The sequence below is a fragment of the Peribacillus sp. NPDC097224 genome (genome assembly GCF_044761985.1).
Lineage (GTDB): Bacteria > Bacillota > Bacilli > Bacillales > DSM-1321 > Peribacillus.
Genome location: NZ_JBIWDK010000009.1, coordinates 57672 through 115342, shown reverse-complemented (window position 1 = coordinate 115342; position 57671 = coordinate 57672). Strand labels below are relative to the sequence as shown.

59 protein-coding genes, 2 tRNA genes, 1 riboswitch and 2 other annotated features (2 of these 64 cut by a window edge) are annotated in these 57671 nt (G+C 41.7%); of the genes, 11 read left to right on the top strand and 50 right to left on the bottom strand.

Going from position 1 to position 57671, the window contains the following annotated elements; genetic code table 11:
- The 8 genes from ACIQXR_RS17110 to ACIQXR_RS17075 form a co-directional block, all read right to left on the bottom strand.
- Nucleotides 1-518: the start of a 2-isopropylmalate synthase gene (locus tag ACIQXR_RS17110; RefSeq protein ID WP_402874613.1), read on the bottom strand. It extends 1018 nt beyond the left edge of the window; only the first 518 of its 1536 coding nucleotides appear in the window; the start codon lies at nucleotides 516-518; its stop codon lies off the left edge, out of view.
- A complete protein-coding gene (ilvC, locus tag ACIQXR_RS17105) occupies nucleotides 505-1533 on the bottom strand; it encodes a ketol-acid reductoisomerase (protein ID WP_402874610.1) in 1029 nt (342 codons plus the stop codon). Before ilvC ends, ACIQXR_RS17110 begins: the two co-directional genes overlap by 14 nt.
- 47 nt (nucleotides 1534-1580) lie before the next feature.
- Entirely contained in the window at nucleotides 1581-2093 is a 513-nt protein-coding gene (gene ilvN, locus ACIQXR_RS17100; protein ID WP_402874607.1) for an acetolactate synthase small subunit, read from the bottom strand.
- 3 nt (nucleotides 2094-2096) lie between these two features.
- Nucleotides 2097-3812 carry an acetolactate synthase large subunit gene (gene ilvB, locus ACIQXR_RS17095; RefSeq protein WP_402874605.1) on the bottom strand — a complete coding sequence of 572 codons (1716 nt, stop codon included), beginning with the start codon at nucleotides 3810-3812 and terminating at the stop codon, nucleotides 2097-2099.
- 106 nt (nucleotides 3813-3918) lie between these two features.
- Nucleotides 3919-4178: a binding site (T-box leader), on the bottom strand.
- A 434-nt stretch (nucleotides 4179-4612) separates the two neighbouring features.
- Nucleotides 4613-4888: a GNAT family N-acetyltransferase gene (locus ACIQXR_RS17090; protein WP_402874602.1), complete on the bottom strand. Its 276-nt coding sequence runs from the start codon at nucleotides 4886-4888 to the stop codon at nucleotides 4613-4615.
- A 242-nt stretch (nucleotides 4889-5130) separates the two neighbouring features.
- Nucleotides 5131-5490: a YidH family protein gene (locus tag ACIQXR_RS17085; protein ID WP_402874599.1), complete on the bottom strand. Its 360-nt coding sequence runs from the start codon at nucleotides 5488-5490 to the stop codon at nucleotides 5131-5133.
- A gap of 107 nt (nucleotides 5491-5597) precedes the next feature.
- Nucleotides 5598-5777: a hypothetical protein gene (locus ACIQXR_RS17080; protein ID WP_402874596.1), complete on the bottom strand. Its 180-nt coding sequence runs from the start codon at nucleotides 5775-5777 to the stop codon at nucleotides 5598-5600.
- Between the two features lie 164 nt (nucleotides 5778-5941).
- Nucleotides 5942-6220, bottom strand: a complete 279-nt coding sequence (locus ACIQXR_RS17075) for a 2TM domain-containing protein (RefSeq protein ID WP_402874593.1) — start codon at nucleotides 6218-6220, stop codon at nucleotides 5942-5944.
- 315 nt (nucleotides 6221-6535) lie between these two features.
- Here ACIQXR_RS17075 and ACIQXR_RS17070 point away from each other — a divergent pair, with 315 nt between their 5' ends.
- Nucleotides 6536-6799, top strand: coding sequence for a hypothetical protein (locus ACIQXR_RS17070; RefSeq protein WP_402874590.1), 264 nt, complete (start codon nucleotides 6536-6538; stop codon nucleotides 6797-6799).
- Between the two features lie 72 nt (nucleotides 6800-6871).
- Here the strand turns inward: ACIQXR_RS17070 and ACIQXR_RS17065 are convergent, their stop codons facing one another.
- The 14 genes from ACIQXR_RS17065 to ACIQXR_RS17000 all read right to left on the bottom strand — a co-directional run bounded on the left by ACIQXR_RS17065 (nucleotide 6872) and on the right by ACIQXR_RS17000 (nucleotide 17091).
- Entirely contained in the window at nucleotides 6872-7072 is a 201-nt protein-coding gene (locus ACIQXR_RS17065) for a hypothetical protein (RefSeq protein WP_402874587.1), read from the bottom strand.
- A gap of 298 nt (nucleotides 7073-7370) precedes the next feature.
- Nucleotides 7371-7444: transfer RNA gene (locus ACIQXR_RS17060), tRNA-Arg, on the bottom strand.
- Nucleotides 7445-7600: 156 nt separating this feature from the next.
- Nucleotides 7601-7674: transfer RNA gene (locus ACIQXR_RS17055), tRNA-Arg, on the bottom strand.
- A 161-nt stretch (nucleotides 7675-7835) separates the two neighbouring features.
- The gene (locus ACIQXR_RS17050) at nucleotides 7836-8348 is read right to left on the bottom strand and encodes a metallophosphoesterase family protein (protein WP_402874584.1); all 513 of its coding nucleotides are present in this window, start codon (nucleotides 8346-8348) and stop codon (nucleotides 7836-7838) included.
- Between the two features lie 2 nt (nucleotides 8349-8350).
- The gene (locus ACIQXR_RS17045) at nucleotides 8351-8962 is read right to left on the bottom strand and encodes an XTP/dITP diphosphatase (RefSeq protein WP_402874582.1); all 612 of its coding nucleotides are present in this window, start codon (nucleotides 8960-8962) and stop codon (nucleotides 8351-8353) included.
- The gene (locus ACIQXR_RS17040; protein ID WP_402874579.1) at nucleotides 8962-9192 is read right to left on the bottom strand and encodes a hypothetical protein; all 231 of its coding nucleotides are present in this window, start codon (nucleotides 9190-9192) and stop codon (nucleotides 8962-8964) included. The genes ACIQXR_RS17045 and ACIQXR_RS17040 overlap by 1 nt, the downstream gene beginning before the upstream one ends.
- A gap of 132 nt (nucleotides 9193-9324) precedes the next feature.
- Nucleotides 9325-10395 (bottom strand): GerMN domain-containing protein, encoded by a 1071-nt coding sequence (locus ACIQXR_RS17035; RefSeq protein WP_402874577.1) that lies wholly within the window; start codon nucleotides 10393-10395, stop codon nucleotides 9325-9327.
- Nucleotides 10396-10533: 138 nt separating this feature from the next.
- Nucleotides 10534-11337, bottom strand: coding sequence for a glutamate racemase (racE, locus tag ACIQXR_RS17030; protein ID WP_402874574.1), 804 nt, complete (start codon nucleotides 11335-11337; stop codon nucleotides 10534-10536).
- A gap of 283 nt (nucleotides 11338-11620) precedes the next feature.
- Nucleotides 11621-11845 (bottom strand): helix-turn-helix domain-containing protein, encoded by a 225-nt coding sequence (locus ACIQXR_RS17025; RefSeq protein WP_402874572.1) that lies wholly within the window; start codon nucleotides 11843-11845, stop codon nucleotides 11621-11623.
- A 124-nt stretch (nucleotides 11846-11969) separates the two neighbouring features.
- Complete coding sequence (locus tag ACIQXR_RS17020) at nucleotides 11970-12434, bottom strand: acyl-CoA thioesterase (RefSeq protein ID WP_402874569.1); 465 nt, start codon at nucleotides 12432-12434, stop codon at nucleotides 11970-11972.
- Nucleotides 12435-12598: 164 nt separating this feature from the next.
- Nucleotides 12599-13627 (bottom strand): metallophosphoesterase, encoded by a 1029-nt coding sequence (locus ACIQXR_RS17015; protein WP_402874565.1) that lies wholly within the window; start codon nucleotides 13625-13627, stop codon nucleotides 12599-12601.
- Between the two features lie 240 nt (nucleotides 13628-13867).
- The gene (sdhB, locus tag ACIQXR_RS17010; RefSeq protein WP_402874562.1) at nucleotides 13868-14641 is read right to left on the bottom strand and encodes a succinate dehydrogenase iron-sulfur subunit; all 774 of its coding nucleotides are present in this window, start codon (nucleotides 14639-14641) and stop codon (nucleotides 13868-13870) included.
- A gap of 17 nt (nucleotides 14642-14658) precedes the next feature.
- Entirely contained in the window at nucleotides 14659-16410 is a 1752-nt protein-coding gene (gene sdhA / locus ACIQXR_RS17005) for a succinate dehydrogenase flavoprotein subunit (RefSeq protein ID WP_402874559.1), read from the bottom strand.
- 72 nt (nucleotides 16411-16482) lie between these two features.
- On the bottom strand, nucleotides 16483-17091 hold the full coding sequence (locus ACIQXR_RS17000; protein WP_402874556.1) for a succinate dehydrogenase cytochrome b558 subunit: 609 nt from the start codon (nucleotides 17089-17091) through the stop codon (nucleotides 16483-16485).
- A 373-nt stretch (nucleotides 17092-17464) separates the two neighbouring features.
- Here ACIQXR_RS17000 and ACIQXR_RS16995 point away from each other — a divergent pair, with 373 nt between their 5' ends.
- Nucleotides 17465-17920, top strand: coding sequence for a YslB family protein (locus ACIQXR_RS16995; RefSeq protein WP_402874552.1), 456 nt, complete (start codon nucleotides 17465-17467; stop codon nucleotides 17918-17920).
- Between the two features lie 310 nt (nucleotides 17921-18230).
- On the opposite strand, the gene ACIQXR_RS16990 is transcribed toward ACIQXR_RS16995, so the two are convergent.
- The 5 genes from ACIQXR_RS16990 to ACIQXR_RS16970 all read right to left on the bottom strand — a co-directional run bounded on the left by ACIQXR_RS16990 (nucleotide 18231) and on the right by ACIQXR_RS16970 (nucleotide 23976).
- Complete coding sequence (locus ACIQXR_RS16990) at nucleotides 18231-19172, bottom strand: ABC transporter ATP-binding protein (protein WP_402874549.1); 942 nt, start codon at nucleotides 19170-19172, stop codon at nucleotides 18231-18233.
- Entirely contained in the window at nucleotides 19172-20215 is a 1044-nt protein-coding gene (locus tag ACIQXR_RS16985; protein ID WP_402874547.1) for an ABC transporter ATP-binding protein, read from the bottom strand. The genes ACIQXR_RS16990 and ACIQXR_RS16985 overlap by 1 nt, the downstream gene beginning before the upstream one ends.
- Before the next feature lie 17 nt (nucleotides 20216-20232).
- On the bottom strand, nucleotides 20233-21261 hold the full coding sequence (gene opp3C / locus ACIQXR_RS16980; RefSeq protein ID WP_402874544.1) for an oligopeptide ABC transporter permease: 1029 nt from the start codon (nucleotides 21259-21261) through the stop codon (nucleotides 20233-20235).
- Nucleotides 21261-22190 carry an oligopeptide ABC transporter permease gene (opp3b, locus tag ACIQXR_RS16975; RefSeq protein WP_402874541.1) on the bottom strand — a complete coding sequence of 310 codons (930 nt, stop codon included), beginning with the start codon at nucleotides 22188-22190 and terminating at the stop codon, nucleotides 21261-21263. The genes opp3C and opp3b overlap by 1 nt, the downstream gene beginning before the upstream one ends.
- Nucleotides 22191-22299: 109 nt before the next feature.
- The gene (locus ACIQXR_RS16970; protein WP_402874538.1) at nucleotides 22300-23976 is read right to left on the bottom strand and encodes a peptide ABC transporter substrate-binding protein; all 1677 of its coding nucleotides are present in this window, start codon (nucleotides 23974-23976) and stop codon (nucleotides 22300-22302) included.
- Nucleotides 23977-24273: 297 nt separating this feature from the next.
- On the opposite strand from ACIQXR_RS16970, the gene ACIQXR_RS16965 reads away from it, so the two are divergent.
- The gene (locus tag ACIQXR_RS16965) at nucleotides 24274-24624 is read left to right on the top strand and encodes a DUF3899 domain-containing protein (protein ID WP_402874536.1); all 351 of its coding nucleotides are present in this window, start codon (nucleotides 24274-24276) and stop codon (nucleotides 24622-24624) included.
- 107 nt (nucleotides 24625-24731) lie between these two features.
- Here the strand turns inward: ACIQXR_RS16965 and ACIQXR_RS16960 are convergent, their stop codons facing one another.
- From ACIQXR_RS16960 to zapA, 14 genes are all read right to left on the bottom strand, one after another.
- Nucleotides 24732-25964 carry an aspartate kinase gene (locus tag ACIQXR_RS16960; RefSeq protein WP_402874533.1) on the bottom strand — a complete coding sequence of 411 codons (1233 nt, stop codon included), beginning with the start codon at nucleotides 25962-25964 and terminating at the stop codon, nucleotides 24732-24734.
- Between the two features lie 88 nt (nucleotides 25965-26052).
- A riboswitch (Lysine riboswitch) is annotated at nucleotides 26053-26230 on the bottom strand.
- 61 nt (nucleotides 26231-26291) lie between these two features.
- Entirely contained in the window at nucleotides 26292-28064 is a 1773-nt protein-coding gene (uvrC, locus tag ACIQXR_RS16955; protein ID WP_402874530.1) for an excinuclease ABC subunit UvrC, read from the bottom strand.
- Nucleotides 28065-28163: 99 nt separating this feature from the next.
- Entirely contained in the window at nucleotides 28164-28478 is a 315-nt protein-coding gene (gene trxA, locus ACIQXR_RS16950) for a thioredoxin (protein WP_402874527.1), read from the bottom strand.
- Between the two features lie 207 nt (nucleotides 28479-28685).
- Complete coding sequence (locus ACIQXR_RS16945; RefSeq protein WP_402874524.1) at nucleotides 28686-29663, bottom strand: electron transfer flavoprotein subunit alpha/FixB family protein; 978 nt, start codon at nucleotides 29661-29663, stop codon at nucleotides 28686-28688.
- A 67-nt stretch (nucleotides 29664-29730) separates the two neighbouring features.
- Complete coding sequence (locus ACIQXR_RS16940) at nucleotides 29731-30504, bottom strand: electron transfer flavoprotein subunit beta/FixA family protein (RefSeq protein ID WP_402874521.1); 774 nt, start codon at nucleotides 30502-30504, stop codon at nucleotides 29731-29733.
- Nucleotides 30505-30647: 143 nt separating this feature from the next.
- On the bottom strand, nucleotides 30648-31421 hold the full coding sequence (locus ACIQXR_RS16935; protein WP_402874518.1) for an enoyl-CoA hydratase: 774 nt from the start codon (nucleotides 31419-31421) through the stop codon (nucleotides 30648-30650).
- Nucleotides 31422-31532: 111 nt separating this feature from the next.
- Complete coding sequence (locus ACIQXR_RS16930; protein WP_402874515.1) at nucleotides 31533-32120, bottom strand: fatty acid metabolism transcriptional regulator FadR; 588 nt, start codon at nucleotides 32118-32120, stop codon at nucleotides 31533-31535.
- Between the two features lie 185 nt (nucleotides 32121-32305).
- Entirely contained in the window at nucleotides 32306-34003 is a 1698-nt protein-coding gene (locus ACIQXR_RS16925) for an AMP-binding protein (protein WP_402874512.1), read from the bottom strand.
- A gap of 198 nt (nucleotides 34004-34201) precedes the next feature.
- On the bottom strand, nucleotides 34202-34954 hold the full coding sequence (locus ACIQXR_RS16920) for a GNAT family N-acetyltransferase (RefSeq protein ID WP_402874510.1): 753 nt from the start codon (nucleotides 34952-34954) through the stop codon (nucleotides 34202-34204).
- Between the two features lie 195 nt (nucleotides 34955-35149).
- A complete protein-coding gene (locus ACIQXR_RS16915; RefSeq protein ID WP_402874507.1) occupies nucleotides 35150-35557 on the bottom strand; it encodes a DUF350 domain-containing protein in 408 nt (135 codons plus the stop codon).
- Between the two features lie 66 nt (nucleotides 35558-35623).
- Nucleotides 35624-37978, bottom strand: coding sequence for an endonuclease MutS2 (locus tag ACIQXR_RS16910; RefSeq protein ID WP_402874504.1), 2355 nt, complete (start codon nucleotides 37976-37978; stop codon nucleotides 35624-35626).
- Nucleotides 37979-38010: 32 nt separating this feature from the next.
- Nucleotides 38011-39729 (bottom strand): DNA polymerase/3'-5' exonuclease PolX, encoded by a 1719-nt coding sequence (gene polX / locus ACIQXR_RS16905; protein WP_402874501.1) that lies wholly within the window; start codon nucleotides 39727-39729, stop codon nucleotides 38011-38013.
- A gap of 213 nt (nucleotides 39730-39942) precedes the next feature.
- Entirely contained in the window at nucleotides 39943-40476 is a 534-nt protein-coding gene (locus tag ACIQXR_RS16900; RefSeq protein WP_402874498.1) for a CvpA family protein, read from the bottom strand.
- A gap of 4 nt (nucleotides 40477-40480) precedes the next feature.
- Complete coding sequence (gene zapA / locus ACIQXR_RS16895; protein WP_402874495.1) at nucleotides 40481-40741, bottom strand: cell division protein ZapA; 261 nt, start codon at nucleotides 40739-40741, stop codon at nucleotides 40481-40483.
- Between the two features lie 173 nt (nucleotides 40742-40914).
- On the opposite strand from zapA, the gene rnhC reads away from it, so the two are divergent.
- On the top strand, nucleotides 40915-41874 hold the full coding sequence (gene rnhC / locus ACIQXR_RS16890; RefSeq protein ID WP_402874492.1) for a ribonuclease HIII: 960 nt from the start codon (nucleotides 40915-40917) through the stop codon (nucleotides 41872-41874).
- Nucleotides 41875-41990: 116 nt separating this feature from the next.
- Nucleotides 41991-42194, top strand: a complete 204-nt coding sequence (locus tag ACIQXR_RS16885; protein ID WP_402874489.1) for a TOBE domain-containing protein — start codon at nucleotides 41991-41993, stop codon at nucleotides 42192-42194.
- A 157-nt stretch (nucleotides 42195-42351) separates the two neighbouring features.
- Here the strand turns inward: ACIQXR_RS16885 and pheT are convergent, their stop codons facing one another.
- The 3 genes from pheT to ACIQXR_RS16870 all read right to left on the bottom strand — a co-directional run bounded on the left by pheT (nucleotide 42352) and on the right by ACIQXR_RS16870 (nucleotide 46941).
- On the bottom strand, nucleotides 42352-44766 hold the full coding sequence (gene pheT / locus ACIQXR_RS16880) for a phenylalanine--tRNA ligase subunit beta (protein ID WP_402874486.1): 2415 nt from the start codon (nucleotides 44764-44766) through the stop codon (nucleotides 42352-42354).
- A 28-nt stretch (nucleotides 44767-44794) separates the two neighbouring features.
- On the bottom strand, nucleotides 44795-45835 hold the full coding sequence (pheS, locus tag ACIQXR_RS16875) for a phenylalanine--tRNA ligase subunit alpha (RefSeq protein ID WP_402874483.1): 1041 nt from the start codon (nucleotides 45833-45835) through the stop codon (nucleotides 44795-44797).
- A 60-nt stretch (nucleotides 45836-45895) separates the two neighbouring features.
- Nucleotides 45896-46138: a binding site (T-box leader), on the bottom strand.
- Between the two features lie 44 nt (nucleotides 46139-46182).
- Entirely contained in the window at nucleotides 46183-46941 is a 759-nt protein-coding gene (locus ACIQXR_RS16870) for a TrmH family RNA methyltransferase (RefSeq protein ID WP_402874480.1), read from the bottom strand.
- Nucleotides 46942-47064: 123 nt separating this feature from the next.
- Between ACIQXR_RS16870 and sspI the strand changes: the two genes are divergently transcribed.
- A complete protein-coding gene (gene sspI, locus ACIQXR_RS16865) occupies nucleotides 47065-47274 on the top strand; it encodes a small acid-soluble spore protein SspI (protein WP_402874477.1) in 210 nt (69 codons plus the stop codon).
- Nucleotides 47275-47303: 29 nt separating this feature from the next.
- Here sspI and ACIQXR_RS16860 read toward each other — a convergent pair whose 3' ends face one another.
- The 3 genes from ACIQXR_RS16860 to ACIQXR_RS16850 form a co-directional block, all read right to left on the bottom strand.
- Nucleotides 47304-48107: a general stress protein gene (locus ACIQXR_RS16860; protein WP_402874474.1), complete on the bottom strand. Its 804-nt coding sequence runs from the start codon at nucleotides 48105-48107 to the stop codon at nucleotides 47304-47306.
- Nucleotides 48108-48278: 171 nt separating this feature from the next.
- Nucleotides 48279-49358, bottom strand: a complete 1080-nt coding sequence (locus tag ACIQXR_RS16855) for a YsnF/AvaK domain-containing protein (RefSeq protein ID WP_402874471.1) — start codon at nucleotides 49356-49358, stop codon at nucleotides 48279-48281.
- Between the two features lie 376 nt (nucleotides 49359-49734).
- Nucleotides 49735-51426: an L-lactate permease gene (locus ACIQXR_RS16850; protein ID WP_402874468.1), complete on the bottom strand. Its 1692-nt coding sequence runs from the start codon at nucleotides 51424-51426 to the stop codon at nucleotides 49735-49737.
- Between the two features lie 261 nt (nucleotides 51427-51687).
- Between ACIQXR_RS16850 and ACIQXR_RS16845 the strand changes: the two genes are divergently transcribed.
- From ACIQXR_RS16845 to ACIQXR_RS16830, 4 genes are all read left to right on the top strand, one after another.
- Nucleotides 51688-52419 carry a FadR/GntR family transcriptional regulator gene (locus tag ACIQXR_RS16845; protein ID WP_402874465.1) on the top strand — a complete coding sequence of 244 codons (732 nt, stop codon included), beginning with the start codon at nucleotides 51688-51690 and terminating at the stop codon, nucleotides 52417-52419.
- 167 nt (nucleotides 52420-52586) lie between these two features.
- A complete protein-coding gene (locus ACIQXR_RS16840) occupies nucleotides 52587-53303 on the top strand; it encodes a (Fe-S)-binding protein (RefSeq protein WP_402874462.1) in 717 nt (238 codons plus the stop codon).
- Between the two features lie 21 nt (nucleotides 53304-53324).
- Nucleotides 53325-54755 carry a LutB/LldF family L-lactate oxidation iron-sulfur protein gene (locus ACIQXR_RS16835; RefSeq protein ID WP_402874459.1) on the top strand — a complete coding sequence of 477 codons (1431 nt, stop codon included), beginning with the start codon at nucleotides 53325-53327 and terminating at the stop codon, nucleotides 54753-54755.
- A complete protein-coding gene (locus tag ACIQXR_RS16830; RefSeq protein WP_402874456.1) occupies nucleotides 54752-55453 on the top strand; it encodes a LutC/YkgG family protein in 702 nt (233 codons plus the stop codon). The genes ACIQXR_RS16835 and ACIQXR_RS16830 overlap by 4 nt, the downstream gene beginning before the upstream one ends.
- Before the next feature lie 54 nt (nucleotides 55454-55507).
- On the opposite strand, the gene ACIQXR_RS16825 is transcribed toward ACIQXR_RS16830, so the two are convergent.
- Nucleotides 55508-56593 (bottom strand): M42 family metallopeptidase, encoded by a 1086-nt coding sequence (locus ACIQXR_RS16825; protein WP_402874454.1) that lies wholly within the window; start codon nucleotides 56591-56593, stop codon nucleotides 55508-55510.
- Between the two features lie 63 nt (nucleotides 56594-56656).
- On the bottom strand, nucleotides 56657-57145 hold the full coding sequence (locus tag ACIQXR_RS16820) for a dUTP diphosphatase (protein WP_402874643.1): 489 nt from the start codon (nucleotides 57143-57145) through the stop codon (nucleotides 56657-56659).
- Nucleotides 57146-57251: 106 nt separating this feature from the next.
- On the opposite strand from ACIQXR_RS16820, the gene ACIQXR_RS16815 reads away from it, so the two are divergent.
- Nucleotides 57252-57632: a sigma-w pathway protein ysdB gene (locus ACIQXR_RS16815; RefSeq protein ID WP_402874451.1), complete on the top strand. Its 381-nt coding sequence runs from the start codon at nucleotides 57252-57254 to the stop codon at nucleotides 57630-57632.
- A gap of 37 nt (nucleotides 57633-57669) precedes the next feature.
- Here the strand turns inward: ACIQXR_RS16815 and ACIQXR_RS16810 are convergent, their stop codons facing one another.
- Nucleotides 57670-57671 carry a 2-nt sliver of a TVP38/TMEM64 family protein gene (locus ACIQXR_RS16810; protein ID WP_402874448.1) on the bottom strand. 571 nt of this gene lie beyond the right edge of the window, so a 2-nt sliver of its 573-nt coding sequence is all that appears in the window; its start codon lies off the right edge, out of view; only part of the stop codon is in view: it crosses the right edge, with 2 bases visible at nucleotides 57670-57671.

The following is a 57671-nucleotide window of genomic DNA, read 5'->3' as shown; positions in this document are numbered from 1 at the left end:
TATCCCACTGTATCCGGAATGTTGATAACCTTCGCCCCCGCCTGAATGACCGCTTCGACTATTTCAGCCAGATAGTCAAGTTCAGTTCGACTGGCATCTTCGGCAGACCATTGTACGATTGGGAAACGCTCTGCCCCATACTTGACCATGGCAACTGATTTTTCAATCACTTGTTCTTTTGACATTTTCAACTTGTATTGACGGTGGATCGGAGACGTGGCGATGAATGTATGCAACCTTGGTTCTGCTCCGACTTTCAATGAGTCCCACGCAGCGTCAATGTCTCCCTTTACAGCGCGCGCCAGCCCTGTAACAGAGCTGTTTCTGATTTTGCGCGCGATTTCCTGTACGGAATTGAAGTCCCCTTTGGATGCTGCCGGAAAACCGGCTTCGATGATATCCACACCAAGCCTTTCAAGCTGATAAGCAATTTCCAGCTTTTCGGTAAAATTCAAGTTCACACCGGCCGATTGCTCCCCATCACGAAGTGTTGTTTCAAAAATATTAATTTTTCGCAACGGCTACCACTTCTTTCTCTGTTTGTTGAGGTTTGACGAATGGCATCATTTTTCTTAATTCACGACCTACCACTTCGATTTGGTGTTTGTTTTCACGGTTATTGATAGCATTGAAGACTGGACGATTCGCTTGGTTTTCTAGGATCCATCCTTTTGCGAATTCCCCGTCTTGGATGTCTTTTAAAATGGCTTTCATCGCTTCTTTTGTCGTCTCTGTCACAACGCGTGGTCCTGAAACGAAATCTCCCCATTGAGCCGTATCAGAGATGGAATAACGCATATTTTCCATACCGCCTTCATACATAAGGTCGATGATTAATTTCAATTCATGTAAACACTCGAAGTATGCAACTTCCGGTTGGTATCCAGCTTCCGTCAATGTTTCAAACCCAGCTTTTACAAGGGAAGTCAATCCGCCACAAAGCACTGCCTGTTCTCCAAAAAGATCTGTTTCTGTTTCTTCTTGGAATGTCGTTTCCAATCCACCCGCTCTTAGTGCTCCGATTCCTCTAGCGTAAGCAAGTGCCAATTCTCTTGCTTCACCCGTCACATCTTGGTAGATTGCGAATAATGCCGGTACCCCTGCACCTTGTTCATATGTACGGCGAACAAGATGTCCTGGACCTTTTGGAGCCACTAATAATACATCCACGTCGGCTGGTGGGACAATTTGGTTAAAGTGAACGTTGAATCCGTGTGCGAACATTAATGCTTGACCTGCATGCAACACAGGTTTGATTTCTTCTTGGTATACTTTTGGTTGCGTTTCATCTGGTAAAAGGTTCATGATTACATCTGCTTGTTCTGCCGCTTCTTTAACTGTATATACATTGAATCCATCTTCTACAGCTTTATCGAATGATTTACCTTTTCTGATTCCGATGATTACATCCACACCGCTATCACGTAAGTTTTGAGCATGTGCGTGTCCTTGTGAACCGTATCCGATTACCGCTACCTTTTTATTGTTGAAAAAATTCTCGTTTGCTTCTGCGTTATAATATACTTTTGCCATTATTAATACATCTCCCTTTTCATATCCATAGTTTTTTTTGGTTGTTTTTATACGATTGTTGCGCTTTTTGCATGTGACAACTGCATTCCGCGAGGGAAGGCCGCCGTCCCGGTTCTTGCCAACTCTTTGATGCCATACGGTTTGATCAGTTCAATGAAGGCTTCGATTTTGTCTGATTCCCCAGTGATTTGAACCGTCAGGCTATCTTTACTTACATCTATAACAGAGGCCCGGAAAGGCTCAATTACCGAATAGATTTCAGGTCGGGTCTGGCTTGTCACCAATATCTTGATGAGCGCCAGTTCCCTGGCTACAATCGATTGATTCGTGATATCAATCACTTTAAGCACTTCTATCTGCTTATTTAATTGCTTTGTGATTTGCTCAATGACCGTTTCGTCATCAACATCGACCACGAAGGTCATCCTTGAAATGCCCTCCTGCTCGGATTGCCCGACTGTCATGCTTTCAATGTTATAATTCCTTTTCGTGAACAGGTTCGTGATCCGGTTAAGGACGCCTGGTCTATTGTTCACGGTAAGGCTAAGAATTCCCCTCATTGCTTAAACTCCTTCCATTTCATCCAGCCCTTTTCCTGATGCTACCATCGGAAAGACATTTTCCATTTGTTTGACACGGAAATCGATCAAAACCGGTCCATCTATCGTGAATGCTTCATCGAGGCATGCATTGGCTTCTTCCTCGGTAGTCGCTTTAAACCCTGGAATTCCATATGCTTCAGCCAATTTAACGAAATTGGGTTGAGACTGGAAAACACTGTGTGAAAAGCGATTGTCATGGAAGAGTTCCTGCCATTGCCTTACCATTCCAAGCGCACCGTTATTAATGATGATGATCTTAATCGGCAGATTCATTTCCGCAATGACCGAAAGTTCTTGAAGGCACATCTGAAAACCACCATCGCCAGATATCGAAAGAACTGTCGCTTTTGGATTGGCCATTTGTGCTCCAAGTGCGGACGGTAAGCCAAAGCCCATCGTACCCAGGCCACCGGATGTGACCCATGAATTAGGCTTGTTAAATGGATAGTACTGGGCCGCCCACATTTGATGCTGACCAACATCCGTCGTGACAATGGCTTCCCCCTTCGTTTTTTCATGGAGCATTTGAATGACACGTTGAGGTTTCAGCACCCCTTCTTCTTGGGTATAACGTAATGGGAATTCTGCATTCCACTCATTCAACTGTTCAGTCCATTCCGTAATGTCAGGCTTTTTACCACTTTGGGCAATCAACTCCGTTAAAGCTTCTTTTGCGCTGCCGACTACAGGAATCTTGGTTGGTACATTCTTTCCGATTTCCGCTGGATCAATATCGATATGGGCAACAGTTGCATATTGTGCAAATTTGGCTAAGTTTCCGGTCAAGCGATCATCGAACCTTGCCCCCACATTAATCAACAGATCACATTTCGATAACGCCATGTTTGCCGCAAAACTACCATGCATGCCACCCATTCCAATAAATTGCGGATGCTCGGCTGGGAAACCACCAAGGCCAAGGAGGGTGTGAACTACTGGTATGCCTTGTTGTTCGGCATATTCCTTCAAGAGATGAGATGCCTTTGCATGAAGGACACCTGCTCCAGCAAGGATGACGGGCCTTTTCGCACCACTTACCGCTTCAACAAGCTTTCTTATTTGTAAGTAATTCGGCTTTGTCGTTGGCTGATAGCCTGGCAGGTCCATCACTGGATCCTCTTCCGTCGCTACCCCTTCCAAGATTGCCATGTCTTTAGGAATATCTATTAAAACAGGTCCCGGTCGTCCGCTTGAAGCGATATAAAATGCTTCTTTGATGATACGTGGGAGGTCTTCCGGCTTTCTCACTTGATAGTTATGTTTTGTAATTGGGGTTGTAATCCCGAGTACATCTGCCTCCTGAAAGGCATCCGAACCAATTACGCTAGTAGCTACCTGACCCGAAATAACAACAAGTGGAAGAGAATCAATCATTGCGTCCGCTAGGCCGGTTACAATGTTCGTTGCTCCAGGACCGGACGTTACAATGACCACTCCCGGTTTGCCAGTAATCCTGGCGTACCCTTCTGCTGCGTGGATTGCACCCTGCTCATGTCGTGTCAAGATATGAAAAAGCTTTGAACTATAAAGCTTGTCATATATCGGCAATACAGAACCACCAGGGTACCCAAAGATGACTTCAACATTTTCCTTTTTCAATGCTTCCATCAAAAATTCGGCACCACTATAATGTGTCTTTCCACTTTTTCGATCAGCCACTACTGCTTTTTGTGTCATTCGTAAAGACCTCCTCCGCTTTCTCACTCGATTAAATTCAAAATATTCGGATTTTTAGGCATACAAAAAAGCCTTTTCACCCCAAATGTACTTGCACTTAGCAAGTTAAAGGGGTGAAAAGACTTAATCAGCCGCTCCACGGTACCACCCTTTTTCGCATGAACTTCCATGCGCACTTTGAATAGTATACAACTATTCTCTGTTTTGGTAACGGGTACTGGTACGCACCCGTTCAGCCCTACTAGTATAACGTTCAAGCTGAAACTCCAAGGTGAGTTCATCTTTTGGGACAATACCGGTTCTCAGCAACCCGGCTCTCTGTGAATGTCTTGAAAAAAGACTACTTATCCTTTTCAATGTTTTCTCATTATTCATATTTTTTTGAAACGCTAATGTTTGATGTCTTGTATTTGAGATTATCTTACTCGCATTTTGGAGTGTAGTCAACAGGTATTTAATGAATTTTTAGACAATTCTAAATTATAAGTTTTATTGTATGCGCTTTCATCCCTACCATTATCCTATTTTCACATTTTAAAAAAATATTTTTTTAGTTTGAAAATAATGAAAAAAAATACAAACTAAAGCATAATGCATTCCATATTCATACCAAACATCCAATTTGCCTGCAACCGATGTTTATTTTGAAAGGGTGTTTCTGCATTTTATTGGTAATTACAAGAAGCGGTGTCCCCTTGGCACCCTCCCCCAGACACTTTATAAAAAACAAAGGGAAAAGGCTGGACTCTAGGAAAAGGAATGGTAATCCATTCCTTTTCCTAGAGTCCAGCCCTATATCGTTACTTAGCCAATACATCTTCATATGCTTCATTTTTTTCAAATTGCTTTTGAACGAATGTACATTCCGGAACGATTTTAAGATTTTCATTACGCGCTAGTTCAATCACTTTTTCAACAAGCGCATTCCCAACCTTCTGTCCGCGTAGTTTGTCGGATACAACCGTATGATCCACCGTGATTTCGTGATCACCTGATTTAAAGAACGTAATTTCAGCTAGCTTTTCACCAGAGTCCTTGACAAAAAATGACCCTTCACCTTTTTGGATATCTACCATCTTGATGACCTCCTTTTATACCCCTTATCATATATCATAATCTGGTTACTAAACAAATAATTGGAATTCACATAGACTTTATAAATCTGAGTGAGCCCTCCCCTTACTTCTAACCTATACTAGAGGATTGTAAACAGAAAAAAGTTTTCTTATTTCTTTTATTTAGCCAACTTCCGTTATCACGTAAAGAAAATAACCAGCAACACCCCATAAAAAAAAGCCCTAACAAATAGGACAAATGGTTATAGTTTGATAAAAAGAAAATATAAAATGACCATCAATAGCAAGATGAGCATAAAGACCGCAATGAGAATGACTTGGGCCGAGGAAGGCTTGAAGGTCTCCTCATTAATTTGCTTCTTCTTCTGAAGATAACTCACCGTTGCCAATATGGTGATCACTAGACCCAAAAAGCAGGTGAACATCCCAAGCACGATACTGATCAAATCGATTCGGGCATCTCGGTACACACCTATCGTAAAATGCAAACTTGTTGTTAGAAAACCCACCCCCACAATTGCAATCACAGTTCGGATCCACGCCAAAAAAGTTCGTTCATTGGCCAAATGCTGTTGTGCATATTTCAATTGGTTCTTGTCCATTTTTCATCACCTTATTTTTTCAAAAATCTCCCCTAAAAAAAGGCTGATATTTAGGAGACTCCTCAATTGTACATAGAGTCACCCTACTATATCAACCCAACCGGTCATTATTCGCTTCTCTTAAGAAGGGAAAAGGCCCTAAACATAGATCCAACGAACATAAGACCCGATCCTCCGAGCAGTAAATATATGCAAACTGTTTTACTGATAACATTCAAGGGATAAAGCAGGGCAAACAATGCGATCAAAACCCCGATTCCCGTTACAAACCAACCAAACTGTTTCATGAGCAACTCCTATAAAATGATTATTTATTAAGCTCTTAGCCTCCATTTTACTATATTCAAAAGACAAATGGTCCAAAATCTTGATAAAGTCAAAGTTTCAACTTTTATTATCGAGCCAAATTAAATAAAGAAGCCAATATAGCCTCCTTAGTTACAAGTATTTATTAAAGGTCCTTATTATCTTTTTTCATATATTCTTTAATTTTTCTTTCTTCCCATTGCGACCCGAAGTTCCCGCTCGCAAACGTTGTTAAACCATGTATAAGGATTCCGATTCCCCAGCCGCCAAGGGGATAGAGAAACCACAAATAACTAGCGTCGGTCAATAAGTTTATCATTATAAGCAAAAGATTCACCAAGATGTAAACGATTAAATGGATATAAAAACCCTTTAATTTCTCCACCCTTTTTTTTGCTTTCAAATAGCTTTCATCCTTTTCCATCGCTACGCCTCCTTCATCAAAACACAAACTCACTTTTTCATTATACTTTTAATTTACTTTATTTACCATTATCGAAATCAGATCTATATAGCGACGCCTTCCCGTTACTCACTCAAGAGAGGATCTCATCCCTTTCACACCCTCTTGATGAAATTAGCAGCTGGTCTAATAATATCCTCCTATAATATTTTATTCTGCATGAAATCCAAATTGAGTTTAATTCCCCATGAAAAAAACATGTCTTCCATGTATAATTACCATATCTCAATAATAAGCTATGTATATTCACATCAAGCTTTAGAGGAGGATATATTATTGAACTCTGATTCCGGAAAGGTTGTTTCTTCTATCCAGAACCCTGAAATACATAAAGCCCTACAAGGCGTTTCGGAAAAATTCAATATATCAATGCTTCAGTTACGCGATACCATTGATATATTATTGAAAGATCAATCTAATCTCACACCATTTGAAAATGAACAAGATGTCATCCGAACACCGCTTGAAGAAATAAATACCGCCATAATCAAAAACCGTGAAATCATCAATAAAAACCGCGAAACGTTAAATAAGAATTGAATGAATCAGACACAGAAAAAAGCATCCAACTCGTTGGATGCTTTTTTCCTCTTCCTAACTGAACCGATGGTATTAACTAGGAATGAATTTAAGGATGCCTTCAAGGTAAACGCCTTGATTTTGCGACTTACACTCTCTTAGTTTGATTCTGCCTTCTTGTTCTAACTCCTTGGCCATTTGAACTACTTTGGTTCCATCTTGGGCTATCTCTACTGAAAAGAAATTCCCTCGCGTGGAAGTTTGAATGAATTTAAATAAGCTATCTTTATTCATCTAAACATCTCCCTTATTCTTATACAGTTCGACATAAAAGAGAATCCACCTTCTCTAAAAATAGAAATATAAACAAGTTAGAAAAGAAACTAAAAGGCAATAGATCTATGGCCTCAAATCATTGTCTCCATGATCAACAGTATTCTTCATCCATATCCTCTAGTGAAATGTTCCCCTCTTGAATCCTATGGGAATAATGATAGGGGAAACAAACATATCATTATAAAATGCCATGACAAACCTTTATATAACGAAAAAACAGCCAAACCCTATAAAAGGCCTTGGCTGTTTTTGATAGTGTCCCAGGAGAGATTCGAACTCCCGACCGACGCCTTAGAAGGGCGTTGCTCTATCCAGCTGAGCTACTGAGACATTGTGTAACACTATGTATGAAAATTCTTGGTCATTTAAGACAACTCTTATTATAGTGAAATATAATAGAAAAGTCAACATTTTTTTATTTTCACCAGAAGATTTATATTCAATAAAAAAACAGCCAAACCCTAAAAGGATTTGACTGTTTGGTAGTGTCCCAGGAGAGATTCGAACTCCCGACCGACGCCTTAGAAGGGCGTTGCTCTATCCAGCTGAGCTACTGAGACATTTTATGATATAAGTTGCGGTAACACTTATGTATTAACCTTACTTAAGATCCCTTAGGACAATTCTTATTATATTAGCATATTAAAAGAAAGTCAATGGTTTTAATAATTTTTTTTGCAGACAGGAAGCACAGAATGCTTCCTGTTCATTATACCTTAAGTCAGTTGGTTTTATAAGCTTTATTTAGTTCCTCGACCGTGTTTCCTTCAAGATCGTAATACGTGATTTCAAGTACGTTTTCTTCAATAGACAAAATTACATACGTTTTTTCTTTTCGCCCCCGAGGCTGGCGAATACTGCCAGGATTGATGAATAACCTTCCATCGATACGTTCAGATCCCGCTGCGTGAGAATGCCCAAAACAAACGATATCAGCACCGGATTCTTCACTTTTATATGATAAGTTCATCAGTGTCATCTTAATATTATACAGATGTCCATGGGTAATGAAGAAGCGTTTGCCAGCAATGTCTTGAATGAGATCGTTAGGAAAGGCATGATCATGGTCACAGTTCCCACGTACCGCTAAATACCCTCTCAAAAGTGGATCCTTGCTTTCAAGTTCCGAATCTCCACAATGTATCATCGCTGTGACTTCTTGTTTATGACGAGCGGTGATCATGCTTATTTCATGAGTAAGCCCGTGGCTATCACTCATTATCAGGACCTTCATGATCACATTCCTTCTTCCCGTTTAAGGAATTCTTCCAATTTCTCATCCAACGCTTTCAATGCGTTTGCACGGTGACTGATATTATTTTTTTCTTCTTTTGTCAATTCAGCATTTGTTTTGCCCTGTTCTTTCACAAAAAAGATTGGGTCATAGCCAAATCCATTGGTTCCTATCGGTTGCTTCGTAATGAAACCTTCCATCGTACCTGAAACCGTTATCGTTTCTTGATTGGGAGAGGCCAATGCCAATGCGCAATAGAACCTAGCCGTTCTTTCCTCCTCTGGTACACCCTCTAGTTCCCTCAATACTTTTTCCGTGTTCGCTTCATCAACCTTATCTTCACCGGCATAACGGGCAGAATATACGCCAGGTCGGCCGTCTAACGCATCTACGATCAGCCCCGAGTCGTCTGCGAGGACAAAGTGGCCTACCTTATGGGCAATCGCTTCCGCTTTAAGAATTGCATTCTCTTCGAACGTCGTTCCAGTTTCCTCGACATCCGGTGCATCCGGCAGGTCGAGGAGAGTCTTGACTTCATAACCTTTTGCCGCAAACATGTTCTTGAATTCGTTGGCCTTTCCTTTATTCTTCGTCGCAATAATCACTGTTTTCATCAATTCATCTCATCCTTTTCGTTTATCTTCACTGAGTTCCCTCTTGCCCCTTTGACTTCCGAATACGATATGGACTTATTCATCGTTCGAACAAGTAAATTGGGTGCTTGTCTTATGTAAATATTAAGTATGTTCCTCACTCGTAGTTCACTTCGTTCTCCGCTTCCTGTCGGGACAGCTTGATGACCACAAGGAAGATCGAACTTTATTTGATAAGTTAATTTTATCATAAATTCAGCTTCTTCAATAATCCGGAAACTTATGAGGTTACTTTTTAGAAATAAATCCTCTCTATTTTGAAAAATAGAATAAGAGGCAGCTGAAAGCCTGCCTCCATTTTTTATAGGTATCAACTCGTTTCTTTAAAAACTACCTGTGTTCACCTTTTCAGGACGGATTACTGGTTCCGATAATGGCTTACCTTCTTCATTTAGAAGGTCTGCACTCCCCTTAACATGAACTTCCACGCTTTCAATTCCTTTTTGCTCCGTTAGTGATAAAACCAGGGCATCAAGTACATCCTGGGAAACCTTTTTCTCCTTGAAGCTTCCAAGTATATTTTCATTGAAGTTCAGGACGACCTTACCATCCGCAACCTTAGGCTGATCAAGCAACGCTACGTCACTCATGAAGCTTGTTTGCAAGTTAGAACCTGCCGGCCCCTTCGTTAATTCCTGAATGGCCGCTGTCACGTTATCCGACTCCGTTTCACTGACCCTGCGTGTCACTGGTACATAATAAGAATACTCCTCGTCCCCACCGATGTAATAGACCGTGACAGCTTTCGAGTTAGAGATATCGACCACATCACTTGCATCGACATTGATTCCTGAAGCACGGGAGATATTATCATCGATCGGCGTACCATTTACCGGCATTTCCGATATATCTTCCCCATTGATCCTCAATTGGATTTTATCGACCGAATCAAATTGGGTCAGAGTCCAGGTGATGGCTTGCAGGATCTTGAGTTCATCCTCCTTTTGATAGTTTTTAAACTCTGGTGAAAAATCGGCAACAGCCACACCTTCCTTTATGTTTACACTTATCGACGTATCTGCCGGAATCACTGCGCGGAACCCATTTGGCAGCTTATCTGTGACAGGTCCATTATTCACTAAATAGTCCAATGCCTGTTTTGCGACCGCTTCAGATTTAGGAAGCTCCATTGTTTGCGGAACTACATATCCACTTTTATCAATTAAATAAAGCTCGGTCTTAACTGTACTTTCAGTTGACGCCTTTTCTCCTTCATCTACAGGCTGTTGCTCCCCTTTCGGCTCTTCCAATGAAGATTCATCCTCCACTAAAGAAACATCCTTAGGGGGATCGATTTCCGTTTTCTCGCCCGCTCCGAACAAGCCACAGCCAGAAAGAAAAAGAGAAGAAGCCAGGATTGTCACTGCTGCTGTTACTTTTGATTTATTGGACATAAAATCACTCCTAGGACAGTTTGTACTCCTATTTATACGAGCCCTAGGCAAAAATAGACCAATTATTTTCCTTTCTCTTTAGGCAACTACCGCCACCCGCCCATTCATCCAAACCAAAAAGACCTCCATATGGAAGTCTTATAGATGGTCGATCTTGATGGTCTCTATCGTATCAATTTCTATGCCGAGCCAACTCGATGCGATTGCACCAAATATATCTTTAGAACCCGTTGTATAGAAACGGTGCACAGGAACCCTTTTGCTTCTATTGCTTAGTCGGTAGTAATCCAAAATGACACTCGCTTCACGGGCCGTCTCTTCCCCAGAGGAAATGACTTGTACCTTATCCCCCATGAACTTCGAAATCACGGGTCCTAAGTGAGGATAGTGGGTACAACCGAGAATGAGCGTATCAATGTTGATTTTCTTTAACGGCTTCAACGTTTGCGCCACGACCCTTTCGACGATTTCCCCCTGAAACTCTCCGCTTTCCACAATTGGGACAAATTTCGGACAGGCTAAACTATCCACTTCCACACCCGAGTTTATGGAAACGAGTGCATCGTCATAGGCTTTGCTCTTCACCGTTCCCTCTGTACCAATCACGCCAATATGTAGGGAATTAGAAACCTTTAAAGCTGCCCTTGCCCCTGGAAGGATGACACCGAGTACAGGAATCGGAAGAATCGCCCTGATTTCATCCAGCACTGCTGCAGTTGCTGTATTACAGGCTATAATTAGCATTTTGATATCCTGTTTCATCAGGAACCGGGTCATCTGCCATGTGAAGTTTTTGACATCCTTTTTTGACCTTGGTCCATACGGGCATCTGGCCGTATCGCCTAAGTATATTATATTTTCATTCGGTAACTGGCGCATGACTTCTTTAGCCACAGTCAAGCCACCGACACCCGAATCAATAATTCCAATTGGTTGTTTCAAAAATCTCGCCTCATTTTTCTTTCATTTCATGATGATATTCTCTATGAAGAAAACCTATACCTAAGCTTCTCGCTTACTTCCTGAAACTTATCATACTACCATTTTGGGAGAAAGTGAAATAAATTTCAAGACAGAAGTTTTACGAGCCCAGGAAAACCTTCTCATAAAAAATAAGCAGCATCCAAAGAAGTGGAAACATGGAAATGTTTCACCCTTCCTTATATGCTGCAAATGAACGGGAGAGTAAAGATATATAAGGCTTACGTATTAATAAAGCAACACATTATAGCTTAAGTTCTCCCATACGAAGGAGCTCTATAACTGCCTGTGAACGTCCTTTGACTCCAAGCTTCTGCATCGCATTCGAAATGTGGTTTCGAACTGTTTTTTCGCTAATAAACAATTCACCTGCGATATCTTTTGTTGTTTTGTCTTGTACTAGTAACTCAAATACTTCTTTTTCTCTTTTGGTGAGTAGTGGCTTATGAGTGAATTCGTTCTCCTTCAAGTAATGTTACCCTCCTTGCCTTCACCAGCATAAAACCCGGAGTGGGTGTCTATTTAGTCAAGATATAGTATGTCGGCTAGGGCAAGGGAGTGACTCATTTACTTGTCTAATTGAAATTTTACTTTTAAAGTTGTTTGACACTTGTTTTTGACATCCACTTTTTCATTTCTTCAGCCAGTGGCACCGGCTTCCCGGTCGTTTTCGATACTTGGACAACCGTTCCCCTCCCAGTGAGGCAAATCGTCCCATCCTCTTTCGTTCCCATATAATGAATATCCACCGATGAGTTGCCCACGTGGGCCGCTTTCACATGGATCGTCAGTTGTTCGTTAAAAAACACCTGCTGAATATAATCACATTGTAAATCGGCAACAACCGGAATTTCATCACTTTCTGCCGAAGACCAGTCCACCATGAAACCCATACTATTGAAATACTCGATCCGTGCCTCTTCAAAGTAAGTGAATGGAACCGTATTATTGAGGTGTCCGAACATGTCAGTTTCTGAAAAACGGACTTTAATCTCATGCTTAAAAGAAAATCCATTGCTCCACTCTTTTATATTATCGATATATGATATTCTACTCACTGTGAGAACTCCTCCTTAATGAATGACTATTCATTCATTTTATAAGAAAAAAGAAAAAATGGGAAGATATTTCTAATTTACTTATAATAAATATACTTTAGGGTCTAAAGGGAAACAATCGACCTATAAAGGAAAAAGGAAGAAACAGTTGTCTCTTCCCCCCTTCATTTCAGCGATTTCAATTCCTCTAAATACTTCTTGGCCCACTCATCTTCCTGATATAAAAAGTCACCCTCTTGATCTTTCTTCATGATATTGATGAGTTTGCCTTTCCATTTTATCAATTTGCCTGATTCATCAAACGTCAAATCAAGATCTCCTAGGTATTTACCATGCTTACCTGCCTGGACAATCAAGGTTGGTTCCTTTTCCTGATTATATACATCTGGTTTCTTCAATTTCGTATGGCTATGACTGCCAACGATAATATCAATTCCCTCCAGGTTCTTTGCCAAATCTTTGTCCCGGTCATATCCTAGATGAGATATGACTATGATTTTGTTCACTCCTTTCTCTTCAAGAGATGTAACGGTATCCTTAGCATGCTTAAAAGCATCTTCAAATATGATGTTCTTATTAGGATTGGAAAGAATTGTCGTCTTCTCTGTCGTTAGCCCGATGATTCCAACCTTCTGGCCGTCCACTACCTTGATTACCGCAGGATATACAACTCCAGGGTTACCAGGTGTACCGATTACAGGTTGAGCAAGATTCTTTAATTTTTTATCCTTGGAAAGATCGATATTGGCACTCACCAATGGAAAAGCAGCAGCACGAATGAAATTTCTAAGTACCTCTGATGACTTATCAAATTCGTGATTCCCCAGTGTCATGGCATCATATCCTATTTCATTCATGAATTTAATATCCGCTTGCCCAAGAAATTGATTGAAATAACGAACTCCTGAAAAAACATCGCCTGCATCAAGCAAGAGTGTATTCTCCCTTGTATTTCTTATCTGATGAATTGCGGTAAAACGACGTGGGATATTCTCTAAATGTGCATGCGTATCATTCGTATGTAGAATCGTAACTTTCAGTTCCCTATTATCCGAAAAGTTGATGATCTTGTCCGATAATGAGGTGACCGCTTGAACGTTAGATGCCGGTGAATAAGCCAAGGGACTTGAAACCATCAAATGTAATAGAACCGTCATACTGAAAGAAACATACTTCGCATATCTTGTTTTCATTCTTCCGCAACCTCCCTCTACTAGATAGAATCTCCCTAGCCATAGTAAAAATACTACATAAATTCCGTAAGAATCTTCAACCTCTTCTTTCTAAAACCATCGCATATGATCTTATTCGTTCGATCTAAGTTCAAAAAAAAAAACAACTCTCAATTCAAGAGTTGTTTTTATGAATATTCGCCGATGGTAACCTAACCAACAAAAAAGAACCCATACCTTTAAAGGTATGGATTCCACTTATTAAACTTCGTCGCTTCCGAAGAAGTTACGGAATTGTTGAATCGCAGTATCACGGTTTAACGCTGCAATCGAGGTTGTCAATGGAATACCTTTAGGGCAAGACTGCACACAGTTTTGTGAATTACCGCAGTTTGCAAGGCCGCCATCTGACATGATTGTGTTTAAACGTTCTGCTTTGTTCATTGCACCAGTTGGATGTGCGTTGAATAAACGAACTTGTGATAATGGTTGTGGTCCCATGAAGTTGGAGTTGTCATTTACGTTCGGACAAGCTTCCAAACATACGCCACAAGTCATACATTTAGATAATTCATATGCCCATTGACGTTTCTTTTCTGGCATACGTGGTCCTGGTCCAAGATTATACGTACCATCAATTGGAATCCAAGCTTTTACCTTTTTCAATGAATCGAACATACGGCTACGATCGACTTGAAGGTCACGCACAACCGGGAAAGTACGCATTGGAGCAAGACGTACAGGCTGTTCTAACTGGTCAATAAGGGCTGTACAAGATTGTCTTGGCTTACCATTGATGACCATTGAACAGGCACCACAAACTTCTTCAAGACAGTTCATGTCCCATGCGATTGCAGTTGTATGTTTACCTTCTACCGTTACCGGATTACGACGAATTTCCATCAAAGCGGAAATGACGTTCATATTCGGACGGTATGCTAATTCAAATTCCTCATCATAAGGAGCTGAATCCGGTGTATCTTGACGAGTAATAATAAAACGAACTGTTTTAGTCTCAGATTTAGTTTCAACCATTTTTATGCTCCCCCTCTTTAATGTGTAGTCGTGTAATCACGTTTACGTGGTGCAATCAGTGATACATCAACATCTTCATAATGGAATGCAGGAGCTTTGTCTGCTCCTTGGAATGTAGCCATTGTTGTTTTCATGAACTTTTCATCATTACGTTCTGGGAAGTCAGGTTTGTAATGCGCTCCACGGCTTTCATCACGGTTAAGAGCACCGATTGTGATTACACGTGCCAATTGCATCATGTTTTGAAGCTGTCTAGTAAAGGCAGCACCTTGATTACTCCATTTAGCCGTGTCATTGATGTTGATTTTTTTGTAACGTTCCATCAACTCAAGAATTTTATTGTCTGTTTCTTTAAGTTTGTCATTGTAACGAACTACAGTAACATTGTTAGTCATCCATTCACCAAGTTCTTTGTGAAGGATATATGCGTTTTCATTACCATTAAGAGACATGATAGAATTCCATTTCTCTTGTTCTTGTTTTTGGTAGCCTTCATATAATGAAGAAGGAAGAGAATCTGATGTTTTATCAAGTCCTTGAATGTATTTAACAGCATTCGGACCAGCCACAGAACCACCATAAATGGCTGAAAGAAGTGAGTTCGCACCTAAACGGTTACCACCATGTTGTGAATAATCACACTCACCAGCAGCGAATAGACCTTTGATGTTTGTCATTTGGTCATAATCTACCCAAAGTCCACCCATAGAATAGTGAACCGCAGGGAAAATTTTCATTGGCACTTTATGAGGATCTTCACCGACGAATTTCTCATAGATTTCAATGATTCCGCCTAATTTAACATCTAGTTCATGTGAATCTTTATGTGAAAGGTCAAGGTAGACCATGTTTTCTCCGTTAATACCCAATTTCATATTAATACATACGTCGAAAATTTCACGTGTTGCAATATCACGAGGTACTAGATTACCATAAGCCGGGTATTTCTCTTCTAGGAAGTACCATGGTTTTCCGTCTTTATATGTCCAGATACGTCCACCTTCACCACGAGCGGATTCACTCATTAAGCGAAGTTTATCATCACCAGGGATTGCTGTCGGGTGAATTTGGATGAACTCACCGTTCGCATAATGTGCACCTTGTTGATAGACGATAGATGCTGCTGAACCTGTATTGATCATAGAGTTAGTAGATTTACCGAAAATGATTCCAGGGCCACCGCTCGCCATGATGACTGCGTCGCCAGGGAATGATTGAATTTCCATTGAAGTCAAGTTCTGAGCTACGATACCACGTGCTGTTTGATCATCATCGATAACAGCTCCAAGGAATTCCCAGCCTTCATATTTCGTTACAAGGCCTTGTACTTCGTAACGACGAACTTGCTCGTCCAATGCATAAAGTAATTGCTGACCAGTTGTTGCACCAGCAAATGCAGTACGGTGAAATTGTGTTCCACCAAAACGGCGGAAATCAAGTAGGCCTTCCGGCGTACGGCTAAACATAACACCCATACGGTCAAACATATGGATAATAGATGGTGCTGCATCGCACATTGCTTTAACTGGAGGTTGATTTGCTAAGAAATCCCCACCATATACTGTATCATCAAAGTGAAGCCATGGAGAATCGCCTTCACCTTTCGTATTTACTGCCCCGTTGATTCCGCCTTGAGCACAAACAGAGTGAGATCGTTTTACTGGAACTAATGAGAATAAATCAACATGTTGTCCTAACTCTGCTGCTTTGATCGTAGCCATTAAACCAGCTAGACCTCCACCGACGATAATAATTTTACCTTTACCCAATTGTGTCACTCCCTTATTCCATTAGAAAAGCTATGTTTTTCCTAGTACGTATAAATTAATTTCTTCTGCTACTTATACGAAAGCGAAAACTGCACTAATTCCTATATAAGAAAGAAGAACGAAAATGATTAAAGTTACATATGTCATAACTCTTTGCGATTTAGGTGAAACTGTTAGTCCCCAACTTACTGCGAATGACCATAATCCATTGGCAAAATGGAAAATAGCAGAAACAATACCAACAATGTAGAACGCGATCATGAATGGATTAGAGAAAATCTCTGCCATCATATCAAAGTCTACTGTTGCCCCAAAAGCTGCTTGAACCCTTGTTTCCCAGATGTGCCAAACAAGGAAAATCAAAGTTATGATTCCTGATAAACGTTGTAGCATGAACATCCAGTTACGGAAGAAACTGAATCTTCCTAAGTTGTTCTTTGCTGTAAAGGCGATATAAATCCCATAAATAGCATGGAAAATTAATGGTAGATAGATGATTACACATTCCACCACGATTTTCAATGGAGTATATTCGATTAATTGAACTGCCCCGTTGAATGTCTCTGCTCCCTTTGTTGCCATAAAGTTAACCGATAAATGGAAAATTAGGAATAGACCGATTGGTAATACCCCTAGAAGTGAATGAAGCCTACGATTCCCAAACTCACGATTCTTTGCCACTAAGTGCCCCCCCTTAATTTGTCAAAACTCATACGAAGATGGTTACCTTTTATCTCCGCGTGAAAATAAAGTATAGAGTTAAACCGCTCTCTATACTTTCTTACAATTATGTGACATGTCCATTTTACTCCTGACTTCAATGTGCGTCAAGAAAACGGATACAAGATTTCTCTTTTTTAGAATAAATATTATCAATAAATCACTAAGGTTTTGGGTGTTCATTTACAAGTAATATGAAAAAACTAACTATTTTTTTAATATATTGAGATAATTTAACATATTTTTACATTTTTCTGTTGAAATATTAAAAAAAACTGTATAAATCGCAAAAGGAAAACGTTTATAATAGATTTACAGAAAGAGGCGATAATACATGAAAAAAAATATTGCTGCAGCTATAGAAGAAGAAATCCAAACAGATGAATTCCAAGTTCCAGCTTTCGGGTATGAACTGATCAGGGAAACTTTATTGAACGATATCCTTGGGAAAGATTCTTATCAAATCTTATATTGGGCGGGTAAACAACTCGCAAGGAAATTCCCTTTGAATGGCGATCAGGAATTGGTTGCATTTTTCCATAATGCAGGCTGGGGCCATCTTGAAATCATAAAGCTTTCCAAATCCGAGATGGAGTTATCCTTGTCAGGAGAAATGGTCGCCCGTCGTCTGGATCTATATCCCGACAGTCATTTTCAACTTGAAGCAGGGTTTCTTGCCGAACAATTTACCTTACAAAAAAGGTTCATCAGTGAAGCTACGGAAGAAATCAAACGTCGTGCAAAAAAAGTCGACTTCACCATCTGCTGGGATCCGAAAGATCCCATTTAACGACTTCCTCAAAATGGGTGGAAATGTAGGAAGCCTGAGTCATGTTTGACTATTTCCAAGCGGTTTTCTTCCATGAGTGACTCTTTAGCTAGCACTCACACTCATAACACAAAACAGCATATACGATACATAAAATAGAAGTTATTGGTGTGTAATTCGGAATCTTCTTCTTCAACTGCTTTATAATAAGAAGAAAGTAATCTTTTTTTGGATAGATTCTACCCTGATTTAAACAAAAGGAGTCAAATAACCTGAGTCCCCCTCACTCTCGGACTCAGGTTATCGGACTCCTTTTTTTCATGACCGATAATCATTTAACACCATTACTTTGAAATTGAAGGAATTCTCGTTCTGAACATAACACGAAGTGTCCTGGTTTCACTTCTCGCATTTTGACTTCCTCATCCGCCGTATAAGCATGTGTAGCGGAATTATAGCCCTTCCGTCGCCTAGTCCGTTCCAATTCTGGATCCGGAAGCGGAATTGCAGATAACAGGGATTGTGTGTACGGATGTATCGGGTTGTTATAAAGCTCTTCACTAGGTGCAAGCTCCACTAACTTACCAAAGTACATGACGCCGATTCTGTCACTGATATACTTGACCATCGATAAATCATGGGCAATGAATAAATAGGTTAAGTTTTTTTCTTTTTGAAGCTTTTTCAACAGATTGACTACCTGTGCCTGAATGGACACGTCCAGTGCTGAAATTGGTTCATCCGCGATGATGAATTCCGGTTCCACGGCAAGTGCCCGCGCAATTCCAATTCGCTGACGCTGTCCCCCTGAGAATTCGTGCGGATACCGATTTGCATGTTCGCGATTTAGCCCGACTGTTTCGAGTAAATGGTAAACCCGTTCCATGCGCTCTTCTTTTGTCTTAGCCAGCCCATGGTTATCGATGCCTTCTGCGATAATATCGGCAATCTTCATTTTAGGATTCAAGGATGCATATGGATCTTGAAAAATCATTTGCATCTTTCTGTTCATATCTTTCAATTTTTTCCTTGATTTCTTTCCATGGACACTTTCCCCTTTGAAAAGCACCTCGCCATCGGTTGCATCATACAGGCGAATGATTGTACGTCCTGTTGTCGATTTACCGCAACCTGACTCCCCAACAAACCCAAGTGTTTCCCCTTGATAAATATCAAAAGAAATATCATCGATTGCTTTCACCATATTAGGCTTTCCGTTATTGAAGTATTGTTTTAAATGTTTGACTTCCACGAGTTTTTCACGTTGTTCCATTATTTTGCGACCCCCTGAACGAACTGCTTCATGCGTTTTTGTACAGCTAGAGGCGGTGTCACCTCAGGTGCATCCGGATGTAAAAGCCATGTGGCTGCATAGTGCGTTTCGGATACTTTGAATACGGGTGGCTGTTGCTCTAAATCAATCTGCATTGCATATTCATTTCTCGGAGCAAACGCGTCACCTTTTGGCGGGTTCAGCAAATTGGGCGGAGTGCCCGGGATCGTGTACAATTCATGTTCCCCCGTATCTTCGAGGCTAGGCATGGAACTGATCAACCCCCAAGTATAAGGGTGCTTCGGATTATAAAAGATTTCATCCGCCGTACCTATTTCAACGATTTTCCCTGCATACATCACAGCTACACGATCCGCTATGTTCGCAACCACTCCCAGATCATGGGTGATGAAGATAATCGATGTTTCTATTTTCTTTTGTAAATCCTTCATCAATTCAAGAATCTGGGCTTGAATGGTCACATCCAATGCAGTCGTAGGCTCATCCGCAATCAATACTTTGGGATTACACGCCAAAGCAATCGCGATGACCACACGTTGTCTCATTCCTCCCGAAAATTGGTGGGGATATTGTTCGAAACGCTGCTTAGCATTAGGAATGCCCACAAGTTCCAATAGTTCGATCGAACGTAACTTCGCCGCCGCCTTACTGACGTTTTGATGTTTTAAAATGGGCTCCATTATCTGTTTGCCCACCTTGATCGTTGGGTTCAACGAAGTCATTGGATCTTGGAAAATCATCGAAATATCTTTACCTCTGACCTTTTGCATATCCTTATTAGAAAGTTTGGCCAGATCCTTTCCTTCAAAAAGGATTTCACCACTTTTAATTTCTGAATTATTTGCTGGCAACAATCTCATGATTGATTTGGATGTCACGGACTTACCCGATCCGGATTCTCCTACAATCGCCAAGGTTTCCCCTTTTTTCAGTTCAAAGTTCACACCACGGATTGCCTGGACTTCACCAGAAAAGGTATGAAACGATACATGTAAATCTTTCACTTCCAATAAGTTTTCCATTTCATTTCCTCCTTCTCTTAATCTCGCATTTTTGGATCCAATGCATCACGAAGCCCATCGGCGATCATATTGAAGCAAACCATGATCAGACTGATGAAAAATGCTGGGAATAACATCAGATGTGGGTATAGTCTAAGCGTTTTGAATCCATCGTTAATCAACGTTCCAAGGGATGCAAGTGGTGATTGTAGACCCAGTCCAATGAAACTCAAGAAAGCTTCGAAGAATATCGCACTCGGAATGGTGAACATCGTATTGATGATGATGACGCTCGCTAAGTTTGGTAGCAAATGTTTTAAAATGATTTTGAAATTTGAGCTTCCCAATGTCCGCGAAGCCAAGACGAATTCTTGTTCTTTTAATTTCATCACCTGAGCACGAACGACACGGGACATGCTTGTCCAGCTCGTAATGGCTAGGGCAATCGTGATGGACATGATCCCAGGCTCGAAAACAAGGATCATTAAAATGACCACAACTAGGTTAGGGACACCTGAAACGACTTCGACAATACGTTGCATGACATTATCAAGTTTCCCGCCGTAATATCCAGAAATGGCTCCATACGCTACGCCGATAAGCATATCAAGCAAAGCCGCTAAAAAGGCGATATACAAAGATATTTGAATCCCCTTGGCCACTCGGGTAAGTACATCCCGGCCAAGTCCGTCCGTTCCGAACCAGTAATGCTCTTCAATGTTTTTTTGTTCGTAAACATCCACCACATTACCATTGGCCATTGTCCTTGTACCATCAAAAGGAAGCCAACTTACATTTTCCAATCCTGGAATTTTCGCTGGTAAATTGGTTCTCTTTAAATCTTGTTCATCTAATCCATGTCCACTAATAAGGGGACCCACCCAAGCAAAAATAAAGACCAAAGCAATTAAAACCATACTGACTAGGGCTGCTTTATTTTTACGGATACGCATCCAAGAATCCTGCCAGAAACTTATGCTTGGTTTATTGATCGCTTCGCTTATGGTGGCGTCCATAATGGCAGGCGCAAATTGACTTTTTGACATTCTCACTATTTTGTTTGCCATTATTTTTTCCCCCCTGCTAACCTAATACGTGGATCGATAATACCGTAGAGAATGTCGACCAATAGAACGATGACGATAAAGAGGAATGAAAACAGCAATGTCGTTCCCATGATTACCGAGTAATCATTCACCGTTATCGATTTAACGAATTGTTCCCCGATTCCAGGTATACCGAATATTTGTTCAATGACGAGTGAACCCGTCATAAGTGACACTGTTAATGGTCCGAGTACAGTTATGACAGGAATCAAAGCATTTCGCAGTCCATGTTTAAACGCCACTTCAAAATTACTTGCCCCCTTCGCTTTAGCGAGGGTGATATAATCCGAACCGAGTACATCGATCATTTCCGTCCTCATGAAACGGGCAGATGTGGCTATAGGGAACATCGCTAAGGCAAGCGTTGGCATAATGCTGTACTCCCAACCCTTCCAGAACATGACGGGCAGCCATCCCATCTTCACTCCAACATAATATTGCAGCAAACCGGCAAACACGAAACTTGGTATCGATTTACCCAAGACCGCTATGAATGTTGTTCCATAATCGACCCATGTATTTTGTTTGAGGGCTCCTATCACACCCAGAATAATCCCAAAAATCGTTCCGAAAAACATTGCTTGAAATCCTAATACCAAGGAAGGCTGAATCCTTTCGCCCAGCAATTGCGTGACTGGTGTATTATTGAATTGGAATGAAACTCCCAAATCTCCCTGAACTAGGTTCAACATGTATTTCCCATACTGGACAGGCACCGGCTCATTCAATCCATACTTGTTCTCCATGATTTGGAATTGAGCCTCCGATAACTTGCTTGCATTTGCAAATGGAGAGCCCGGGATCAACTTCATGAGGAAGAACGTCAAGCTCGCGATGATAAACAAAGTAATTAACATATATATGATCCGTTGCGTTAGATATCTGGCCATTTGTACACCTCACAAAATAAAATTCTCACTTTTTCGACAATAGTTTTATAGTGAAAAGAGAGTATATACTAGTGATATACTCTCTTTTCTAGTTTGTTTTAGAAGATGCTTATTCTACTACTGTTACACCTTTGTAGTAATAATGTGGACCTAAGTCACTCTTAACAATTCCTTTGACTTTAGGATTTACTAGGATGTTCTCTACTCGTTGATAAATTGGTGCGATTCCGAAGTCCTCAGTCAAGAATAGCTTTTCAGCATCTTGCATGGCTTTCGCATATGCTGCCGGATCGTCCGTCAATTCGTTTGTGGCTTTATTGATCAGTGCATCGTATTCTGGATTAGAATAGTCCATTTCATTATTTGTTCCACCTGTTAACCAAAGATCGGTATATGAGATGGCATCTTTATAATCCGGGCCCCAACCTGATACGACCAAATCATAATCGCCTTTTTTCGTACGATCCAATCGAATCGAGAATGGAACGCTTTCGACTTTGATTGTTAAACCAGGAAGGTTTTTCTCCAATTGGTTCTTCATATACTCACCGATTTTTTTCGCAGAATCGGTTTCATCCCCCATATATCGAAGGGTAAGTTCTTTCACGCCCAACTCTTTTAATCCTTTTTCCCAAGCAGCTTTTGCTTCTTTTTCGTTAAACGTAATCAAATCTTCATTTGCCGAACGGAAGTCTTTTCCATCATAACTAACGAAATCTTTTGGCACGAAGTAGTTGGCTGCAACTGAACCATCGCCCAGCACGCTCGATGCAAGATCTTCTTTATTGAAAGCTTTTGCAAGCGCTTCGCGGATATTGACATTCTTAAGTGCTTCATTTTTCTGGTTCATCTTCATCCAGAATATGGTCGGTGCCAAGTTAGTTTGCAACCGCTCGTCCCCTTCATATTGTGGGACAAGTTCAGATGTCAGTAAATCCGTAATGTCTGCTTCGCCAGCTTCAAATGCATTTACTTGTGCATTGTTATCTTTTGAAACATTAACCGTGATTTTCTCTAATTTAACTGAATCCGCATCGCGGTAATTCTTGTTCTTTTGAAGTTCCCATTCTGTCGCAGTTGGGCCATTCCAAGAACTCATGACAAAGGGACCATTGTATAAGAGCGTTTCTGCACTTGTAGCGTACTTGTCACCTTGTTCTGTAACGAACTTTTCGTTTTGTGGGAAGAATGTCGCAAACGATAAATACTCTTTCCAGTATGCAAGTGGTTTTTCAAACGTAATTTCCAATGTTTTGTCGTCAACCGCTTGCACACCAAGGCTGTCTAAATCGTATTTTTTCTTTTCAGCCGCTGCCTTCGTAATTTCTGTTGCACCTGCGATTTTGCCATTCATCATATATGGACCATATTCAGAAGCTACTTCAGGATCCATCGCCCGTTTAAAAGCAAAAACGAAATCATGTGCCGTAACTGGGTCACCATTCGACCACTTTGAATCTATTAATTTAAACGTATACGTTTTTCCGTCTTTACTGACTTCAGGTTCTCCGTCAACAAGAGCCGGCACTGTCTCTCCGTCCTTATCAATCGTATATAAGCCTTCGTTCACATTGTTCAAATAGTTGAATCCTACTGTATCTGTTGTTTTAACGGAATCCATGACCGGGATTTCGGATTTACTCATAATACTAATCTCTTGTTTTTCAGCTAGTTTCGTTCCATCTGACTTCTTCTCAGAATTATCTGAATTGCCGCCACATGCTGCTAGAATGACGCTAAGAACTAGCATAAGACCAGCAAAGATTGTGAATTTAGATTTTTTCATCTACTTTGACCTTCTTTCTATATTTTAAAATCATATTTTCATTATACTGATTTTTTTGATTTTGTATATAAGTTAGAATAATAAATTATTTCTAAAAAATTAAAAATGGTCAAAAACCAAGGAAAACCTAGGTTTTTACTACTTTAAGGCTTTAAAGTGCTGCTTACGGCGTTTTATCGGATTTTTTAGAATACTATTATGTTTTCCCCTATCGTTTTTTCAAACTATTTCAAAAAATCATTTTTGTTTATTTAGTGTTTTTGATATACTTATAAAAAGAAAATCGAGGTAAAAAGAATGAAAAAAATACTTATAGGTACGGGATTTGGTATCGTGCTATCCATTTTGTTATCCCTTATATTCCATCAAGCTCTCTCTCTATTGAATTTTATTAATATGACCTTTTACATCAGTGGAGGACTGATTCTTCTAGCATTGGTTACTTTCGTCGTCCAACGAGGATTTTTCGACGTAGTCTTTTATAGTTTCCGGAGAGTATTCCAAATACAAAATCAGCATGTAGGGGAGGAAAAAGAAGACATCCCTAAACTTTCCGATATCATCTCCCTTTCCTCTTCCTTCACCCTTGTCGTAGGTCTTATCCTATTTTGCATCCTGCTACTCTCTCTAGCCGTCTATTATCTTTAATCTTAATCTTTCCATAGAGTCCGGGCACCGAAAAAGGGCAACCTTTTTTTAGGTGCCCTTTTTCTTTATAAAAGCATTAGGTACATCTTTTCATCAGTTTTAATCAATCAGGCAAGGACTTTGGCGTGCTGTCCCAGTTTGAACGCCTCGTGAAGCGCTTCGACCGCTTTGACCATTTCCTTTTCGTTTACGACGGTAGAAACTTTGATTTCCGAAGTGCTGACCATTTTCACTTGGATCCCTGTATTCGCCATGACTTCAAACATCTCTGCGGCCACTCCGGGATTGGAAACCATTCCTGAACCGACGATAGAGACTTTAGCCAACTCGCCTTCCGTTTCTATACCATCAAATTCCAACTGGCTTTTATTGTTTTCAAGAACCATTAAAGCTGCTTTTGTATCTTCGCTTTTAATAGAGAAAGAGAGATTGGTCGTATCTTCTGATGTCATGCTCTGGATGATGATATCTACATTTATGTGATTTTTCGCCAGTGTCGTGAAAATCGTGGATAATACACCAAGTGACCGAGGCAAGCCGTTCACTGTAACTCTTGTGATGCTATCCTCAAAAGCAATACCCCGTACAATTAAATTCTCTTCCATATTCGCTTCCTCCTCAATGATGGTCCCAGATTCTTTTTCTAAGCTTGAACGGACTTCAAGCGAGATTTGATAGTTTTTTGCATATTCAACGGCCCGTGGGTGCAGGACCCCAGCCCCTAAATGGGCCAGCTCCAACATTTCGTCATAAGATACGGATGTTAATTTCCTGGCGTTTTTTATGTAGCGTGGATCTGTTGTGAAAACACCGGTTACATCGGTATAAATATCGCATCGGTTTGCGTGTAGTGCTGCGGCTATGGCAACCGCCGTTGTATCGGAACCGCCCCGACCCAATGTCGTGATTTCCCCATGTTCATCCATTCCTTGAAAACCGGCAACGATGACGATCTTTTTTGCTTGTAACTGCGCTTGAATTCTGGAAGCATCGATATTTAAAATTCGCGCATTTCCGTGAACGGACTCTGTCTGCATCCCAGCCTGCCAGCCCGTAAAGGATACGGCTTCATGCCCCTTTTCCACCAATGCCATCGTTAACAAGGCAATCGTAACTTGTTCCCCGGTCGTCAATAACATATCCATTTCCCTCTTACTAGGGGATGCGGAAATATCTCTTGCCATGGAAACCAATTCATCCGTTGTCTTCCCCATTGCCGAAACAACGACAACGACGTCATTACCTTTTTCAGCTTCCTCGATTACACGATTAGCGACATGTTTGATTTTCTCGACACTCCCTACAGAAGTACCGCCAAATTTTTGTACAATCAGTGCCATTCTCATGCACCCTCTCTATCTTTTTTAGGCAATAAAAAAAGCAATGAGAATATCTCATTGCTGTGGTTACGTATCCGTTCAGTAATCACAGTGAGATAGCTCTCCAAGGTATCAACCCTGACAATCTGCCATCTTTTAAATGGTCAGACCAGAAAAACAAGGTATGAGTCTTGTTTTCCTTCGGCGTCATTCCCTTTCAAAACCCTTCATTGAAGCTCATACTTCTCTAGGTTTTTACTATTGAATTCCGCACCTCTATCAGCACTTTAAATTGTCTTGTTTAAAAATCCCTTTTAAGCATAGCATAGGAAAAAGACACTCGCAAGGTCATTCTTGTAATTTTCTAAAGATTCCATCCGCTACATTTTTAGGCATTCCCGCTTCGATTATCTGTTCGACTGAGGCCTCTTTCATTTTTTTCAATGACCCGAAATGCCGTAACAGCTGCTTTCTTCTTTTCTCACCTACACCTGGAATATCATCCAGAAGTGAATGAATGGCATTTTTCCCACGAAGCTGGCGATGGAAGGTAATCGCGAACCGATGCACTTCATCTTGGATTCTTTGTAGCAAGTAAAATTCCTGACTTCGCGAATCAAGTGGAATCAGTTCGAGCGGGTTTCCAATCATCAATTGGGATGTCCTGTGTTTTTCATCCTTAATAAGGCCAGAAAGCGGAATATCGAGACCGAGTTCATTTTCCAAAATGTCCCGAACGGCCTCCACATGTCCTTTCCCTCCATCGATGATGATCAAGTCAGGAAGTGGAAGGCCATCTTTTAAGACGCGTGAATATCTTCTTCGGACAACTTCACGCATCGATTCGTAATCATCAGGCCCTTTCACCGTTTTAATTTTATACTTTCGATACTCCCGCTTTTCCGGCTTGCCATCAATGAAAACGACCAAAGCAGATACAGGATCACTTCCTTGAATATTCGAGTTATCAAAAGCCTCGATACGATGTGGAGTGTAGATGCCTAACTTATCCCCTAAATTCTCCACTGCCTTGATCGTTCTTTCTTCATCCCGTTCAATTAATGAGAACTTCTCTTGAAGGGCGATGGAGGCGTTTTTATTTGCCAATTGCAGCATATCCTTTTTCGCGCCCCTTTTCGGATGAAGCGTTTTTACACCAAGCAAGCTCTCCGCCAGCTCGGCATCAACAGACTCCGGCAACAATATCTCTTTTGGCTTAAAGTGATTGGCCTTTTCATAAAACTGTCCGAGATACGTAAGAAGCTCCTGTTCCGGTTCATCGTAGACCGGAAAGAGCGAAACATCTCTTTCAATCAGTTTCCCTTGTCGCACAAAAAATACTTGTACGCACATCCACCCTTTATCATAGGCAAAACCGAATACGTCCCTGTCAATGAAATCAGTCGTCATCATTTTCTGTTTTTCCATTGTAATCTCGATGTGGGCAATTTTATCCCGATATTCCTTCGCCCGTTCAAAATCGAGCATTTCAGAGGCTTCAAGCATTTTTTCCGTGAGTTCTTTCTTTATCTCGGTATGACCGCCATTTAAAAATCGGTTAATATCATCGACGATTTGCTTATATTCCCGTTCCTCTACATCATATACACAAGGGGCCAAGCACTGGCCAAGGTGGTAATATAGGCAGACACGGTCTGGAAGCGTATTACATTTCCTTAATGGATAGATCCGATCCAGAAGTTTTTTCGTTTCATTGGCCGCAAAAGCATTGGGATAAGGACCAAAGTATTTCCCTTTATCTTTTTTGACTTTTCTCGTGATGATCAAACGCGGGTGTTTTTCAGCCGTCAACTTGATGAATGGGTAGGTCTTGTCATCCTTCAACATGACGTTATATTTTGGATCGTGTTTTTTGATTAAATTCAGTTCTAAAATAAGCGCCTCGATATTGGAGGAGGTAACGATATACTCGAAATCCTCGATTTCATTTACGAGCCTGAATGTTTTCCCATCATGTGAGCCCGTGAAATATGAGCGGACACGGTTTTTCAATACTTTCGCCTTGCCAACATAAATGATCGTTCCCTGACGATCCTTCATTAAATAACAACCAGGCTGATCAGGGAGAAGGGCAAGTTTATTCTTTATCCGTTGATTCATGCATTCAGCCTCCTGTTCTCCCATTCTACAATCAATTATATATCAAGATACAAAAAAAAGCTTCAAGTCCGTAGACCTGAAGCTCTTCCTTCATTCAAATTAAGCGTGTTTAGCAAGAAGTTCAGCAAGAGCTTCCTTCGGTTGGAATCCAACCACTTTATCCACAACTTCACCGTCTTTAAGAACGATTAAAGTAGGGATGCTCATAACGCCGAATTTTCCAGCTGTTTCTTGGTTTTCATCAACGTCCACTTTTACGATTTTTGCTTTGTCGCCAATTTCTTCATCTAACTCGTGAAGAACAGGAGCGATCATTTTGCATGGTCCACACCATGGAGCCCAAAAGTCTACAAGAACGACACCTTCATTAGTATCTGCTGTGAATGTTTGATCAGTTGAATTTACGATAGCCATATATTTTATCCTCCTAAAATGTACTCAAATAACTATAGACAGTATAACATTGTAACAGGAACAGATGCTATTATTTTGCTTCAATGGTAGCATGTCCATAAACAGAGAAAAAATACTGCCTAGAACCTAATAGATTGTCATAAAAAGAAAAGGCGCTTGCCAGTTCATTCCCTGACAGACGCCTTTTCTTTTATATCAACTTACAAATCAAGCATTCACCTTTAACTTTTTGAATTCTTCCGTTAACAATGGGATAACTTCGAATAAGTCCCCGACGATTCCGTAATCGGCCACATTGAAAATATTGGCTTCAGGATCTTTATTGATGGCTACGATGATTTTGGAGTTGGACATCCCTGCTAAATGCTGGATGGCTCCGGAAATTCCGCAGGCAATATAAAGGTCAGGCGTAACAACTTTACCCGTTTGTCCGATTTGCAAGGAGTAATCGCAATAATCAGCATCACACGCACCACGAGAGGCTCCAACTGCTCCCCCAAGAACTTCAGCAAGCTCTTTCAAAGGTTCGAAACCATCTTCACTTTTCACACCTCGCCCACCGGCGATGACCACTTTCGCTTCTGAAAGGTCGACCCCTTCACTTGCCTTTCTTACTACATCCTTGATAATTGTACGTAAATCTTTAATATCCACATTTAATGTAGATACATCCCCAGAACGGGACTCATCTTTCGATAGAGGTTCAATGTTATTCGGACGGATGGTCGCGAATACAATACCGTCTGTAACGATTTTCTTTTCAAAGGCCTTACCTGAATAAATCGGGCGAGTGAAGACGATATTTCCGCCTTCTTCTTCAATGGACGTCACATCTGAAATCAAACCTGATTCCAGCTTGCCAGCTAATTTAGGAGCCAAGTCTTTCCCTAATGCCGTATGACCGAAGAAAATGCCTTCTGGTTTTTCTTGCTCGATAATAGCTAGTAAACTTTGAGCATATCCATCTGATGTATATTGTTTTAATTGATCGTTTTCGACCACTACCACTCGGTCGGCACCATACTGAATCAATTCACTCCCAAAAGACTGAACACTGTCACCAACTAAAACACCTACGATTTCTCCGCCGTCTGCAGCAAGTTTAGCCGCTCCGATAGCTTCGAACGATACATTTCTAAGAGAACCATCGCGTACTTCGCCCAATACAAGAAACTTTCTAGCCATTTTTAAAAACCTCCTGTGCTCTATTTTATCTTTTTGTTGTGTTTTATTTTCAATAGAAATCCTTCTATTAAATTACTTTTGCTTCACTGCGTAATAATTGAACAAGTTCGCTAACTTGGTTCGGAATCTCACCATTCAATACTTTACCAGCTTCTTTTTTGGCTGGAAGGAAGATCTCAATCGTTTTTGTTTTTGCCTCGACATCGTCTTCTTCCAAATCCAAATCATCCAATTCCAACTCTTCAAGCGGTTTCTTCTTCGCTTTCATGATCCCCGGTAAAGATGGATAACGAGGCTCGTTCAAACCTTGCTGCGCCGTTACCAGCAGTGGCAGTGAGGCTTCGATTGTTTCTGAATCCCCTTCTACATCACGGATAACGCTTACATTTCCACCTGAAATGCTTAATTTCGTAATGGTTGTGATATAAGGGATATCCAATATTTCTGCTACACGCGGTCCTACTTGTCCAGATCCACCATCAATGGCCACGTTACCTGCAATGATCAGATCAGCTTCTTTATCTTTTAAGTACTCTCCAATAATTTTGGCAGTCGTGAATTGATCGCCATTTTCTATGTCGTCTTCGATATTTATTAGAACAGCTTTGTCAGCACCCATAGCAAGCGCTGTACGCAATTGTTTTTCAGCCTCTTCAGAACCGACGGAAATAACCGTTACTTCTCCACCTTGAGCATCACGCACTTGGATGGCTTCTTCTACGGCATACTCATCGTATGGATTGATGATGAATTCTGCTCCATCCTCATTAATTTTCCCGTTAGAAAGCGTAATTTTTTCTTCTGTATCAAATGTTCTTTTCAGTAGCACATAAATGTTCACGATAATACCTCCCGAATAATTTGAGTTTTGAAGATTGTGTTTTTTAGGCATACTTATAATGGTATTCTTCAGAATTCCTTGAAATCCTGCATTTTTTTTAAATATAAGTAATAAATTTACTAATCAAAAGGATGGCTTAAGGATCATTCTCCTTTAAATACCGGTTCCCTTTTATTTATAAAAGCATCGATTCCCTCTTTTGCATCAGTGCTGTCAAAGGCTTCTCCGAATAGGACGGTTTCCTTTTCTACACCTTTATAGTAGGAATCACCCTTCGAATAATTCAATAGTTCGATAGCGGACTTCAAGGCTAGCGGGCTTTTCTTGACAATCTTAGCGGCCATTTCCTTAGCTTTAGGCAATAATTCTTCATCAGTATAAGCGTGGTTTGCCAAACCCCACTGTACAGCTTGTTGACCCGTTATTGGCTCACTCGTAAATAGCATTTCAGCAGCTTTTGCCGTTCCAACATACCGTGGTAGGCGCTGTGAACCAGCATATCCAGGAATCAATCCAAGTTGCAACTCAGGCAAACCTAATTTTGCACGTTCAGTTACTAACCGAATGTGACAGGCCATGGCCAGTTCCAGTCCTCCGCCAAGAGCAGCTCCGTGAATGGCTGCAATTACCGGCTTTGGAAACGATTCGATTCTCTCAAACACAGATTGACCATTTTGGGCTAGTTTCACAAAGGCTTTACCGTTTTCCACACTAGTGAATTCTTTAATATCCGCTCCAGCAGAGAAGAACCTTCCCTCACCATGGAGTAACACCACACGCACTTCTTCATTGCTTTCGATTTGATCGAAAGCCTGTGATAATTCTTCCACAATAGCGGAAGAAAGAGCGTTAGCAGGTGCATGGTTTATCGATATAATAGCAACGCGATCTTCGATTGCGAGTGTAAGGTATTCCATATTGATCTCCCCCATCATAGTCAAACTTTTTTGAAAATTCGTTATGTACTTCGGTAAAAGGCAGGTAGCCAAATGGCTAGAGGATGGGTCTGGCCATCCTCTATTTTATCTTTACCGTTTCGTGCCACAACCACCGAGTAGAAGGCGATGAACATCTGACGCAAGGTCAGCAAGTGAATATTTTTGTTCATTCATCACCCAAGTTGTTGCTGTTTCATCAATCGTTCCAAAAATCATTTGCCTTGCGAGTAAGTTATTTAAATCAGGCAGGAATTCACCATTTTCTTTCCCATCGGTAATGATTTGATCAATTACATTTAAATATCCTTTTAATACTTCATTAATCCTAAGTCGTAATTCTTTGTTTGACTGTCTTAATTCCAATTGAGTGACAATTGCTAAATTCACGTCTTCTGAAAGGATTTGAAAATGTTTTTGAATTAATAGGAACAGTTTTTCTGAAACTGATGTCTTACCCTTTAATTCTTCTTCAATTTGTTCTACAAAGTAGCCCATTTTTTCATGAAATAATGATATTAAAATATCTTCTTTATTCTTAAAATAAAGATATATAGTACCATCTGCCACGCCTGCTTGCTTGGCAATTTTTGATACTTGCGCTTGGTAATAACCATTTTGTGCGATGACGATAACAGCTGCATCAATAATTTGGTTATACTTTGGTTTGTTGCGTTTCACTGGATGTCCCCTTTCAGAAAATGAATGAATCATCATTCATATTTCTATCATAAAATGATGACTCTCTACTGTCAAGCAAAAACTTCCATAGAGTCATAACATCCTTTTTCCATTCTACCCCTCATTACTTAAGGTTGTCCAGTTGTTCCGCAAACGGAGCTCACTATTACAGCTCCGTAAGATGTTTACGCCTCCTTTTTTTCTGGTGGGATTTTTTTCTTTTCCTCATCAATTAGGACTCTCCTCAAAATCTTACCAATGGTCGTTTTAGGTAGTTCCTCTCTAAATTCATAAAGACGTGGTACCTTATAGGAAGCTAAGCTCTTTCTCACAAACTGATTCAATTCCTCTTCCGTTACACTTGCGCCGTTCTTCAATACAACATAGGCTTTGACGGTTTCCCCACGATATGGATCAGGAATCCCTGCCACTACTACTTCCTGAACGGCCTCATGTTCATACAGAACCTCTTCCACCTCACGTGGATAAATATTAAATCCACCTGCAATTATTGTATCCTTCTTGCGTTCCACTACATAAAAGAACCCTTTTTCATCCATATAACCTAAATCACCCGTAAGAAGCCAGCCGTTTTTAAATGTGTTTTCCGTGTCTTCAGGACGATTCCAATAGCCCTTCATAACCTGGGGCCCCTTAATCGCTATTTCACCGATTTCATTTGGAGGAAGTTCTTCTCCCGTTTCCAACGAAAGGATCACTGAGTCTGTATCCGGCCAAGGCAAACCGATGCTTCCTTTGACACGAGGTTGATCCCAAATGAAATTGGCATGGGTAACTGGAGATGTCTCCGAAAGACCAAAACCTTCAACTAGCTTTCCACCCGTCACTTTCTCAAATTGCTCCTGAACTTCTAATGGAAGGGGTGCCGATCCACTCATGCACGCTTCAATGGAGGACAGGTCATACTTGGAGACGTCAGGATGATTCAATAGACCGATATACATCGTAGGTGCCCCTGGAAACAATGTCGGTCTCTGCTTTTGAATAGTTTTCAATGTAGACTCGACATCAAACTTCGGCATGATGATCATCGTATTTCCTTCCATAACGGAAAGAATCAAAACTGTCGTCAATCCGTACACATGAAAGAATGGTAGGATAGCCAGAATCCGCTCTTCGCCTCGTTTACATCTATAAAGCCAAGCATTGCACATTTTCGTATTCGCAAGTACATTCTTGTGGGTAAGCATGACACCTTTAGGGAAACCGGTTGTCCCCCCGGTATATTGCAAGAGCGCCAAGTCATTCTCCACATCGATTGGCTCTGCTATTTCTTCTGACATTTTCCGCTTCATGATTTCCGTGAATAAATGATGATTTCCTTCATGCTCCACTTTGACCACTATGCCATATTCCTTCTTTTGAATGAACGGATAGATAAGATTCTTCGGGAAAGGCAAGTACTCCTTGATAGCGGTTACAATAATATGTTCGATTTCCGTACTCCGGGCGACTGCGGTGACACGAGGAAATAATATGTCCATCGCTATGATGATCTTCGCTCCAGAATCCTTCATTTGATGTTCTAATTCACGTTCCGTATAGGTAGGATTCGTTTGGACGACCACTCCACCAGCCATCAAAATTCCAAAAAAGCTGATGACTCCCTGTGGGCAGTTAGGAAGCATGACCGCAACACGCTCTCCCTTTTGGAGACCGATGCTCTTTAAGTAGGATGCAAACTTCGTAGCAGATTCATAAACTTCTTTGAAAGTTAATTCCTTTCCCTGGAAATGTATGGACACCTTATCTGGAAATTCATCTGCAGCCTCCTTCAATAATGAATAAAGAGGTTTATCATCGTAGGTTAAAACGGTTGGTATTTGTTCCGGATACATGGCTTGCCATGGCTTATTGCTCATTTGCCCCCTCCTTCTGAATATTCTTAATACTCATACTCATTATAATACAACCGGTATTTTCTTACAATTACTGTATTCAGAAAAAATAAGCATAAAGGAGGATAATCGGTTGAAGAGGATTTAACTCCTTCGTATTAAAAATATTCATGAGGGGATTTTCGATTCAATTAACAGTTAGGATTAGGCATGACTCCTCGTTCAGTTTCTAACCCTAAACCAATATCGATAGAGTTCTTTAAAACCTAATGTTGCATAAAGATTCCGTGCAGGTTCATTCGTTAACACCACTTGGAGATAGGCGTTATTCGCTCCATTCTCCTTTCCCCAATACAGGAGATTTGTAACGAGTTTCGTTCCATAGCCCCGGTTTCGGTAGGCCTCCTCGGTGGCGATATTAAATAGACCTAGGTATTCATCCTCCAGAACACCGAGTCCACATGCTAGCGTTTTCTCCTTTTCATCCGTCAAAAAGATAAAACAGGTAGTTGGAATGATTTGTTCCAGCACCTTCCTGAAAATGGGCTGATTTCTTTTATGTATGTTATTTAATCTACAAAAATCTGCAAACCGCGCTTCTGGCATCTCGTTATATATGAGCACATTGGTTAAACTCGGTACTTCCATATGTGCTAATGACAAAGCTTGCACACTGGTCCTACTTTCGATACTATAATTCAAGGCTTCAAGGGTATCGTCTAAATCGTCCGGACTAGCCAGTGGAGTGATTTTATAAGACATTTGGATGTTCCGTTCCAAGAAAGCTTTTTCACTAGATTCTATTTTTCTATTCACATCTTCATAAGAAGGATAAAGGGGATTAACCGAATTTGCCCTTTTGGTATACCCATCGGCAAAGCGTAAAACCCACCCATCACACAACTGCGTTTGCAATGCCGGCAAAGCGTTCATTGATAGCTCTTCAATTTTCCTTATCAGTTTAGGCTGAACCATTATTTCTTCCTCCATGTACTAGGCTTCGTAAATAATTATATAAAAAAAGAACCCAAATAAAGAAGCGACGCAACGGCCGCTTCTTTTCAGGTCAAGAATACCATATAGATGATTCCGAGCAGAAAAAAAATTCCGCAACAAATAATTAAAACTTTTGCAAGCTTCTCCACAGTTTTCTCCCTCTCATGCAGGACATTAAGATATTCCAGCGCCGATGACAAAGGATAGGGCGATTGAAATGATCATCGCAAGAAATCCCACTGCCCGATTATCTTTTTGTATCTCTTCATCTATTTTAAATCCCGGGGTCATAAATTCAAAAATAAAATAACCGATGAGTAGCAGGATAAAACCGTATACACCCCAGCCTATCATTGTAAGTAGCGAGTTCTGATGGAGAATGGACTGTTGGAACACATAGGCGATTCCAAAAATCTTGCCCCCGGTGGCCATCGCGACAGATAAATTCCCCTGTTTGATTTCCTCCCAGTTTTTGTACTTGGTGACAAGTTCAAAAACGGCTAAAAAAACAATTATGCATAATATAACGACACTATATCTGGCTGCTATATACACATACTCATTTTCCCATATGTTCTCCATGAGACAACTCCCTAACGGTATTCGGCCATTCCTGCTAAGCAGCGTGCCTGAATGGCCACTTTCCTTTTATTTAAATTCTACGACCGTCACACCAGTTCCGCCTTCTCCAGCTTCCCCGAAACGGATTTTCTTGACTGATCTGTGATTCTTCAAATATTCTTGAACCCCGGACCGGAGCGCTCCCGTCCCCTTACCATGAATGATGGACACACGGGAATATCCTGCCAACAATGCATCATCCACATACTTTTCGACCCTCGACAATGCACTTTCATATCGTTCCCCACGAAGGTCTAGCTCCAGGCTAACATGATAATCTCTTCCTTTGATCGTGGTTAACGGCTTCGTTTCTTTCGCCTTTGTCGTTTTAATGAATTCAAGGTCGGACTCTTTCACCTTCATTTTCATGATGCCAATTTGTACCTGCCATTCATTATTTGAGACTTTTTCAATCAGACTACCTTTTTGTCCAAAGCTTACAACCTTTACTTCATCTCCAGGTTTCAGAGTTTTATCCAAAGGCTTAGCTGCTTTTTTGGTTGACTTCTTCACTTTTGGCGCTGCTTCTTCCAGCCGTTTTTTCGCATCGATCAGTTCGTGCTCTTTTACATCGGCATGCTTTTCAAAACGGAGTTGGCGCAAGTCAGCAATGATCGCTTCCGCTTCTTTTTTCGCTTGTTCAACGATTGCCTCTGCTTCTTTAGCCGCTTTTTCACCCATCGCATCTCGTTCTTCATTATACTGTTCCATTTGCTTTTGAAGGTCCTTGTGCAGAATGTCGGCCTGTTTTAGAAGCTCGGCTGCTTCTAGTTCCTCTTCTTCTGCCTTCTTACGGCTATCTTCAAGAGAAGCTATCATATTCTCGACTTTATTCGTATCCTCGCCAATATGGCTACGGGCATTGCTAATGACGCTCTCTTCCAAACCAAGACGCTTGGAAATTTCAAATGCATTACTCCGACCAGGAACACCGATAAGGAGCTTATAGGTCGGGCTCAAAGTCTCGACGTTGAATTCAACGCTTGCATTAATGACGCCTTCACGGTCATACCCATAGGCTTTCAACTCAGGATAGTGGGTGGTGGCAATCACGCGCGCACCACGCTTGTAGACTTCATCCAATATGGAAATCGCCAGTGCGGCACCTTCTTGAGGATCGGTTCCCGCTCCAAGTTCGTCGAACAATACAAGGCTTTCATGGTCGACATTCTTTAATATATCGACAATATTGACCATATGGGAAGAGAACGTACTCAAGCTTTGTTCGATTGACTGTTCATCCCCGATATCTGCATAGATGGAGGAGAATACGGCCGTTTCAGAACCATCAAGAGCAGGGATTTGCAGACCTGCCTGGGCCATTAACGTACAAATGCCTATTGTTTTGAGTGTTACCGTCTTACCTCCTGTATTCGGTCCGGTGATGACAATCGTCGTAAAATCTTCTCCAAGGAAGATATCATTGGCAACGACTACATCCGCTGGAATAAGCGGGTGTTTCGCCTTGAATAGTTTCACGCGGCCTTCATTGTTCAAACGTGGTTTCGACCCTTTTATCGCTTTGGCGTATTTTGCCTTTGCAACAAGGAAATCCACATGGGCAAGCACCTTGACGTTATGGAATAGTTCTGGAGTGAACTCACCTACTTTTTCGGAAATCTCGACCAAAATGCGTTCGATTTCCTGTGTTTCCTTTACACGTGTTTCCTGAAGGACATTATTTAATTGGACAATCACCTGTGGTTCAATGAACAGCGTTTGTCCTGAAGAAGATTGGTCATGGATGATTCCACCATACACACTACGGTATTCCTGTTTTACAGGAATGACAAAGCGGTCATTTCGAATCGTAATGATGGCATCTGACAACATTTTCGTTGCATTCGAAGAACGAATCATGCTTTCGAGTTTTTCACGAACCCTGCTTTCATTCGTGCGAATCTGGTTACGAAGCGTGCGCAACTTATCGCTTGCCGAATCCATCACTTCCCCATGTTCGCTAATAGCATAGGTAATTTCCTGTTGCAAATCAATCAAGGGATGAAGCGAATCGATAAACTCAGCCAATAACGGAACTTCAATCTCCTGTTCCGCGATTTCTTCGAAAAATCGAGTCAAGATCCGACCAGCACGAATGGTGCTAGCCGTTTCCATCAATTCCATCGGGGATAACATGCCCCCGATTTGCGCCCTTTTAGCCTGCAGGCGGATATCGAATATCCCTCCCAATGGAAGATTACCTTTTAACCGGACAATTTTAGCCGCCTCATCCGTTTCATCCTGCCATCTCGATACTTCCTCGAAGTCGGTGGAAGGCATTAATTGCTGTGCCTTCTCCTTCCCGATTGCAGACGAAGCATGGGAAACCAATTGTTCTCTAATTTTATCAAATTCCAATGTCTTTAAAGCTTTATTATGCATGGAGTTAAGACTCCTCCTCAGTGAGTAAATAATTAGTCATTTCTCTTTAAAAACGTCAATAAACCATCCGTATCCATCCCGTTAAGAACCGTTGTTTTTTTAATCCATCCTTTTTTAGCAGAAGATACGCCAACCGGCATATGTTCAAGCATATCAATACTATGGGCATCAGTATTGATCACAACCGTCACTCCCGCTTCTTGCGCTTTACGTAGATGAGGCGGAGCCAAGTCCAAACGGTTCGGGTTAGCATTCAACTCAAGTGCCGTATTCGTCTCGCGTGCCAGTTCAATTAGCATATCCATATCGACATCATATCCCGATCGTCTGCCGATGATTCTTCCTGTCGGATGGGCAATAATATCGACATGCGGGTTATTCAATGCCGTTTTTAATCGTTCCATGATCGTTTCCCGGGGCTGAGAAAAGCTCGAGTGGATGGAGGCGATGACCAAGTCCATCTCTGCCAGCAATTCATCATCGTAATCAAGGGTTCCATCTGGAAGGATATCCATTTCAATTCCTGATAGGACCGTAAAATCATCATACTTTTCATTAATGTCATGAATGATCTGTTTTTGTTCGCGCAACCGCTCTGCAGTCAAGCCATTCGCCACTTTCAAGTATTGTGAATGGTCAGTGATGGCCATATATTTATAGCCCTTGGCCCGACATGCTTCAACCATTTCTTCAATCGAATAAGCACCATCGCTCCAAGTGGTATGCATATGCAGGTCACCCTGAATATCTTCTACCGTTATAAGCGGTTCACTTTCATTGTACTGTTCCACTTCCGTCCCATCTTCACGTAATTCGGGTGGAATGAGCGGGATGCCGAAATGATTGTAAAATTGCTCTTCTGTTTCGAAGGTCAGAATTTCTCCCGTTTCAGCTACCTCCACGCCATATTCACTTATCTTTTCTCCCCGTTCTTTAGCCAACTGGCGCATACGGACATTATGATCCTTCGAACCGGTGAAATGGTGAAGAGTCGTGGTGAACTCTTTATCCTGCACGATCCGGAAATCGACAGAAATATCATATTCATAATCAAGGACGACCGAAACCTTTGTATCACCTGCGGCAATGACTTGCTTAATGCCAGGCAATGAAAGAAGCTGTTCCTTCACCTCTTCTGGGTGGTCCGTGGATATGATGAAATCAAGATCTTTAACCGTTTCCCTCATTCTTCGCATACTGCCGGCTCTTGATGAGCGCGTGATATGCTCCATATTGCCAATCGCCATCTCGATATCGTCAGCAATCGGTCTCATGAAAGCAAGTGGAAGACGGTCAGGCCTTGATCCAGCCTCGGCAATGGCTGATAAGATCTTTTCTTCTGTTTTTTTACCGAAACCGGTCAGAGCCGCGACACGCCCCTCCACACATGCCAGTTTAAGGTCATTCACATCATTAATATGTAATTCTTTGTGTAGCTTGGCGATTTTTTTACCGCCTAATCCCTGAAGTTGTAAAAGCGGTATCAAGCCCTTCGGCACCTGCTCCTGAAGCTCTTCAAGAACGGTCGACTTCCCTTCATTGATAAATTCTTCAATGACGGATGCCGTCCCTTTCCCGATGCCATTCAACGCCGTAAAGTCATCGATGGCCGTTAGACTCCGGTCATCGGTTTCCAATGCACCAGCCGCCTTGCGGAAAGCCGATACTTTAAACGGATTTTCTCCTTTAAGTTCCATGTATATGGCTATCTTTTCTAATAATTTTATAATATCTTTTTTATTGATTGTCATTTTTTTCACCACCAAAATTAGTAGGGAAACTCCCTTGGATACTTTCTTAAAGATACCTTTCTTAACGCCAAAGTACAAGCCGTTCGATTATTACTTATACGAATCAACGATTAGGTAATCCCAGGCTGATCCACAGAAAAGGGCCCGCCCTTCCAAAGATGACGGTTTACAACTTTGAAAGGTAATGGACCCCAATTTAATGCGCTTATGAATTTACTTATTAAACCAAAGGTCTTCCACCTGTTCGGATAGGAACGGAGTATGTTTCACGATTGATTCTGCCAGGAAGGAGCCGGTAAGCGGTTCCTGGATAGAATCCATTGGCAGCAAGGCACCTATGTATAATATAATAAACATGATAAGATAGACTTCGGCAAATCCCAATATCGCGCCTCCCCAACGATTCAACTGTTTTAGGATCGGCAGGTAGGTGATGAAATTGAGCATCGATCCAAGCATTTGCCAAAGAATCTTAGTGGCAAAGAACACGATGGCAAAGGCGATGGCATTGTAATAAGCCGTCTCAAGCCCAACCGATTCGAAAAACATATTAAGCGTCGAAGAATCACCTATGGAAGGGAATGGAATCCACATTTTCAAGTTGGGGGCAAGATCCCCATAGAAGACATAGGCAATAATGAAGGCTACAATAAAACCTGTCATATGAACCAGTTGTAAAATAAAGCCACGCTTCAAACCGATTAATACACCGATTAAAAGAATGGCCAGAATTGCTAAATCAAGCATGTACTCAGTCCTTCTCTCTCTTTAATTCCAGTTGAAGCTGGTCCAGTTCATCTTTTAATTTAATATATTCGTGGATCGTGTTCACTGCGGTCAGTACCGCAAGCTTACTCGTATCCAAATGTGGGTTTTTCATACTGATTTCTCTCATTTTCTCGTCGACCATCGAAGCAACTAGGCGCATATGACTCGCGCTTTCCGTACCGACGATTGTATATGGTTGTCCGTATATGTCAACTGTCGTTTTATTTCGTTTATCGTCTGACAAAATGATGCCTCCAATCTAAACAATCCTATTTCTATCATATCATGAACTTTTTCGTCATGAAAGAGAGTACATCGTCATTTCTCGCATAAAAATTGCAATAATTTGTCAGTTATAAATTCCTTTAGTATGAATGATCCCTTAATAAATCAAATTGAGCGAGGAGTCCATTAATTATGTCCCATGTTGTATTACTTACAAGTCCTATCCAAATCCAAGCAATGAAAGCCCATTATATGAATAGCTCAGTTGCAAAGCTTCCACCTGGGAGTATATTTTCAGCCAAGCCCCCGCTCTGTACCGTAACCGGTTATAAATCCGGAAAGGTCCTGTTTCAAGGAAAAAATGCAGAATTGGAAGCTGCAAAATGGCAGAAGGATGCAGTAACCCCGAAGAAGAAACCGGACTCTTCATCCACTTCCACAGTCAAAGTTCATCGTTATTTACCGCCGGCCAACATTGCCACGATGTCTGTTATTGGTTCCGATGAAGTCGGGACCGGCGATTATTTTGGCCCCATTACCGTCGTTGCTGCCTATGCAAAAAAAGAACAGCTACTTTTATTGAAAGAACTCGGTGTTCAAGATTCAAAAAACCTGAAAGATCCACAAATCATCGAAATTGCTAAACAAATCAAGGATGTTGTCCCATTTAGCCTGTTGACGTGTGATAATCCGAAATACAATATGCTTCAGGCAAAAGGGATGTCTCAAGGAAAGATTAAAGCACTCCTCCATAATCAAGCCATCAAGCACCTTATTCAAAAAATACAGCCAGAGCAAGCGGAGGCGGTCCTGATAGACCAATTCGCCCAGCCAAATGTATTTTTCAATTATTTGAAAGGCCAGGAGCCCTTTCAGGCTAACGCTACCTATTTATGCACGAAAGCGGAAGGCATTCATCTTTCCGTTGCCGCCGCTTCGATTCTCGCTCGTTACGCATTTGTGAAACGCTTTGACCTATTGAGCGAAAAGGCCGGTTTTAGAATCCCCAAAGGAGCAGGCTTTGCCGTCGACGAGGCAGCGGCACGCTTAATCCATGAAAAAGGGATCGACGCCTTGAATGACTTTACGAAAACACATTTTGCCAATACGGAAAAAGCAAAAAAAATATATCACAAGAAATACGGGAAATGAGAACGGGAATTGGAAACGTAAATGCCTTTGGGCTTGCTTCTTATGATAGTAAGATGAATGTATTCAGAAGATCTTGTCGACTATAAGAAAGTACATATTATTAGGAGGCGGTCTTCATGCAATTATCAGCAAGAAACCAATTAAGTGGAAGAATCACTGAAGTTAAAACAGGACCTATTTCAACGGAAATAACCATGAGTATCAATGGTGTAGACATCGTATCCAGCATTACAACGGCTTCTGCAGAATCAATGGATCTAAAAGTGGATGATCAGGCAACAGCAATCATCAAAGCAAGTTCCATCATGATTGCCAAGTAACTGATACATATCCTAATAGAAGACTCTCACCCACCTTTCTAATTCTAGAGAAGTGAGTGAGAGTCTTCTTTTAAATTTGCATGCTATCAAACGAAGGCGTTACACCCAGAAAAACAGCCTCCTGAAATGTCAGGAGGCTGCCTTTTTTGATGCGATCTTATCCTCGTAATTCTGCTCCGGCTTTTTCTTTAACCGCTGCAAGCACTTTTTCATGCGCTTTGGTGATATCCTCGTCCGTCAATGTACGTTCCGGATCGAAGTATTTCAATGAGAAAGCGATGGATTTCTTGCCTTCTTCCATTTTTTCGCCTTCGTATAAGTCAAAGATGCTGACTTCTTTCAATAACTTGCCACCCGCTTCCAAAATAATATTTTGGATGTCGCCGGCTTTCGCTGCTTGCTCGACTACTAACGCGATATCGCGTGTGGTCGATGGATAGCGTGGGATCGTTTGATATGCAATCGGCGCCACTTCCGCTTCAGCCATAGCTTTGAATGAAAGTTCGAAGATGTATGTTTCCTTTATATCCAAATCCTTCTGAACGGTTGGATGCACTTGGCCGATGAAGCCGATTACCTCACCATCCAACAGTACTTCCGCTGTCCGTCCTGGATGCATATCTTTGATTTCCGCTTGGCGATAGCTGATTTGATCAGTTAACCCCAGCGTATCGAAAATTGCTTCGATCACGCCTTTTGCTACATAGAAATCAACCGATTTCTTTTCGCCTTGCCAAGGTTGAGATTCCCATAGTCCTGTAATAACTCCAGCTACATGCTCTTTCTCTTCAGGAAGCTCTTGATTGTCTTTTTTGAAGAAGACAGAACCAATTTCATATAGAGCAAGTGAGTCAAGCTGGCGAGCATTATTATATTTCACGACTTCTAATAATTGTGGAACGATGCTTAAACGCAACTGGCTCCGTTCTTCACTCATCGGCATGGCCAAACGGATGGAATCACGGGCGTTCAATGCAAATTGAGCCGCTTTGTCCTCGCTTGTCAACGAATACGTAACCGCTTGATACAGTCCTGCTCCTTCAAGGGTACGGCGGACTTTACGACGTTTCATTTGATAATCCGTCAATTGGCCAGGAGTCGCGGCACCAACCGGCAATGTTGCTGGAATGTTGTCATATCCATAAAGACGGGCAGCTTCTTCCACTAAATCCGCTTCAATCGTAATATCTCCACGGCGTGTAGGAACGGTGATCGTGAACGTTTCATTGTCCAGAGCCACTCCAAATTGAAGACGTTTGAAGATGGATTCCACTTCAGCGACAGACATATCCGTGCCAAGAAGCGTATTGATTTTTTCAAGGGTAATGCTAATGACAGCTGGCTCCATTGTCAGTTCATCAACCTCTGCCGTTCCTTGTAGAATCGTTCCGCCTGCATATTGTGCAATCAATTGAGCTGCACGTTCTCCAGCTTCACGCACGCGAGCTGGATCGACGCCTTTTTCAAAACGGGCACTTGCTTCACTACGTAATCCATGATCTTTCGAAGCTTTACGTACAACTGTCCCGGCAAAATAAGCACTTTCGATAATGACGGTCGTTGTATCATTCTTCACTTCTGAGTTTGCCCCGCCCATTACTCCTGCAATCGCAACTGGCTCGGTGCCGTTCGTGATGACCAGATGATCTGGCGATAATGTACGTTCCGTTTCATCCAAAGTAACGATCTTTTCTGCTTCGTTCGCTTTACGGATGACAATTTCCTTTGAACCCAAACGATCATAATCAAAGGCATGTAGTGGCTGACCATATTCAAGTAAAATGTAATTCGTAATATCGACCACATTGTTATGCGGACGAATGCCTGCTGACATAAGGCGGGTCTGCATCCAGAGTGGAGATGGACCTACTTTTACGTCCTTGATGATTTTAGCGATGTATAATGGATTATCTTCTTTTGCTTCCACTTTGATGTTAATATAATCAGTGGCTTTTTCCGTTGCTTCTTCTTTTTCGATGACTGGCCATTTCACATCACGACCAAGAATGGCTCCGACTTCATAAGCAACACCCAGCATGCTTAAAGCATCTGATCGGTTTGGCGTTAAACCAAGTTCCAGCACTTCATCGCTTAAACCAAGTTCTTCTAGTGCATCTTTGCCAACTTCCACATCATTAGGGAATACAAAAATGCCTGTTGCATAATCTTTAGATACAATCTTGGATTCGAAACCTAATTCTTGAAGCGAGCAAATCATTCCGTGAGATTCTTCTCCACGAAGCTTGGCTTTCTTGATTTTAAAGTTACCTGGAAGTACAGCGCCAACAGTCGCTACGGCTACTTTTTGGCCTTTATCCACGTTCGGGGCTCCACAGACGATTTGTACAGGGGCCTCCGCTCCAATATCAACCAGGCATTTATTCAGTTTATCGGCATTCGGATGCTGTTCGCGTTCTAGTACGTGTCCGATGACAATCCCTTTAAGCCCTTCACTTTTCTTTTCTACCCCTTCAACCTCAATGCCGCTCTTCGTGATTTTATCCGCAAGCTCACTTGCATTGATGCCGGAAAGGTCTACATATTCCTGCAACCATTTATATGATACAAACATGGTAGGTCCTCCTCTTTAAAATTAAAATTTATGCTTCATGATGATGGAATTGTTTTAAGAAACGAACATCGTTTGTATAGAAGTGACGGATATCATCCACGCCGTATTTTAGCATCGCAATCCGTTCTACACCGATTCCAAAAGCGAATCCGGAGTATTTCTTCGAATCGAATCCAGCCATTTCAAGGACATTCGGATGAACGATTCCTCCACCCAGCACTTCGATCCATCCTGTTTGTTTACATACATTACAACCTTTACCGCCACAGATTTTACATGAGATATCCACCTCTACTGATGGCTCCGTGAAAGGGAAGAAACTTGGACGAAGACGGATTTCCCGGTCTTGGCCGAATACTTTCTTAGCAAATACATCAAGTGTTCCTTTCAGGTCGCTCATGCTGATGTTTTCATCGATGACCAAGCCTTCAATTTGCTGGAATTGATGCGAGTGCGTTGCGTCATCATTATCACGACGATACACTTTACCTGGACAAATGATTTTAACCGGACCTTGGCCTTTATGTTTTTCCATCGTTCTTGCTTGTACTGGAGACGTGTGGGTACGCATCAAAATCTCATCCGTTATGTAGAATGAATCTTGCATATCACGTGCTGGATGGCTCTTCGGCAAGTTCAATGCCTCAAAGTTGTAATAGTCCGTTTCGACTTCAGGACCTTCAGCCACTGTGTATCCCATACCGATGAATAGGTCTTCAATTTCCTCGACGACCCGTGTTAACGGATGAAGATTTCCTTTCTTAACCGGACGGCCTGGTAATGTCACGTCAATCGTTTCTGTTGCAAGCTTCTTATTAACGGCAGCTGTTTCTAATGCCGCTTGTTTTTCCTCGATTTTCGACGCGATGGCTCCACGGACCTCATTAGCTAGCGCTCCGATTTTCGGACGTTCCTCAGCTGATAATTTCCCCATTCCGCGTAATACCTCTGTAATCGGCCCTTTTTTCCCTAAATAAGCAACACGGACTTCATTCAGTTCTTTTAGTTCGGAAGCTGCGGCAACTTTTTGCAACGCTTCTTCCTGCAGTTCTAGTAAACGTTCCTGCATCATGTCTTCCTCCTTTAGTTTTCCTTTTGTAAAAATGAACACAAAAAAACCCCACTCCCAGAAAGGGACGAGGTTTATGTATCGCGGTACCACCCTTATTAGTGCTATCTGCTAAAAAGCATGAAGCACTCACTCATAAAAAATAACGGCTCTTCACCGGAACATTTTTCAGACACTCTGTCTTCCCAATGCCAACTCGAAAGGTGAATTCCCTTAAGCAGTGCCATAAAAATGCTTTCAGTCACGGCATTTTTTCCCTGGTTATGGATGTCTTAAGTTACTACTCTTTGTCATTGTTGTTTTCATTATAAAATTCTGTTTCATTATATTATAAATGAACGGCCGTTTCAAATTGATTTTCTTAAATAGTACATTAAAATACCGGCCGCGATCCCGACATTCAGTGATTCACTTTTCCCGTAAATCGGAATATAAAGGTTTTTCGTCGTTTTCGCCAATAATTCCTTGGAAACTCCTTGGCCTTCATTACCGACGAGCAGTGCAAATCGCGAAGACCTTTCCACCTCTTCAAAGGGCGAGCCACCTTCTAAGGCCGTGCCATAAACCGGCATGCCTTGTTGCTTCAGTTCATCAATGATCTCGGAAAGATTCCCTTTAACCACCGGCATATGAAACAGGCTTCCCTGCGTGGAACGGACCACTTTCGGATTATACAAATCGGCACACCCTTCTCCTAGAATGACAGCATCGATTCCGGCTGCATCAGCTGTCCGGATCATCGTGCCGATATTGCCTGGATCTTGCACCGCATCGATCAACAGTAGTTTGTACGGATTGATGGAAGACATGCTCATGGTTTTCTGTTCACAGACAGCGGCTATTCCTTGTGGGCTCTCCGTATCGCAAATCGCCTTCATGATATCAGTTTTCACATAGATGACATCCGTGCCTTCAAGCGAAAAATGGGCCGGCATTTCTGTTTCTTCATTTACGATTACTTCCATGACGATTTCTGCCTTCAATGCTTCTTCAACAAGATGAAAACCTTCTACTAAATACGTACCGGTTTTATCCCGTTCTTTTTTGGTCAATAATTTTTTCCACTGCTTCACCTGAGGGTTTTTTACAGACTCAATATATTTCAAGGTAAACGCTCCTTTAATATTTCACGCTAATTATCCTATTATAACGTAATTCGTATACATATTGAATGCCTGTTTGTGAAATGCTAGTTATGTGAGTCATTATGTGTTAGAGGAGGAAAAATCATGAATTTAAATTTACGCAATGCCATTATTCAGAATGTATCCGGAAATACGCAAGAACAGCTAGAGGATACGATAGTCGATGCGATTCAAAATGGTGAGGAAAAAATGCTACCAGGTCTTGGCGTATTATTCGAGGTCATCTGGGAAAATTCATCCGAACAGGAAAAGCAGGAAATGATTACGGCTCTTGAATCTGGATTAAAAAAATAACAGCCATCCACGGCTGTTATTTTTTCGGCTCATAAGTGATCCGTATTAATGCGATTTTTGATGTATGGGTCCGTTAAGTCAGGGTTCTCATCGCTATCTTGTGGCACCTTTCCGTCCCCGGGAGCCGTGGTCCGATTCAGTGCGTCTCCTACATCCAGTGAATGTTTGGTGTCAGCGGAAAAGGGATCCACATGGGGATCGCTCGCTATCGTTCCCTCATAATCCTCTGGTCTTGGTTTCTTATACTGCTCCGTGGAATTCGACTTCATCTCTTTCTCTTGTGCACGTTTCGATCCCATCTCTTGATTATCATAGATGTTGGTTGAATTCCCATGAAGTTCTTCACCTTTACCTGGCTGTGCCTCTACTTCACTTGCTTGATAGGCATTCGCCGTCGTTTCCGGGAAAAGATTCGGATCCGGATTATTCACGATACCGGTTTTAAGTGGGTTATTCTCTTGGGAGGTAATATGATCTTCGGTCTCTATTGGGGTCTCGTCGTCAAGAAGAATCAAGAACTTCCCGGCTTCAACTTCATTTATATAAGCCGTGGCTTCACTATCGGCTAAACCCAGATTCCCTAAACGATTTCTGATATCACCGGATCCTTCATTCAAGAAGAAGTGTTTCACTTTTTCTACGAATGAATCATCATCCTGGTTCGTGATAATATCGACGTCCTCATTCTGGCTATTGTTCACAAAAGCCACATCTTCTTTTTTATTCGCGATTACGGTGATTTTCTCACTATCCCATCCTTTTAAATGAAGCGCCTGGATTTCCTTGTTTGCTTCGGAACTAGAATCATAAACACCATGCAATGTTTTTCCCATGAATTATTCCTCCTTTTGTAGCATTACTATTTAATCTTGTTATACCCTTACCACCCAAAATTAAACAAAAATCAGGCTCTGGCCAGTCGATAAGGATTTAATTCCACTCGTCATGCACCTAAAAAAAAGACCTGCCGTCTCGTAAACGGCAGGTCATTCTCTATTAATCCCTTAACGAAGTTTTTGTTGTTCTTCAAGGGTTTTCACATTTCTCTTTTCTTCTAATGGGTCATGCCCTACTCCGGTATTGACCCCAGTATTGACTCTTCCGGTATTGAGAGAATCGCGATTCTTCACTGAATCCGTTTTATTTAAAGCATCTCTCTTGGTCGTTTCACCTAGATTTTTTTCACGTACGATGGATGAATCACTACTATCAAGCTGGATATCTTCTTTTTTAAGAGTATCCTGAACTTGTTCAGTATCTTGTACCACTTGTTTCTTGATGACAATTTCATCAGTGACCACCGGTTTTTTGGTCACTTCCAATTTTTCCTCAACAACTGGAATTCTTACAGTTTCCCCATCTTTAATGCTTCCTGCTTCCAATCCGCTTTCTCTACCTGTAACAGGCCGACGTTCAATCGTTACTTCTTCGTGCTCAACCGGAACATTAATGGTTTTTTGCTGTTCCTTCACTTCTTTATCGATGACGACTTCGCCTGCCTGAACTCTTTCTTTATCAATATTCAACTGTTCTTCACGTAGTCGAATCGTTTTTTCATCTTCTGTCGTTCCACGACCACGGCCATTCATGACAGAAGTATCCTTATCGTTCAACAAACCATTCTGTTCAGTTCCGTTGAAACGTGGGTTTTCCGAGTTGCTATCCAACGTCTTTCCAACCGGACGGGTGCTTCCTTCTGTTCCAGCCTTGAATGAATCTCTTGGTACAGTTAGATGACCTTTGCCTTCTTCAACTAAAACCAACACTTTTCCTCGTTCTACATCATACACGTATTCAGCTGCTTCACTATTAGAAAGCCCTGCATCCGCTAGTTTCGTTGAAAGGTTCGCATGCTCATCTGGCATGAAGAAGCGTGCCACCTTGTCCATAAAGCTATCATCATGTGATGCATTCGTAATGGTATGGACATCCGTTTCCCTTTGTTGATTCGTAAAGTCCAGTGTTTCTTCTTTGTCTGCTACAACCGTTATATCTTCCCCTTCATAGCCTTTCGCTTTAAGTGCATTGATTGCTTGGATCACTTCTGCATTAGATTCATATACTCCATAAACTGTCTTATTCATATTAAATTCCTCCTCGTATTTTATCGATGTATTTGGTAGTTGGTATATTTAGAATGTACCCGTTAGTATGCGAACTAAACGAATAAGCCATATTACATTTGTGTTATAACATTACATTACGTTCTCAAAAACGAATGCCTTTTCCCTCCAGACCCCATCTGGACTAGGGATGCAAGCATTATATAAATGTAATGTTTAGAATCAATACCCCCATTTTACTAGTTTTCATAAACTCAATAGATTCGCTTTCTTCTATATATAGGCGTCCTACCTACTAAAGAAGTGTCTCCAAATCTCCCCAACTAGAATTTTAGAAACAAAAAAACCCCCCTCCTGTTTAAGGTTATCCTTAAAGCAGGAGGGGGTTTTACTCTCATTATGGAATCATCCAAGAAAGGATGCCATTTTGCAAGAACGTGATAATACATACAAGAAGCAATAAGAACAAACTATGCTTGAGGGTGAATCTCAATAATTCGGACTCCCTACCAGCCAGTCCGACAGCCGCACAAGCGATGGCAATCGACTGAGGGGAAATCATCTTTCCGGTTACACCCCCGGAGGAATTCGCCGCGAGCGCCAATACCGGCTCCATTCCAATCTTTAAAGCGGTAACTTTTTGCAGACCGCCAAATAATAGATTGGCAGATGTATCCGAACCTGTAATGAACACACCTAACCAGCCAAGGACCGGTGCGAAAAACGGGAAGAAGTCTCCGGTCTTTGCAAGTGTCATTCCCAAGGTCGTCGACATCCCCGAAGAATTCGTCACATAAGCGAAAGCAACGACAGAGGAGATCATCAAGATTGGCTTGGCTAATTCTTTCATGGCTTCCACAAATGTATCCAAGAATACTTTTGAAGACATATGTACGATGAACTTTGTCACAATGGCCGCCAGTAAAATGGCCGTTCCTGCTGTACCGAGCAGTTCGATTTTATAAAAAGCTGCAATGGGCAGGCCATTGCTACCAATAATTTCATTATGCAAACCAGGCACTTCAATTTGGAAAGTTAATAGTTTACCAATTTCATTGATTCCTTTTAAAATGGCATTCGTTCCCTCATAATGACCGGATAATGCCGGCTTTATTGGATTCAATCCCCAAATGGAAATGAAACCCGTCAACAGAAGGAATGGGGACCACGCATGGAATATCTGCCATTTCGTATACTTTTTCTCTGTTTCTTGTTCAGAAGCGAATTCTTCAACAGCTGCTGCCGTTTCTTCCGACTTGAATCGAAAAATCGTTTTTGGCTTCCAGAATTTCAGGAAGATGGCTAAGGCAAATAATGATACTAATGCAGAAAGAATATCCGGTAATTCAGGTCCAAGGAAATTCGAACTTACATATTGGGTAATGGCAAAAGATAGACCGGAAACGATGACAGCCGGCAACACTTCAATCGTCCGTTTCCATCCAGACATGATCATGATGAGATATAGTGGGATGAAAGCCGACAAGAAAGGTAACTGGCGACCGACCATTTTGGATATTTCCATAGCCGCAATACCAGTAGGTCCTTCCATCGCAATAATCGGAATCCCGACCGCACCGAATGCAACAGGTGCCGTATTGGCGATTAAACAGATTCCCGCTGCATAAAGCGGATTAAATCCAAGTCCCACCAGAAGAGCTGCAGAAATGGCCACTGGTGCACCAAATCCAGCCGCCCCTTCTAAAAAGGCCCCGAATGAGAATGCCACCAATAAGGCTTGAAGGCGGCGATCTTCCGTCAAGGACAGGACAGAAGATCGGATAATGTCAAATTGCCCACTTTTCACAGTCATCTTGTACAAGAATACGGATGTGATGATGATCCATCCGATAGGCAACAGTCCGTAAACGGCCCCTTGAGAAGCAGACATCACGACTTTTCCTGCCGGCATCCCATACGCGAAAACGGCAGTTACAAAAGCAACAAGCAAGGTTGTCAAACCCGCTAGGTATCCTTTCATCCGTTTGATGGTAAGAGCCCAGAAAAAGTACAAAATGGGTATAAGCGCTACTAGAGATGATAGTACCAGATTATCAAGAATCGGTGTAAAGTTCTGTGTCCATGTCATTCGTTTCGACTCCATTCACTATATTTTTCAAACTTTCAGATATTTATATTCAGTGAAAACCCTTTCACATTTATATTTCTTCATATTGCTGGAAGTCATCAGATGACTTGATGATTATTTATTTAAGGTAAATGATTAGAAATGGAAAATCAAGGTTTTTTTATTTTTTGATCATATTTCCTTATCGACAGATGAGAAACCAACAATGTGTTATATAATAAAGATAACTAGAAAAAGCAAAGAAAATCGGGGTGTTCCTACTTGACCTACAAAAAAATCAAACCAAAGAAAATTTATGAAGAAGTCAGTGATGAACTGTATGAAATGATTCGTTCCGGTACTTTGAAACCGGGCGATAAATTAGATTCCATTCAACAGCTTGCGGAAAATTTCCAGGTCGGCCGCCCGGCAATTCGTGAAGCATTAAGTGCCCTTAGCTCGATGGGGCTCATTGAAATTAAGCAGGGCGAAGGAACATTCGTGAAAACTTTCGACCCTAGCATCATGAACTACCCATTGACTACAGCTCTGTTGATGGATAAAGAAAATATTAAAGATTTACTGGAAGTCCGAAAAATACTTGAATCTGGAACTGCCGAGTTAGCCGCGAAAAAGCGGACCGCTGAGGACATTGCCGAAATGGAGACGAAGCTTGCGGAAATGCTAAAGGTAGCCGACGATGAAGCATTGAGTGATAGAGCTGATATAGGCTTTCACGTGACCATTGCGAACGCTTCTAAAAATGAGTTGCTCATTACATTGATGAGCCAGGTGTCAGTGATGATGACCGAAAAGATGCGTGACATTCGACGTCTTGCTCTCTATTCTGAAGAAATGTCCCTTAAACGGCTTTATCAGCAACATACCCAAATTTACCAAGCAATCGTCGACAAGGACGAAGCCGGCGCCCGCCATGCCATGCTTTTCCATTTGCAAAATGTCGAGGAATCTTTTGATAAATTCATCCTCCAAACCAGTGTGAAAAATCAATAATACGCACGATTACTAAAAATGAACTATACAAATTATACAGAATTTGATATATTATTCTGAAAAAGATTCCATGTTTCTAGGGAAAATGGCAAGTTATTCAACCATTTCCTTTTTCTGTTTTAGTCATCAGATGACCTGTTCACTCATTTGAAAAAGGAGGAAAAATTATGAAAGTGACTTTATTCGCCACATGTTTAGTGGATTTATTTCAATCCAATGTCGGAAAAGCGACGGTGGAACTGCTCGAGCGGCTTGGGTGTGAAATTGACTTTCCGGAATCACAGATTTGCTGTGGACAACCGGCTTATAATAGCGGCTATACAAAGGATTCAAAAGAAGCAATGAAAAAGATGATCCATACATTTGAGGATGCACAATATATTGTCACCCCTTCTGGTTCCTGTGCAGCTATGTTCAAAGAGTACCCGGTTCTTTTTAAAGGAGATCCGGTTTGGGAAAAGAAAGCTGTTGCATTGGCAGAAAAAACATATGAACTGACTCAATTCATCGTGGATGTACTAAAGGTGACGGATGTCGGTGCTAAGCTTGAAGGTAAAGCGACCTATCATACATCCTGCCATATGACTCGATTGCTCAAAGTGAAAGAAGCTCCTGCCATTTTATTGAGCCATGTTAAGGGACTGGAAATGACACCGCTTCCGGACGCCCAAAACTGTTGTGGCTTTGGGGGGACCTTTTCAGTCAAGATGGGAGACATTTCCGGACAAATGGTAGAGGAAAAGGCTTGTAATGTGGAAGATACCGGAGCCGACTTTCTTATCGGCGGAGACGCTGGTTGCTTAATGAATATCGGGGGCCGTATCCAACGTAAAGGGCAACCCATCAAGGTTTTACATATTGCGGAAGTATTAAATAGCATTTAAAGAAACCGAGGAGGCAAAACGATGTCTATGAAAACGAGTTCTGCCAAGTTTAAAGACCGGGTGGACGAAGGAATACAGAATGACTTTATGCGATTGGCCGTTTCGAGTGCCCAAGAACGTTTACATGGACGCCGCCTAACGGCCGTTGATGAATTGGGAAACTGGGAGGAATGGCGCTCCCTTGGGGAAGAAATCCGCCAACATGTACTAAGTAACCTTGATTTTTATTTACATCAGCTTGCCGAAAATGTATCCAAAAGGGGCGGTCATGTCTTTTTTGCGGAAACGGCGGAAGAAGCTAGTGGGTATGTTAAGGACGTCATCGAAAAAAAGAACGCAAAAAAAGTCGTGAAGTCGAAATCCATGGTCACGGAAGAAATTAACCTGAACGCAACACTAGAATCAGCGGGAGTCGATGTCATCGAAACGGACCTAGGCGAATATATCCTGCAGCTTGATAACAATGATCCGCCTTCACATATCGTGGCACCAGCGCTTCATAAGAACAAAGAACAAATTAGAGACGTTTTCAAAGAAAAGCTCGCCTATACGAAAACTGAAAAGCCTGAAGAGCTGACGGACCATGTCCGGGGAATCCTGCGGAAAGAGTTCCTGAGTGCCGATATTGGAATTACTGGCTGTAACTTTGCGGTTGCTGAAACGGGCTCCATCGGTTTGGTAACGAACGAAGGCAACGCAGATTTAGTGACGGCCCTTCCAAAAACCCAGATTACGGTGATGGGGATGGAACGTCTCGTACCGACGTTCGATGAATTTGAAATCCTTGTCAGTTTATTGACGAGGAGTGCGGTCGGCCAGAGATTGACCAGTTACATTACCGCCCTTACCGGACCAAGAGATGAAGGGGATATTGATGGCCCCGAAGAATTTCACCTTGTCATCGTGGATAATGGACGTTCCAAGATTTTAGGGACTGAATTCCAATCGGTACTCCAATGCATTCGCTGTGCCGCATGTATTAATGTTTGTCCGGTCTATCGTCAGGTTGGCGGTCATTCCTACGGTTCGATTTATCCAGGCCCAATCGGGGCGGTACTTTCCCCTCTTCTTGGTGGATATGAAGATTATAAGGAATTGCCTTATGCATCGACGCTTTGTGCAGCCTGTACAGATGCCTGTCCAGTAAAGATCCCGCTTCATGATCTATTGAGGAAACATCGTGAAGTCATTGTCGAAAAAGAAAAAATGGCTCCTTTTTCTGAAAAAATGGCGATGAAGGCATTCGGAATTGGCGCTGCCTCCCCGATGCTTTATAAATTCGGATCCAAAATGGCTCCTTCCGCCATGTCTCCTTTCAAGACTGGGGATATTATTTCAAAAGGACCAGGACCACTTAAGTCTTGGACGGAAAGCCGTGAATTTCCTGCCCCTAATAAGGAAAGCTTCCGAGATTGGTTCAAGAACCGTGACAAAGGAGGGCAATCATCATGACCGGAACCATTCAAAACGAGGATACATTTTTAGCGAAGATAGCCAAGAACTTGGGGAGGTCCCCCATTACGGAAGGCATATCCCGCCCCGTATGGAAACATGCCCCACAGATGGAAGTCTTGAAACATGCAACACAAGAAGAGCTCGTCGAGGAATTACGAGAACAGTGCACCCGGATTCATACTCAGGTCCATCTTACGGATTCAAGTCAGACTGCACATGTTTTGCAACAGGTCATGGAAGAACTTGGACATGGGCCTGTCATCATCCCGAAAGACCAAAGATTCACAGACTATCAATTAATGGATGTATTGAATGATACAGGCGTCCATGTTTGGGATCATCAAATCGGGAGAAAGAATATTGAAATGGCGGAACGTGCCAACATCGGCATAACGTTCAGTGAAATCACGCTGGCCGAATCTGCTACAGTCGTTCTGTATAGTGATAAGGACCATGGCCGCTCGATTAGCTTCTTGCCCGCTTGCCATGTTTCCATCATTCCAAAGAGCAGCATCGTTCCGAGGATGACCCAGGCCGCTATGGCACTCCGGTCCAAGGTTCAGCAAGGTGAGCTTGTTCCATCCTGTATTAACTTCATTACAGGGCCAAGCAATTCCGCTGACATCGAAATGGATTTGGTCGTAGGCGTTCATGGCCCAATCAAAGCAGTCTATATCATCGTTGAGGATAAATAAAGAAAAAATGGAGAGCTCCTTTTAGTAGGAAGCTCTCCATTTTCATCTCATTGATTATTCATAGATAATCCGGTCCACCGTTTCCCGGTCGAGGCGTTTGATCACTTCAACTATGAGTTTGACGGCATTCTCATAATCGTCACGGTGTAACATCGCAGCATGGGAATGAATATAGCGCGTCGCAATCGTAATGGCTAATGCGGGTACACCATTTGCGGTTAGGTGAATGGAACCGGCATCCGTTCCACCGCCTGGAATCGATTCATATTGATAAGGAATGTTCATTTCATCAGCCGTATTCGTAACGAAATCCCGTAATCCTTTATGGGCCACCATCGATGCATCATAAATGACGATTTGCGGGCCATTCCCCATTTTACTCATCGCTTCTTTATCACTTACACCAGGTGTATCCCCTGCAATCCCTACATCAACGGCAAAACCGATATCCGGCTGGATCTTGAATGTCGATGTTTTAGATCCACGCAGGCCCACTTCTTCTTGGACTGCTCCAATTCCATACACTACATTCGGATGTTCACTATCTTTCAATTGTTTCAGAACATCGATCGCGATGGCGCAACCAATTCGGTTGTCCCAAGCTTTGGCAAGAAGCATCTTATCATTATTCATGACCGTGAATTCGAAATAAGGCACCACCATGTCTCCTGGCTTGATTCCCCACCCCTGTGCTTCTTCCTTACTGGTCGCTCCGATATCAATGAACATATCCTTTATCTCAACCGGCTTCTTCCTCGCTTCTGCCGTTAAGATATGCGGCGGTTTTGACCCGATGATGCCTGTCACATCGCCTTTGCTCGTCACGATCGTCACACGCTGTGCAAGCATGACCTGTGACCACCATCCCCCTACCGGCTGGAAACGTAAAAATCCTTTATCGTCGATTCGTGTAATCATGAAACCGACCTCATCCAAATGGCCCGTCACGACAATCTTCGGCCCATTTTCCTCACCTGTTTTCTTAGCAATCAAACTACCCAATCCATCCGTGGAAATTTCATCCGCATATGGAGTTATGTATTCAGTCATGACCTTTCTTACTTCACTTTCATTCCCGGCAATCCCTTTTGCATCCGTTAAGTCTTTCAACATCTTAAGCGTTCCATCTAATTGAACCATTCCCGTTCCTCCTCATTCATACACTTCAACTTTCATTATACAAAATATGGGTATAACCCACAATTAATAGCCATTCTTCTGCCGTTCATAATTCACTTCATTCTTACTGACATACGCGGCCTCTACATCCACCGCAGAAAAGCCAAGCATCTCCCCTAAGCGTAAGTACTCGGTAAATACCGCTTGAAAGGCAGGCTCCTCCTGCTGTACACGAAACTCATTGATGGATCCATAAATCTTTATAAATTGCGCAGTTACATCCTCCCCTTTCAGATGGGAAGCTGATTCCACTTTGGGCATAAACCCTTTTTCAATGCCAAGTGACAGAATAAAATGTATGCCATCCACATATTCAGCTAAAACCGTATCCTTATCCGAAGCGCCTTTAAGACTCCAAAACTTAAAACATCTTGTTTCGTTCGCCAGCTCGCCAAGCTCTACTAATAGAGCCAAAATCTTTCTCTCAACAAGATCCTCATTATGTAATGCATGTTTCTTCTCAATATGTTCATCCAAGGCAGCCTGCATGTCCATCAATTTTTCGATATTCATTTCATCACTACTTTCATCAGTCATGCTTAAATTATATCAAATAAATGAAACTTATTAAAAACCTATACGTAAAAGAAAGGAATCACTCTGTTTAGGAGGAAACATGATGGTATTAATACTACGGATCTTGCTTTTGGCTCTTATCATCTTTTTCATATACACGACAATCAAATATTTATTTAATCCGAAACGAAAATTGGAACTTGCACACGAACAGAAAAAGTTCTTTTTGCTCGATGATACATCGAATATCCGCAAGAATTTTTTATTGACCTACAACGGGGTGATGTTTGAAGGGGAAAAATATTTAGGTACGACCGAACGTTCCTTTGAGGTGATCTCCATTTTCATCTGGCCGAAGAAAACTTCCGCTTTGAAAGGCTTAAAGCGTGATGATTTCTTAAAGATTGAAAGAGCCATAAAAAAACAATATCCAGATGCCATGATTGACTGGAAAAGTCCGGTTAAGGAGTTTTTGACCGACTAAAATGGCAATGGCCTTGAGTGACTTCCACTCAAGGCTTTT

Coding starts and splice junctions, on each gene's coding strand:
- ilvC (WP_402874610.1), bottom strand. CDS start 1,533: ATGGCAAAAGTATATTATAACGCAGAAGCAAACGAGAATTTTTTCAAC.
- ilvN (WP_402874607.1), bottom strand. CDS start 2,093: ATGAGGGGAATTCTTAGCCTTACCGTGAACAATAGACCAGGCGTCCTT.
- ilvB (WP_402874605.1), bottom strand. CDS start 3,812: ATGACACAAAAAGCAGTAGTGGCTGATCGAAAAAGTGGAAAGACACAT.
- ACIQXR_RS17090 (WP_402874602.1), bottom strand. CDS start 4,888: ATGGTAGATATCCAAAAAGGTGAAGGGTCATTTTTTGTCAAGGACTCT.
- ACIQXR_RS17085 (WP_402874599.1), bottom strand. CDS start 5,490: ATGGACAAGAACCAATTGAAATATGCACAACAGCATTTGGCCAATGAA.
- ACIQXR_RS17080 (WP_402874596.1), bottom strand. CDS start 5,777: ATGAAACAGTTTGGTTGGTTTGTAACGGGAATCGGGGTTTTGATCGCA.
- ACIQXR_RS17075 (WP_402874593.1), bottom strand. CDS start 6,220: ATGGAAAAGGATGAAAGCTATTTGAAAGCAAAAAAAAGGGTGGAGAAA.
- ACIQXR_RS17065 (WP_402874587.1), bottom strand. CDS start 7,072: ATGAATAAAGATAGCTTATTTAAATTCATTCAAACTTCCACGCGAGGG.
- ACIQXR_RS17050 (WP_402874584.1), bottom strand. CDS start 8,348: ATGAAGGTCCTGATAATGAGTGATAGCCACGGGCTTACTCATGAAATA.
- ACIQXR_RS17045 (WP_402874582.1), bottom strand. CDS start 8,962: ATGAAAACAGTGATTATTGCGACGAAGAATAAAGGAAAGGCCAACGAA.
- ACIQXR_RS17040 (WP_402874579.1), bottom strand. CDS start 9,192: ATGATAAAATTAACTTATCAAATAAAGTTCGATCTTCCTTGTGGTCAT.
- ACIQXR_RS17035 (WP_402874577.1), bottom strand. CDS start 10,395: ATGTCCAATAAATCAAAAGTAACAGCAGCAGTGACAATCCTGGCTTCT.
- ACIQXR_RS17015 (WP_402874565.1), bottom strand. CDS start 13,627: ATGAAAACAAGATATGCGAAGTATGTTTCTTTCAGTATGACGGTTCTA.
- sdhB (WP_402874562.1), bottom strand. CDS start 14,641: ATGGTTGAAACTAAATCTGAGACTAAAACAGTTCGTTTTATTATTACT.
- ACIQXR_RS16995 (WP_402874552.1), top strand. CDS start 17,465: ATGAAAAAAAATATTGCTGCAGCTATAGAAGAAGAAATCCAAACAGAT.
- ACIQXR_RS16990 (WP_402874549.1), bottom strand. CDS start 19,172: ATGGAACAACGTGAAAAACTCGTGGAAGTCAAACATTTAAAACAATAC.
- ACIQXR_RS16985 (WP_402874547.1), bottom strand. CDS start 20,215: ATGGAAAACTTATTGGAAGTGAAAGATTTACATGTATCGTTTCATACC.
- opp3C (WP_402874544.1), bottom strand. CDS start 21,261: ATGGCAAACAAAATAGTGAGAATGTCAAAAAGTCAATTTGCGCCTGCC.
- opp3b (WP_402874541.1), bottom strand. CDS start 22,190: ATGGCCAGATATCTAACGCAACGGATCATATATATGTTAATTACTTTG.
- ACIQXR_RS16970 (WP_402874538.1), bottom strand. CDS start 23,976: ATGAAAAAATCTAAATTCACAATCTTTGCTGGTCTTATGCTAGTTCTT.
- ACIQXR_RS16965 (WP_402874536.1), top strand. CDS start 24,274: ATGAAAAAAATACTTATAGGTACGGGATTTGGTATCGTGCTATCCATT.
- ACIQXR_RS16960 (WP_402874533.1), bottom strand. CDS start 25,964: ATGGCACTGATTGTACAAAAATTTGGCGGTACTTCTGTAGGGAGTGTC.
- uvrC (WP_402874530.1), bottom strand. CDS start 28,064: ATGAATCAACGGATAAAGAATAAACTTGCCCTTCTCCCTGATCAGCCT.
- trxA (WP_402874527.1), bottom strand. CDS start 28,478: ATGGCTATCGTAAATTCAACTGATCAAACATTCACAGCAGATACTAAT.
- ACIQXR_RS16945 (WP_402874524.1), bottom strand. CDS start 29,663: ATGGCTAGAAAGTTTCTTGTATTGGGCGAAGTACGCGATGGTTCTCTT.
- ACIQXR_RS16935 (WP_402874518.1), bottom strand. CDS start 31,421: ATGGAATACCTTACACTCGCAATCGAAGATCGCGTTGCTATTATATCG.
- ACIQXR_RS16925 (WP_402874512.1), bottom strand. CDS start 34,003: ATGAGCAATAAGCCATGGCAAGCCATGTATCCGGAACAAATACCAACC.
- ACIQXR_RS16920 (WP_402874510.1), bottom strand. CDS start 34,954: ATGGTTCAGCCTAAACTGATAAGGAAAATTGAAGAGCTATCAATGAAC.
- ACIQXR_RS16915 (WP_402874507.1), bottom strand. CDS start 35,557: ATGGAGAACATATGGGAAAATGAGTATGTGTATATAGCAGCCAGATAT.
- ACIQXR_RS16910 (WP_402874504.1), bottom strand. CDS start 37,978: ATGCATAATAAAGCTTTAAAGACATTGGAATTTGATAAAATTAGAGAA.
- polX (WP_402874501.1), bottom strand. CDS start 39,729: ATGACAATCAATAAAAAAGATATTATAAAATTATTAGAAAAGATAGCC.
- ACIQXR_RS16900 (WP_402874498.1), bottom strand. CDS start 40,476: ATGCTTGATTTAGCAATTCTGGCCATTCTTTTAATCGGTGTATTAATC.
- rnhC (WP_402874492.1), top strand. CDS start 40,915: ATGTCCCATGTTGTATTACTTACAAGTCCTATCCAAATCCAAGCAATG.
- ACIQXR_RS16885 (WP_402874489.1), top strand. CDS start 41,991: ATGCAATTATCAGCAAGAAACCAATTAAGTGGAAGAATCACTGAAGTT.
- pheT (WP_402874486.1), bottom strand. CDS start 44,766: ATGTTTGTATCATATAAATGGTTGCAGGAATATGTAGACCTTTCCGGC.
- pheS (WP_402874483.1), bottom strand. CDS start 45,835: ATGCAGGAACGTTTACTAGAACTGCAGGAAGAAGCGTTGCAAAAAGTT.
- sspI (WP_402874477.1), top strand. CDS start 47,065: ATGAATTTAAATTTACGCAATGCCATTATTCAGAATGTATCCGGAAAT.
- ACIQXR_RS16860 (WP_402874474.1), bottom strand. CDS start 48,107: ATGGGAAAAACATTGCATGGTGTTTATGATTCTAGTTCCGAAGCAAAC.
- ACIQXR_RS16855 (WP_402874471.1), bottom strand. CDS start 49,358: ATGAATAAGACAGTTTATGGAGTATATGAATCTAATGCAGAAGTGATC.
- ACIQXR_RS16850 (WP_402874468.1), bottom strand. CDS start 51,426: ATGACATGGACACAGAACTTTACACCGATTCTTGATAATCTGGTACTA.
- ACIQXR_RS16840 (WP_402874462.1), top strand. CDS start 52,587: ATGAAAGTGACTTTATTCGCCACATGTTTAGTGGATTTATTTCAATCC.
- ACIQXR_RS16835 (WP_402874459.1), top strand. CDS start 53,325: ATGTCTATGAAAACGAGTTCTGCCAAGTTTAAAGACCGGGTGGACGAA.
- ACIQXR_RS16830 (WP_402874456.1), top strand. CDS start 54,752: ATGACCGGAACCATTCAAAACGAGGATACATTTTTAGCGAAGATAGCC.
- ACIQXR_RS16825 (WP_402874454.1), bottom strand. CDS start 56,593: ATGGTTCAATTAGATGGAACGCTTAAGATGTTGAAAGACTTAACGGAT.
- ACIQXR_RS16820 (WP_402874643.1), bottom strand. CDS start 57,145: ATGAATATCGAAAAATTGATGGACATGCAGGCTGCCTTGGATGAACAT.
- ACIQXR_RS16815 (WP_402874451.1), top strand. CDS start 57,252: ATGGTATTAATACTACGGATCTTGCTTTTGGCTCTTATCATCTTTTTC.